At 68.1% G+C, this 56,446-nt stretch carries 59 protein-coding genes and 1 tRNA gene (1 of these 60 cut by a window edge); 38 read left to right on the forward strand and 22 right to left on the reverse strand.

The features are described 5' to 3' along the window. From folP to SJY14_RS02280, 12 genes are all read left to right on the forward strand, one after another. Positions 1-665 carry the 3' portion of a dihydropteroate synthase gene (folP, locus tag SJY14_RS02225; protein WP_396600242.1) on the forward strand. 169 nt of this gene lie to the left of the window's left edge, so the window shows 665 of its 834 coding nt (coding positions 170-834); its start codon lies off the left edge, out of view; the stop codon is at positions 663-665. Further along, the gene (gene folB / locus SJY14_RS02230) at positions 662-1,093 is read left to right on the forward strand and encodes a dihydroneopterin aldolase (protein WP_396599659.1); all 432 of its coding nucleotides are present in this window, start codon (positions 662-664) and stop codon (positions 1,091-1,093) included. Before folP ends, folB begins: the two co-directional genes overlap by 4 nt. Further along, the gene (folK, locus tag SJY14_RS02235) at positions 1,090-1,725 is read left to right on the forward strand and encodes a 2-amino-4-hydroxy-6-hydroxymethyldihydropteridine diphosphokinase (protein WP_071256019.1); all 636 of its coding nucleotides are present in this window, start codon (positions 1,090-1,092) and stop codon (positions 1,723-1,725) included. The genes folB and folK overlap by 4 nt, the downstream gene beginning before the upstream one ends. Further along, positions 1,722-2,198, forward strand: coding sequence for a DUF3180 domain-containing protein (locus SJY14_RS02240; RefSeq protein ID WP_071256020.1), 477 nt, complete (start codon positions 1,722-1,724; stop codon positions 2,196-2,198). The genes folK and SJY14_RS02240 overlap by 4 nt, the downstream gene beginning before the upstream one ends. A gap of 122 nt (positions 2,199-2,320) precedes the next feature. Further along, positions 2,321-2,800, forward strand: coding sequence for a PH domain-containing protein (locus tag SJY14_RS02245; protein WP_071256023.1), 480 nt, complete (start codon positions 2,321-2,323; stop codon positions 2,798-2,800). Continuing rightward, a complete protein-coding gene (locus SJY14_RS02250; RefSeq protein WP_396599660.1) occupies positions 2,797-4,689 on the forward strand; it encodes a PH domain-containing protein in 1,893 nt (630 codons plus the stop codon). The genes SJY14_RS02245 and SJY14_RS02250 overlap by 4 nt, the downstream gene beginning before the upstream one ends. Then, positions 4,686-5,483: a Rossmann-like and DUF2520 domain-containing protein gene (locus SJY14_RS02255; protein WP_396599661.1), complete on the forward strand. Its 798-nt coding sequence runs from the start codon at positions 4,686-4,688 to the stop codon at positions 5,481-5,483. The genes SJY14_RS02250 and SJY14_RS02255 overlap by 4 nt, the downstream gene beginning before the upstream one ends. A gap of 49 nt (positions 5,484-5,532) precedes the next feature. Next, on the forward strand, positions 5,533-7,053 hold the full coding sequence (gene lysS / locus SJY14_RS02260; RefSeq protein WP_396599662.1) for a lysine--tRNA ligase: 1,521 nt from the start codon (positions 5,533-5,535) through the stop codon (positions 7,051-7,053). A gap of 144 nt (positions 7,054-7,197) precedes the next feature. Next, positions 7,198-7,452, forward strand: a complete 255-nt coding sequence (locus tag SJY14_RS02265) for a hypothetical protein (protein ID WP_071256027.1) — start codon at positions 7,198-7,200, stop codon at positions 7,450-7,452. 372 nt (positions 7,453-7,824) lie between these two features. After that, entirely contained in the window at positions 7,825-8,847 is a 1,023-nt protein-coding gene (locus SJY14_RS02270) for a sigma-70 family RNA polymerase sigma factor (RefSeq protein WP_054145811.1), read from the forward strand. A gap of 420 nt (positions 8,848-9,267) precedes the next feature. Then, positions 9,268-10,284 carry a hypothetical protein gene (locus tag SJY14_RS02275; RefSeq protein ID WP_396599663.1) on the forward strand — a complete coding sequence of 339 codons (1,017 nt, stop codon included), beginning with the start codon at positions 9,268-9,270 and terminating at the stop codon, positions 10,282-10,284. Between the two features lie 362 nt (positions 10,285-10,646). Beyond that, positions 10,647-11,498 (forward strand): serine protein kinase RIO, encoded by an 852-nt coding sequence (locus SJY14_RS02280; RefSeq protein ID WP_396599664.1) that lies wholly within the window; start codon positions 10,647-10,649, stop codon positions 11,496-11,498. Positions 11,499-11,583: 85 nt separating this feature from the next. On the opposite strand, the gene SJY14_RS02285 is transcribed toward SJY14_RS02280, so the two are convergent. After that, the gene (locus SJY14_RS02285; RefSeq protein ID WP_071256031.1) at positions 11,584-12,582 is read right to left on the reverse strand and encodes an NAD(+)/NADH kinase; all 999 of its coding nucleotides are present in this window, start codon (positions 12,580-12,582) and stop codon (positions 11,584-11,586) included. Between the two features lie 182 nt (positions 12,583-12,764). Between SJY14_RS02285 and SJY14_RS02290 the strand changes: the two genes are divergently transcribed. Both SJY14_RS02290 and SJY14_RS02295 read left to right on the forward strand, forming a co-directional pair. Continuing rightward, the gene (locus SJY14_RS02290; protein ID WP_055975577.1) at positions 12,765-15,254 is read left to right on the forward strand and encodes an ATP-dependent Clp protease ATP-binding subunit; all 2,490 of its coding nucleotides are present in this window, start codon (positions 12,765-12,767) and stop codon (positions 15,252-15,254) included. A gap of 174 nt (positions 15,255-15,428) precedes the next feature. Then, entirely contained in the window at positions 15,429-16,016 is a 588-nt protein-coding gene (locus tag SJY14_RS02295) for an amino-acid N-acetyltransferase (protein ID WP_083396325.1), read from the forward strand. Between the two features lie 121 nt (positions 16,017-16,137). On the opposite strand, the gene SJY14_RS02300 is transcribed toward SJY14_RS02295, so the two are convergent. The 4 genes from SJY14_RS02300 to SJY14_RS02315 form a co-directional block, all read right to left on the reverse strand. Further along, a complete protein-coding gene (locus SJY14_RS02300; protein ID WP_255364242.1) occupies positions 16,138-16,626 on the reverse strand; it encodes a dehydrogenase in 489 nt (162 codons plus the stop codon). A gap of 13 nt (positions 16,627-16,639) precedes the next feature. After that, on the reverse strand, positions 16,640-17,320 hold the full coding sequence (locus tag SJY14_RS02305; RefSeq protein WP_071256033.1) for a hypothetical protein: 681 nt from the start codon (positions 17,318-17,320) through the stop codon (positions 16,640-16,642). Positions 17,321-18,010: 690 nt separating this feature from the next. Beyond that, on the reverse strand, positions 18,011-19,375 hold the full coding sequence (radA, locus tag SJY14_RS02310; RefSeq protein ID WP_396599665.1) for a DNA repair protein RadA: 1,365 nt from the start codon (positions 19,373-19,375) through the stop codon (positions 18,011-18,013). Between the two features lie 9 nt (positions 19,376-19,384). Beyond that, positions 19,385-20,311, reverse strand: coding sequence for an SGNH/GDSL hydrolase family protein (locus tag SJY14_RS02315; RefSeq protein ID WP_396599666.1), 927 nt, complete (start codon positions 20,309-20,311; stop codon positions 19,385-19,387). 137 nt (positions 20,312-20,448) lie between these two features. Between SJY14_RS02315 and SJY14_RS02320 the strand changes: the two genes are divergently transcribed. Together SJY14_RS02320 and SJY14_RS02325 are read left to right on the forward strand one after the other, a co-directional pair. Then, positions 20,449-20,539: transfer RNA gene (locus tag SJY14_RS02320), tRNA-Ser, on the forward strand. A gap of 324 nt (positions 20,540-20,863) precedes the next feature. After that, entirely contained in the window at positions 20,864-21,313 is a 450-nt protein-coding gene (locus tag SJY14_RS02325) for a ParA family protein (protein WP_396599667.1), read from the forward strand. Between the two features lie 1,060 nt (positions 21,314-22,373). Here SJY14_RS02325 and SJY14_RS02330 read toward each other — a convergent pair. After that, positions 22,374-23,210: a DeoR/GlpR family DNA-binding transcription regulator gene (locus SJY14_RS02330; protein WP_396599668.1), complete on the reverse strand. Its 837-nt coding sequence runs from the start codon at positions 23,208-23,210 to the stop codon at positions 22,374-22,376. A 104-nt stretch (positions 23,211-23,314) separates the two neighbouring features. On the opposite strand from SJY14_RS02330, the gene SJY14_RS02335 reads away from it, so the two are divergent. The 8 genes from SJY14_RS02335 (at position 23,315) to SJY14_RS02370 (ending at position 30,927) form a co-directional block, all read left to right on the forward strand. Next, a complete protein-coding gene (locus SJY14_RS02335; RefSeq protein WP_396599669.1) occupies positions 23,315-24,217 on the forward strand; it encodes a class II fructose-bisphosphate aldolase in 903 nt (300 codons plus the stop codon). 54 nt (positions 24,218-24,271) lie between these two features. Continuing rightward, complete coding sequence (locus SJY14_RS02340; protein ID WP_396599670.1) at positions 24,272-25,600, forward strand: D-tagatose-bisphosphate aldolase, class II, non-catalytic subunit; 1,329 nt, start codon at positions 24,272-24,274, stop codon at positions 25,598-25,600. Then, on the forward strand, positions 25,593-26,756 hold the full coding sequence (locus SJY14_RS02345) for an SIS domain-containing protein (RefSeq protein ID WP_396599671.1): 1,164 nt from the start codon (positions 25,593-25,595) through the stop codon (positions 26,754-26,756). The genes SJY14_RS02340 and SJY14_RS02345 overlap by 8 nt, the downstream gene beginning before the upstream one ends. 2 nt (positions 26,757-26,758) lie before the next feature. Beyond that, positions 26,759-27,721 carry an N-acetylglucosamine kinase gene (locus SJY14_RS02350; RefSeq protein ID WP_396599672.1) on the forward strand — a complete coding sequence of 321 codons (963 nt, stop codon included), beginning with the start codon at positions 26,759-26,761 and terminating at the stop codon, positions 27,719-27,721. A 49-nt stretch (positions 27,722-27,770) separates the two neighbouring features. Beyond that, the gene (locus SJY14_RS02355; RefSeq protein ID WP_396599673.1) at positions 27,771-28,712 is read left to right on the forward strand and encodes a DMT family transporter; all 942 of its coding nucleotides are present in this window, start codon (positions 27,771-27,773) and stop codon (positions 28,710-28,712) included. A gap of 271 nt (positions 28,713-28,983) precedes the next feature. Continuing rightward, the gene (locus tag SJY14_RS02360) at positions 28,984-29,337 is read left to right on the forward strand and encodes an ArsR/SmtB family transcription factor (protein ID WP_396599674.1); all 354 of its coding nucleotides are present in this window, start codon (positions 28,984-28,986) and stop codon (positions 29,335-29,337) included. Continuing rightward, entirely contained in the window at positions 29,334-30,014 is a 681-nt protein-coding gene (locus tag SJY14_RS02365) for a cation diffusion facilitator family transporter (RefSeq protein WP_396599675.1), read from the forward strand. The genes SJY14_RS02360 and SJY14_RS02365 overlap by 4 nt, the downstream gene beginning before the upstream one ends. Positions 30,015-30,357: 343 nt before the next feature. Continuing rightward, positions 30,358-30,927 (forward strand): recombinase family protein, encoded by a 570-nt coding sequence (locus SJY14_RS02370; RefSeq protein WP_396599676.1) that lies wholly within the window; start codon positions 30,358-30,360, stop codon positions 30,925-30,927. 22 nt (positions 30,928-30,949) lie between these two features. Here SJY14_RS02370 and SJY14_RS02375 read toward each other — a convergent pair whose 3' ends face one another. From SJY14_RS02375 to SJY14_RS02415, 9 genes are all read right to left on the reverse strand, one after another. After that, entirely contained in the window at positions 30,950-31,474 is a 525-nt protein-coding gene (locus SJY14_RS02375) for a GNAT family N-acetyltransferase (protein WP_396600243.1), read from the reverse strand. Positions 31,475-31,565: 91 nt separating this feature from the next. Then, positions 31,566-32,192, reverse strand: coding sequence for a DUF6226 family protein (locus SJY14_RS02380; RefSeq protein WP_396599677.1), 627 nt, complete (start codon positions 32,190-32,192; stop codon positions 31,566-31,568). 321 nt (positions 32,193-32,513) lie between these two features. After that, positions 32,514-32,846: a hypothetical protein gene (locus tag SJY14_RS02385; RefSeq protein WP_396599678.1), complete on the reverse strand. Its 333-nt coding sequence runs from the start codon at positions 32,844-32,846 to the stop codon at positions 32,514-32,516. A gap of 46 nt (positions 32,847-32,892) precedes the next feature. Beyond that, positions 32,893-34,416, reverse strand: coding sequence for an MFS transporter (locus SJY14_RS02390; RefSeq protein WP_396599679.1), 1,524 nt, complete (start codon positions 34,414-34,416; stop codon positions 32,893-32,895). Between the two features lie 113 nt (positions 34,417-34,529). After that, positions 34,530-34,835: an EthD family reductase gene (locus SJY14_RS02395; protein WP_396599680.1), complete on the reverse strand. Its 306-nt coding sequence runs from the start codon at positions 34,833-34,835 to the stop codon at positions 34,530-34,532. A 62-nt stretch (positions 34,836-34,897) separates the two neighbouring features. Next, positions 34,898-35,641 carry an SDR family oxidoreductase gene (locus tag SJY14_RS02400; RefSeq protein WP_396599681.1) on the reverse strand — a complete coding sequence of 248 codons (744 nt, stop codon included), beginning with the start codon at positions 35,639-35,641 and terminating at the stop codon, positions 34,898-34,900. After that, the gene (locus tag SJY14_RS02405) at positions 35,638-36,780 is read right to left on the reverse strand and encodes a low temperature requirement protein A (RefSeq protein ID WP_396599682.1); all 1,143 of its coding nucleotides are present in this window, start codon (positions 36,778-36,780) and stop codon (positions 35,638-35,640) included. The genes SJY14_RS02400 and SJY14_RS02405 overlap by 4 nt, the downstream gene beginning before the upstream one ends. Beyond that, positions 36,770-36,901, reverse strand: a complete 132-nt coding sequence (locus tag SJY14_RS02410; RefSeq protein ID WP_396599683.1) for a hypothetical protein — start codon at positions 36,899-36,901, stop codon at positions 36,770-36,772. Before SJY14_RS02410 ends, SJY14_RS02405 begins: the two co-directional genes overlap by 11 nt. A 316-nt stretch (positions 36,902-37,217) precedes the next feature. After that, positions 37,218-38,327 (reverse strand): DNA alkylation repair protein, encoded by a 1,110-nt coding sequence (locus tag SJY14_RS02415; protein WP_396599684.1) that lies wholly within the window; start codon positions 38,325-38,327, stop codon positions 37,218-37,220. Between the two features lie 172 nt (positions 38,328-38,499). Here SJY14_RS02415 and SJY14_RS02420 point away from each other — a divergent pair, with 172 nt between their 5' ends. Beyond that, on the forward strand, positions 38,500-39,324 hold the full coding sequence (locus tag SJY14_RS02420) for a helix-turn-helix transcriptional regulator (protein ID WP_396599685.1): 825 nt from the start codon (positions 38,500-38,502) through the stop codon (positions 39,322-39,324). A 55-nt stretch (positions 39,325-39,379) separates the two neighbouring features. After that, positions 39,380-39,721, forward strand: coding sequence for a hypothetical protein (locus SJY14_RS02425; protein ID WP_396599686.1), 342 nt, complete (start codon positions 39,380-39,382; stop codon positions 39,719-39,721). A 32-nt stretch (positions 39,722-39,753) separates the two neighbouring features. On the opposite strand, the gene smpB is transcribed toward SJY14_RS02425, so the two are convergent. Together smpB and SJY14_RS02435 are read right to left on the reverse strand one after the other, a co-directional pair. Further along, positions 39,754-40,248, reverse strand: a complete 495-nt coding sequence (gene smpB / locus SJY14_RS02430) for an SsrA-binding protein SmpB (protein ID WP_396599687.1) — start codon at positions 40,246-40,248, stop codon at positions 39,754-39,756. Positions 40,249-40,273: 25 nt separating this feature from the next. Beyond that, entirely contained in the window at positions 40,274-40,972 is a 699-nt protein-coding gene (locus SJY14_RS02435; RefSeq protein WP_396599688.1) for an SDR family NAD(P)-dependent oxidoreductase, read from the reverse strand. Between the two features lie 249 nt (positions 40,973-41,221). Between SJY14_RS02435 and SJY14_RS02440 the strand changes: the two genes are divergently transcribed. Both SJY14_RS02440 and SJY14_RS02445 read left to right on the forward strand, forming a co-directional pair. Further along, positions 41,222-41,605 (forward strand): nuclear transport factor 2 family protein, encoded by a 384-nt coding sequence (locus SJY14_RS02440; RefSeq protein WP_396599689.1) that lies wholly within the window; start codon positions 41,222-41,224, stop codon positions 41,603-41,605. A 126-nt stretch (positions 41,606-41,731) separates the two neighbouring features. Continuing rightward, a complete protein-coding gene (locus tag SJY14_RS02445; RefSeq protein ID WP_396599690.1) occupies positions 41,732-42,628 on the forward strand; it encodes an alpha/beta fold hydrolase in 897 nt (298 codons plus the stop codon). Between the two features lie 387 nt (positions 42,629-43,015). On the opposite strand, the gene SJY14_RS02450 is transcribed toward SJY14_RS02445, so the two are convergent. The 3 genes from SJY14_RS02450 to SJY14_RS02460 form a co-directional block, all read right to left on the reverse strand. After that, complete coding sequence (locus SJY14_RS02450) at positions 43,016-43,786, reverse strand: glucose 1-dehydrogenase (RefSeq protein ID WP_396599691.1); 771 nt, start codon at positions 43,784-43,786, stop codon at positions 43,016-43,018. A 68-nt stretch (positions 43,787-43,854) separates the two neighbouring features. Beyond that, positions 43,855-45,072, reverse strand: a complete 1,218-nt coding sequence (locus SJY14_RS02455; protein WP_396599692.1) for an MFS transporter — start codon at positions 45,070-45,072, stop codon at positions 43,855-43,857. Positions 45,073-45,201: 129 nt separating this feature from the next. Continuing rightward, positions 45,202-46,089: a helix-turn-helix transcriptional regulator gene (locus SJY14_RS02460; RefSeq protein ID WP_396599693.1), complete on the reverse strand. Its 888-nt coding sequence runs from the start codon at positions 46,087-46,089 to the stop codon at positions 45,202-45,204. A 225-nt stretch (positions 46,090-46,314) separates the two neighbouring features. Between SJY14_RS02460 and SJY14_RS02465 the strand changes: the two genes are divergently transcribed. From SJY14_RS02465 to SJY14_RS02505, 9 genes are all read left to right on the forward strand, one after another. After that, positions 46,315-47,349 (forward strand): zinc-binding dehydrogenase, encoded by a 1,035-nt coding sequence (locus SJY14_RS02465; RefSeq protein ID WP_396599694.1) that lies wholly within the window; start codon positions 46,315-46,317, stop codon positions 47,347-47,349. Positions 47,350-47,372: 23 nt separating this feature from the next. Next, complete coding sequence (locus SJY14_RS02470) at positions 47,373-47,984, forward strand: cyclophilin-like fold protein (RefSeq protein ID WP_396599695.1); 612 nt, start codon at positions 47,373-47,375, stop codon at positions 47,982-47,984. Between the two features lie 28 nt (positions 47,985-48,012). After that, on the forward strand, positions 48,013-49,005 hold the full coding sequence (locus SJY14_RS02475) for an aldo/keto reductase (RefSeq protein ID WP_396599696.1): 993 nt from the start codon (positions 48,013-48,015) through the stop codon (positions 49,003-49,005). A 14-nt stretch (positions 49,006-49,019) separates the two neighbouring features. After that, complete coding sequence (locus tag SJY14_RS02480) at positions 49,020-49,517, forward strand: hypothetical protein (RefSeq protein ID WP_396599697.1); 498 nt, start codon at positions 49,020-49,022, stop codon at positions 49,515-49,517. A 134-nt stretch (positions 49,518-49,651) separates the two neighbouring features. Continuing rightward, positions 49,652-50,539: an aldo/keto reductase gene (locus SJY14_RS02485; protein WP_396599698.1), complete on the forward strand. Its 888-nt coding sequence runs from the start codon at positions 49,652-49,654 to the stop codon at positions 50,537-50,539. A 1-nt stretch (position 50,540) separates the two neighbouring features. Further along, on the forward strand, positions 50,541-51,431 hold the full coding sequence (locus SJY14_RS02490; RefSeq protein ID WP_071255266.1) for a helix-turn-helix domain-containing protein: 891 nt from the start codon (positions 50,541-50,543) through the stop codon (positions 51,429-51,431). Positions 51,432-51,460: 29 nt separating this feature from the next. Next, complete coding sequence (locus SJY14_RS02495) at positions 51,461-52,348, forward strand: aldo/keto reductase (protein WP_396599699.1); 888 nt, start codon at positions 51,461-51,463, stop codon at positions 52,346-52,348. Positions 52,349-52,393: 45 nt separating this feature from the next. Then, entirely contained in the window at positions 52,394-52,729 is a 336-nt protein-coding gene (locus SJY14_RS02500; protein WP_396599700.1) for a carboxymuconolactone decarboxylase family protein, read from the forward strand. Between the two features lie 9 nt (positions 52,730-52,738). Next, positions 52,739-53,137, forward strand: coding sequence for a cupin domain-containing protein (locus tag SJY14_RS02505; protein WP_396599701.1), 399 nt, complete (start codon positions 52,739-52,741; stop codon positions 53,135-53,137). A gap of 657 nt (positions 53,138-53,794) precedes the next feature. Here SJY14_RS02505 and SJY14_RS02510 read toward each other — a convergent pair. Next, positions 53,795-54,562 (reverse strand): helix-turn-helix domain-containing protein, encoded by a 768-nt coding sequence (locus tag SJY14_RS02510; RefSeq protein WP_277959195.1) that lies wholly within the window; start codon positions 54,560-54,562, stop codon positions 53,795-53,797. Positions 54,563-54,795: 233 nt separating this feature from the next. Continuing rightward, on the reverse strand, positions 54,796-55,782 hold the full coding sequence (locus SJY14_RS02515) for a helix-turn-helix transcriptional regulator (protein WP_396599702.1): 987 nt from the start codon (positions 55,780-55,782) through the stop codon (positions 54,796-54,798). A 99-nt stretch (positions 55,783-55,881) separates the two neighbouring features. On the opposite strand from SJY14_RS02515, the gene SJY14_RS02520 reads away from it, so the two are divergent. After that, positions 55,882-56,334: a VOC family protein gene (locus tag SJY14_RS02520; protein WP_192123523.1), complete on the forward strand. Its 453-nt coding sequence runs from the start codon at positions 55,882-55,884 to the stop codon at positions 56,332-56,334. Positions 56,335-56,446 lie beyond the last annotated feature (112 nt).

Genomic DNA, 56,446 nt, shown 5'->3' on the forward strand with positions numbered 1-56,446 from the left:
AGCTCCGTCGGGTGCTGCCGGTCGTCCGCGAACTGGCGTCCGAAGGGGTGCGCGTCAGCATCGACACGATGAACGCCTCGACGGCAGCGGCCGCGCTCGAGGCCGGTGCCGAGATCGTCAACGACGTGTCGGGCGGTCTCGCCGACGTCGACATGGCCCGCGTCGCCGCCGAGAGCGGCCGCACCTTCGTGGTCATGCACTGGCGCGGTCGGCTCGACGGCTCCGGTCACGCACCCGCCGCCGCGGCGCGCGACTACGACGGCGACGTCGTCGGCACCGTGGCCGACGAGCTCGCCGCGCGCGTGGACGACCTCGTGGCCCGGGGCGTGGACCCGTCGACGATCGTGCTCGACCCGGGACTCGGGTTCTCGAAGGACGCCCTGCAGAACTGGCAGCTGCTCGCCCACCTCGACGTCCTCGGACGGCTCGGACTGCCCGTGCTCGTCGCCGCGTCACGGAAGCGGTTCCTGGCCGACCTCCTGCCCGAGGGTGCGCCGCCCGTCGACCGCGACCCCGCGACCGCCGTGATCAGCGTGCTGGCGGCGCAGGCCGACGTGTGGGGCGCGCGCGTCCACGACGTCGCCGGCACCCGGGCCGCCCTCGACGTGCTGCAAGCGTGGACCGAAGCCGCCGCGGCTCCCCGACGACCGGCGAGGCACGCGTGAGCGGCGGCGAGCCCGGCCCCGTCGGCACGACCGGTCCGGCCGACGTGCCGGTCCTCCGCGCCCGCGGCCTCGACGTGCTGCGTCTCAGCGGCGTGCGGGCGACCGGCCACCACGGCGTCTTCGACCACGAGCGCCGCGACGGGCAGGAGTTCGTCGTCGACGTCGTCGTGCACCTGGACACCACGCCCGCGGCGTCCGGCGACGACCTCGGCGAGACGGTGCACTACGGCGTGCTGGCCGAAGAGCTCGTGGCCGCCGTCGAACGAGACCCGGTCGACCTGATCGAGACCCTCGCCGAGCGCCTCGCCGGCGTCGTGCTCGCACACCGAGCGGCCGTCGCCACCGAGGTGACCGTGCACAAGCCGGGGGCCCCCATCACCGTGCCGTTCGGCGACGTGTCGATCACGATCAGCCGGGAGCGAGCATGAGCGGGGCGAGCGTGAGCGGGCCGAGCGTCCGCCGGGCGGTGATCGCCCTCGGCTCGAACCTCGGCGACCGCGACACCCTGCTGCGTGACGCCGTCCGGGCCGTCGACGCGACGCCCGGCATCACGGTGGTCGCCGCGTCCGCCCCCGTGTCGTCGACCGCCGTCACGCTCGACGGCCTCGATCCGAGCAAGCCGACCTACCTCAACGCCGTGCTGCTCGCCGACGTCACGCTCGACGACGACGCCCTGCTCGACGCGCTGCAGGCGATCGAAGCCACGCACGGGCGCACCCGCGACGTCCGGTGGGGTGACCGGACACTCGACCTCGACGTCGTCGCCCTCGACGACGAGTGCATCGACACCGAGCGCCTCCAGGTGCCGCACCCCCGAGCCGCCGAACGCGCCTTCGTGCTCGAGCCCTGGCTCCAGCTGGACCCGGAGGCGCGGCTCACCGGAGCAGGGCGGGTCGCCGACCTCGCGTCGCGGCTCACCGAGCGCACGAGGCCCGTGGCGGGGGCGACCTCGCTGCTCGACCGGGCGCCCGCGTCGGACGCCTCGTCCGCCCCCGATGCCGACCTCGTTCACGACATCGCCCCCGACCTCGTCACCGACCGCAGCCCAGGAGCCCCGTGAAGCACACCCGCCCCTCCACCCTGGTCGGCCTGATCATCGTGGCCGTGGCCGCCGGCTTCGTCCTCGACTCGGTGCTGGTCGCCATGCGTCAGCCGTCGATCGTGCTGCCCGTCGCGCTCGGCCTCGTGCTGCTCGGCATCGGCGGTGTCGTCGTCTCGATGGCCGTCCCCGTGCACCGCGTGGCGACCGGGTCCAGCAAGGAGCGCGTCGACCCGTACTACGCGACGCGCGTGCTGCTGTTGGCCAAGGCGAGCAGCCTGGCCGGCGCCCTGTTCGGCGGCTTCGCCGGGGGAGTCCTGCTGTTCGTCCTCTCCCGTGGCGTGGGGGTCGCTGTAGGCTCGCTCGTGCCCGCGATCGTCGCCGTCGTCGGCGGTGCGGGACTGCTCGTGGCCGGCATCGTCGCCGAACGCATGTGCACCGTCCCGCCCGCCGACGACGAGAACGGTCAGGGCCCGGGCACGCAAGCGGTCTGACCGCCCGCAGCCCGACCGCCGTAGCACGACGAGACCGTCACTCGACGAGACCGTCGCACGACACGACCGCCACACGACATCGCTGCCGCACGACACGGACGCCGACCGGAAGAGACGCCGACATGGACCGACTCGACATCCCCGACGCGGAGTGGACCCGCGTCTCGCCCCGGTACGTCTGGCCCGAGCTGATCGGCTACCTCGTCACCGGGCTGATCGTGGCCGGTGCCACCGTGCCGCTCTGGCTGATCGGCGAGTGGTGGGGCTACGCGATCACCGCCGTCGTGGTCGTCGTCACCGTGATCGTGGCCGCCCTGACCCCGCGACGCGTCCGGGCGATCGGTTACCAGCTGCGCGAGGACGACCTGCTGCTGCGCAAGGGCATCCTGTACCTGCGGGTCGTCGCCGTGCCCTACGGGCGCATGCAGCTCATCGACATCAACCGGGGCCCGGTCGTCCGGGCGCTCGGTCTCAGCGACCTCAAGTTCGTCACCGCGGCCGCCGCGTCGGCCGTGACGATCCCGGGCGTCCCCGCCGACGAGGCCGAGCGGCTGCGCGACCGCCTGGTCGAGCTGGCCGAATCGCGGCGGGCCGGCCTGTGAGCGACCCCCGCACCGGAGCGGACGGGGGCGGGGGCCGACCCGCGCCTCCGGACGTCGCCGCCCTCACCGACGGCGAGTGGCACCGCCTGCACCCGGCCACCCCGCTGCTCAAGGGCGGTATCGCGCTGGCCGCGGTGCTCGTCATCCTGTTCAACAACGCGCGCGAGTACGTCGTCGAGCTGTTCGTGCCCGGCGGCAGGCGGGGCGACGACGGCGACCCGTTCGGCTACGTCGTCGACCAGGGCTGGCTGGGCCTGCTGCTGCTGGCCGTGGTCGTGGTCATCGCCCTGTTCGTCGGCGGGTTCTGGCTGTCGTGGCGCATGCACACCTTCCGGGTCGGCGACGACGTGGTCGAGGTTCGCAGCGGCATCGTGTTCCGCACCAACCGGCGGGCACGGCTCGACCGCATCCAGGGCATCAACATCCAGCGTCCGCTGCTCGCCCGCGTCTTCGGTGCCGCCAAGCTCGAGGTCAACCAGGCCGGGCAGGACGCCAACGTCAACCTCGCCTACCTGCGCTCGGCGTCGGCGGACGACCTGCGCCGCGAGATCCTGCGGCGAGCGGGCGGGGCGCAGCAGCCGCACGCGCCGGCACCGAGCGCGGCCGGCGCGCCGGACGATGCGACGGCCGACGGCACGGGCGGTGCGACCCACGCCGCCGCGGTCGCCGGGACCGCGACCCCAGCAGCTCCCGGGCACCCCGACGCCCAGGCCCCCCACCGGCAGGGCTTCGGCGGCCTCGTCGAGCAGCGCGCGAACGAGTTCCTCGCGCCCGAGCTCGACCCCGACGAGGCGCCGCCGCAGTCGGTCGTGGCCCTCTCGCCCGGTCGCCTGATCGGCTCGACCGTCCTGAGTGGTTACACGCTCTTCCTGCTGGCCGCCGTCGTGGCGATCGTGATCAGCGTGGTCACGACGGGCGAGTGGTTCCTGCTCTTCGTGCTGCTGCCGGCCGTGCTCGGGTCGGGCGGGTTCTACGTCAACCGCATCACGAAGTCGCTGCGCTACACGATCGCCGGCACGCGCGACGGGGTCCGCATCGGCTACGGCCTGTTCTCGACCTCGAACGAGACGCTGCCGCCCGGCCGCATCCACTCGGTCAAGGTCAGCCAACCGCTGCTCTGGCGCCCGTTCGGCTGGTGGGACGTCAAGATCAACCGCGCCTCGCGCTCGAGCACCAAGGGCGCCGCCGGGCAAGAGAACACGACGATCCTGCCGGTCGGCGACGAGGACGACGTCCGCCGCGTCCTCGAACTCGTCCTGCCCGAGCTGGTCGGCGTGGCCGCCGTGGGCGTCGCCACCGAGGAGGCGCGGGCCGGGTCGAGCGCGCCGGCCGACGACCCCGAGGCGGGTGCCTCCGCGACCGGCGAGGCCGTGCCTCATGCCGTCGGGTTCCCGACGCTCGGGGACGCGGCGCTCGGGGACGCGACGTCCACGACCGGCGAGGCCGCGCCTCCTGCCGTCCGCGACGCCGTCGAGGCGACGACCGAGCACACCCTCTCGCTCGTCGAGGGCGGGTTGAGGTCGAGCGGAACCGACGGCGGCTTCACCGTGTCGCCGCGGCGGGCCGCGGTGCTGCGTTGGTTCTCGTGGCGGCGCAACGGGTTCCGGTCGGCACCGGGCGCGCTGCTGCTGCGCAAGGGCGCGATCTGGCGTCAGCTCGTCATCGTGCCGCTGCCCCGGGTGCAGAGCGTCGGCCTCGTGCAGGGTCCGCTGCGCCGGCGGTTGCGGCTCGCGACCGTGCACCTGCACACCGTCCAGGGGCCGATCGTGGCCGAGATCGGCGCGCTCGACCAGGACGACGCCCTCGGCTTCTTCACGACCGCCGGCCGCGAGGCGGTCGCCGCCGCCCACGCCGACCGCACCCATCGCTGGAGCGAGGAGACCCCGTGACCGACCCCCTCGACCCCCGCGGCACCCCGCGCGGCTCCGACCGCCGCAGCGGCCGCCTGGGCGTGGGCATCGTCGGTGCCGGCCGGGTGGGGCCCGTGCTGGGTGCCGCACTCGCCGCCGCGGGTCACGCCGTCGTCGGCATCTCGGCCGTGTCCGAGCGCAGCCGCGACCGGGCCGAGGCGATCCTGCCGGGCGTGCCCGTGCTGACCGTGCCCGAGATCGTCGAGCGCAGCGAGCTCGTGCTGCTCGCCGTCCCCGACGACCAGCTCGCCGACCTCGTGCAGGGCCTGGCCGCGACGGGCACCTGGCAGCCCGGCCAGCTCGTCGTCCACACGTCGCCCCGTCACGGGCTCGAGGTGCTGCGGCCCGCCCTCTCGTCGGGGGCGATCCCGTTGGCGATCCACCCGGCCCTCGCCTTCACGGGCACGACCATCGACCTCGTCCGGCTGCGTGACGCCTGGTGTGCCGTCACCGCGCCCACCCCCGTGCAACCGATCGGGCAGGCGCTCGTCGTCGAGATGGGTGCCGAGCCCGTCATCGTGGCGGAGGCCGACCGGGCCCGCTACGCCGAGGCGATCGCGACGGCGACCGAGTTCTCGGCCGCGATCGTCGCGCAGTCGGTCGGACTGCTGACCGAGCTGGGCCTGCCCGAGCCCGGCCGCCTGCTGGCGCCGCTGATGCGGTCGGCCATGGACGCCGCCCTCGGCGAGCCCGGCGGCGCGGTCGGCCCCGGTACCATCGACATGGCCTCGTTCGACGACGGCCCCACCGCGTTCGGTGACCCGCGCGCCTGACCCGGCCCGCGCCTCCCGCCCCCTCCACCACCCCAGGAGCACCTGACACATGACCGCCGCGCCCGACCCGACCACCACCCCCGACGACGACGCGGCCACCGCCGCGCGCGAGGCGTCGGAGCAGAAGCAGGTGCGGCTCGACAAGCGCGCCCGCCTGCTCGAGGCCGGCGTCGAGGCGTACCCGGTAGGGGTGCCGATCACCGACACGATCGGTGCGGTCCGCGCCCGGTACGCCGAGCTCGAGACCGACAGCCGATCGGGTGACGTCGTCGGGCTCGCCGGCCGCGTCGTGCACGCCCGCAACACCGGCAAGCTCTGCTTCGCCGCGCTGCAGGCAGGTGACGGCAGCCGCATCCAGGCCATGGTCTCGCTCGCCGAGGTGGGCGAGCAGCGCCTCGCCGACTGGAAAGAGCTGGTCGACCTGGGCGACCACGTCTTCGTGAAGGGCGAGGTCATCTCGTCGCGTCGCGGCGAGCTGTCGATCATGGTCAGCGAGTGGTCCATCGCGGCCAAGGCGATCCTGCCGCTGCCGAACCTGCACTCCGAGCTCAGCGAAGAGACGCGCGTGCGCCAGCGCTACCTCGACCTGATCGTGCGCGACCAGGCCCGCGCCACCGTCCGCGCCCGGGCCGCCGCGGTCTCGTCGCTGCGCCGCACCTTCGACTCGTACGAGTACCTCGAGGTCGAGACGCCCATGCTGCAGACGATGCACGGGGGCGCCGCGGCCCGACCGTTCCAGACGCACAGCAACGCGTTCGACACCGAGCTGTACCTGCGCATCGCCCCCGAGCTGTTCCTCAAGCGGGCCGTCGTCGGCGGCATCGACCGCGTCTTCGAGATCAACCGCAACTTCCGCAACGAGGGCGCCGACTCGACGCACTCGCCCGAGTTCGCGATGGTCGAGGCGTACCAGGCCTACGGCGACTACGACCAGATGGCGCGACTCACGCAAGAGCTCGTGCAGAACGCCGCCATGGCCGTCTCCGGCTCGCACCTCGTCACCCTCGCCGACGGCACCGAGTACGACCTCGGCGGCGAGTGGGCCCGCGTGCCGATGTACGAGTCGCTCAGCGAGGCCTCGGGCGTCGAGATCACGCCGTCGACCACGGTGGCCGACCTGCAGGCGCTCGCCGCCACCGTCGACCTGGTCGTGCCGCACGAGACCCACGGCAAGCTGGTCGAAGAGCTCTGGGAGCACTTCGTCAAGCCGTCGCTCGACCGCCCGACCTTCGTGGTCGACTTCCCGGTCGACACGAGCCCGCTCGTCCGCCAGCACCGCTCGAAGCCCGGCGTCGTCGAGAAGTGGGACCTCTACGTCCGCGGATTCGAGCTCGCCACGGCGTACTCCGAGTTGGTCGACCCCGTCATCCAGCGTGAGCGCTTCGTCGAGCAGGCCGCCCTCTCGGCCCGCGGCGACGCCGAGGCCATGCGCCTCGACGACGACTTCCTCACCGCGCTCGAGCACGGCATGCCGCCGAGCGGCGGCATGGGCATGGGCATCGACCGCCTGCTGATGGCCATCACGGGCCTCGGCATCCGCGAGACGATCCTCTTCCCGCTCGTCAAGTAGCGCTCGCGGGTCGAGCTCCTGAGGGAGCTCGCGCTCGCGCGTCGGGTGCAGGAGGCGCGGTGCCGGTCGGGCACCGCGCCTCCGTCGTCTCGTCGTCGAGAGGTGCACGTGGTTTTCCCCGGGAGGGCGACGTACCCTGGTCGGGTGCCTGAGTCCCTTGCCGGAGCCATCGTCTTCTCCCTGACGCCCACCATCCTCGTGGGCCTCATCTTCTGGTTCATCGTCCGGGCACTGCTGCGCTCCGACCGCACCGAGCGGGCCGCCTACGCCAAGGTCGAGGCCGAAGAGCGCGCCAAGGCCGAGGCCGAGGAGCGCGCCGAGTCGCGTGACCTGGCCGATCGTGCCGGCCGGGCCGACGGCGCTGCCCGGGCCGATCGCACGGGCCGCACCGCGGTCTAGTCCCGCTCCTTCCCGCTGCCGGGTGCGTCGTCGACGCGCGCGTCCTCGGGTCACGGCACCGCGCCTCCCGGGCTCGCGGTACCGTTCGTCGTACCCCGACAGATCTGCCGCCGACTTTCCGGTGAGCAACCTGAGAATGTGTACCCCCGCCGTGCTAGCACCCGCCTATACCCGTTCCGGGCTGCTGTCAAACGTCGTTCGTCTTCGTACCCCGTGGGCGTCGAAACTCTGGACGTGCGCTCCGAGAACTGCCGCAAGGGCCTGCCCCAGCTTTTGGCGCCCCGGTGCCGCACGCCAGACTTTGAGTACGCCGACGAGCTTCACGAACTAATCGACGCGACACCAGGTCAGTACTCGAGCAGGGAGAGAACGATGACGACCACTTCCGTCACCACGCGCAACACCACCACAGCGACCGACGACACCGAGGTCGAGGTCCTGTCGCAGGTCCGAGGGGCCTCCACCGACCAGGTCGGCGACTACCTCCGCCACATCGGTCGCATGCCGCTGCTCGACGCAGCCGAAGAGACCGAGATCGCCCGCCGCATCGAGGTCGGCCTGTTCGCCGGCGAGAAGCTCAAGGAGCTGCAGGCGGCCGACGCGGTCAAGAAGAACCGCACCAAGGCCCACGCCGAGATGCTCCGTGACCTCCGCTGGCTGCAGCACGACGGCGAGCGTGCGAAGGACCGCATGATCACCGCGAACCTCCGCCTCGTCGTCAGCATCGCCAAGCGCTACACGCAGCGCGGCCTGCCCTTCATGGACGTCATCCAGGAGGGCAACCTCGGGCTCGTCCGCGCCGTCGAGAAGTTCGACTACACGCAGGGCTACAAGTTCTCGACCTACGCCACCTGGTGGATCCGTCAGGCCATCGCCCGCGGCCTCGCCGACAAGGCCCGTGCCATCCGAATCCCGGTGCACACGGTCGAGCGCATCAACCGCATCTCGCGTGCCGAGCGTGACCTGACCGTCGACCTGGGCCGTGCGCCCACCGTCGACGAGGTCGCCGAAGAGGTCGCCATGGAGGTCGCCGACCTCATCGAGCTCAAGTCGCGTTCGCACGAGCCGGTGTCGATCCACACCGTCGTCGGCGATGCAGAAGACAGCGAGCTGGGCGACTTCATCGAGGACGAAGAGACCCCGTCGCCCACGCAGGCCACCGAGAGTTCGCTGCTCAACCGTGACATGCACGCCCTCGTGGCGACGCTGCCCGAGGACGAAGCGCGCGTGATCCGCATGCGCTTCGGCCTCGACGACGACCAGCCGATGACCCTCGACGAGATCTCGAAGCGCGTCCACTCGTCGCGCCAGGCGGTCTCGCGCGTCGAGAGCCGCGCCCGCCTCCGCATGTTCGCGAAGGCCGTCAGCCAGGACCTCCAGCTCTACCTGCAGTAGGTCGTCGGCGGCTCGGCCGCCGCACCACGCACCACGCGAGGGCCGTCGCCCCGGGTACCACCCAGGCGGCGGCCCTTCGTCGTGCCCGGGCTCCTCGCGTCTCGCGGCGGCCCCCCCGCTTACCGGTCGTGCGTGGTCTCTCGCACCGCGCCTCCTCGGCCTCGGACCCTCAAATGGGCAGAAGATGCTCTTCCGGGGTCGCCCAGCAGCATCTTCTGCCCACTCGTCGTGGATCGGTCGTGCCAGCCGGGGCCCAGTCCTGCCGAGTGGGCAGAAAGTGCTATTCGGCGGGCACGGAGCAGCACCTCCTGCCCTCTCGGGCGGTGGGTCGTCTGGTCCCCAGGGCCGGTGTGCTCGCACCTGTCCCGAGGCGACGACATCAGGAGGCGCGGGCCGCGTCCCAGCGGTCAGTCTCGATGGATGCCGCGCATCGTCGTCCCCCTTCCGCTTGCCGATCGCCCCTTCGCCGTCGACGAGGCTCGCCGTGCAGGTCTCGGAGTCGGGCGTCTTCGGGGTGCCGACCTCGAGGCTCCGCACCGTGGCGTCCGGCGCCTCGTCGGCCTGGGCTCCGACCCGCACGACCCGCACGACCCGCACGACCCGCACGACCCGTACGACCCGCAGTCCGCCCTGTCGGCGAGTGCCCGGGCGTTGCTTCCGGTGATGCTCGACGACTGGCGTTTCTCGCGGGTGACGGCCCTGGGTCTCTGGGGGCTCCCGGTGCCGTGGCGGGTCCGCGACGGCAGAGAACCCCTGCACGTCAGCGCGACCGACGGACGGGGTCCACGTCGGCCGGGCGTCGTGACGCACCGGGTGCGGTCGTCCCTCGACGTCCAGGGTGTGACGAGTGCGGGTGCGGCATCGACCGGGCCAGCTCGTCCCAGGTTGCTGGTCGACGGTCTGCCGATCGACGATCCTGTCGTCGCCTGGGTGGAGAGCGGGTCTCTGGTGACGGTCGACGACCTCGTCCGTGCCGGCGATGCGCTCCTCGGCTCCTGGTCAAAGCACGACGTGGCGCGGGAGCGCACCATCGACGAACTCCGACGCGCGGTGGCGTCTGCCCGGGGTCGACGTGGTGTGGGCCGTGTGCGCGAGGCCCTCGAGCTGGCGCGACCCGGGGTCGAGTCGCCGAAGGAGACCGAGCTCCGCCTCCTCCTGACCCGGGCGGGCCTCCCCGAACCCGAGATCAACGTGCGCACGTACGACCAGAGTGGGCGTTACCTCGGCAAGCCCGATCTCCGGTACGCGTGGTGCAAGCTCGCCGTCGAGTACGAGGGCGACGAACACCGCCGCGATCCCCGGAGGTTCCGCACCGACATCCTCCGCCGCGAGCGTTTTGCCGACGCCGGGTGGCGGACCGTCCGATGCACGGACGACGACCTGCGCGGACGCCAGGCCGACGAGCTCGTCGCCCGCGTCCGATGCTTGTTGTCGTGAGGTGCGTCGCGCCCCGCGCCCGCGCGTCACACGCCCCGCGCCCCGCGCATCACGTACCGCGGCGATCGAGTGGTCTCGAATCGTTCCTCACGCGCGGACGAGCAACGATTCGGGACCACTCGACCGGCGGTGGATCGCGAGGACGACCGTCGACAGGGGAGGCGCGGGGCGGTACCGTGAGCGGACCGGGGCCACGAGGTGGCCGGGCCACGAGAGGTTCCACGAGAGGGGTGATGAGCATGACTGCCGTCAACGCACACCACGCGTACCCCACTCACCCCGAGACCCTTCGCCCGTAGCGACAGCCGCGCGACGCTCGTCGCGCCCGCCGGGCCGGTCTCACGCCTCCCCTGGAGCACAGCTTGACCTTCTCCGACGATTTCGTCGTACCCACCTTCTCGGCCGTCGACCCCGACCCCGACGCCGACCAGCGCTGGTCCACCTGGCCGGCCGCCACCCCCACCGAACGCGGGCCCCGGCCCTGGCCCGCCTGGGTCGTCACCTCCGCCGCGGCGATCGACACCGAGCTCGGCGTCGTCAAGAGCGGCAAGGAGGCCGACGTCCACCTGATCGATCGAGCCGTGCCGGCGGACGTCGTGTTGCGCGCCGGTGACGGAGCCCGCGCCTCCTTGCTGGCCGCGAAGCGGTACCGCGGTCCCGAGCAGAGCGACTTCCACCGCTCGTCCGAGTACCGCGAGGGTCGGCGCGTCCGCAACACCCGCGACGGCCGGGCGATGGCGCGCGGCTCGACGCACGGTCGCCGGGTGCAGGCCGGGCTCTGGGCCGCAGCCGAGTTCGACGCGCTCTGCCGCATGCACTCGCTCGGTGTCGCCGTGCCGTACCCGGTGCAGATCAGCGGCACCGAGATCCTGATGGAGTTCGTCGGGCACGGAACCGAGGCCGCCCCCCGTCTCGCCCAGGTCAAAGACGACGGCGCCGCGCTGTGGCCGTTGTTCGAGCAGGTGCACGAGATCGTGCTCGGCTTCGCCCGGGCCGGCTTCGCGCACGGGGACCTCTCGCCGTACAACCTGCTCGTCCACGACGGACGGGTCGTCGCCATCGACGTCCCCCAACTCGTCGACGTCGCGAGCAACCCGACCGGCGTCGACCTGCTCGAACGCGACTGCCGCAACGTCTGCGCCTGGTTCGCCCGACGCGGGTTCGTGCGTGACCCCGAGCAGGTCTTCGCCGAGGCGCTGGGCGAGGTGTACTAGCCGGCGCCGGGCGGCGCGACGGGGGCAGACCGCAGGAGGCGCGGTGCGCGACCACCGCGCACCGCGCCTCCTGCGGGCGGTCGCGTCAGTGCACGGGGCTGATGCCGGTGACGGCGGTGTCGTCGTCGTGGGCGACACCGGCGATGCCGCCGGCGCGTTCGGCGCGCTCGCGGAAGCGGGCCCGGACGTCGGTCGGGACGAGCTCGAGCAGCTGGTCTTCTCGGAGCGGCAGGTCGAGCAGGCTGAGCTTGAGGCGGCCCTTGCGACCGTGCCGGTCGGCGTCGAGTCGGATCACCTGGCCCGCGTCGCGCCTCAGCACGAGGCGGATGACGCAGCCCTCGCTGACGTCGGCGACGACGCGGCCGTCGACCTCGAGCGCCGCCGAGTGCGTGCCGTCGCCGATCTCGAACCGCAGCTGCTCGCGCGGGCCGAGGACGACCGAGCGGTCGATGCCCGACATCGGCGCCACCGGGGTGACCACGACGGCGGCGATCGCGGGCGACAGGATCGGCCCGCCCGCGGCGTAGTTGTAGGCGGTCGACCCGGCGGGCGTCGCCGCGACGATCGCGTCGGCCTTGTAGTAGCCGTAGGGCGTCTCGTCGAGCACGAGGTCGGCCGAGACGACGCCCTCGCCCGGGCGGCGAGCAACCGAGGCGTCGTTGAAGGCCAGGTAGGTGTTCTCGAAGCCGGTCGTCGAGTGCGTGACCTCGAGGGCGTGGTGCGGTTCGAGCGAGAACTGCTTCTGCCCGACACGGTCGAGCGCCTCGGGCAGTTCGTGCGGCTCGACCTCGACCAGGAAACCCACGTTGCCGTAGTTGACGCCGAGCACGGGCACGGGTCGTTCGGCGACGAGCCGCATGGCGCCGAGCATCGTGCCGTCGCCGCCGAGGGCCACCACGACGGTGACGCGCTCGCGGAAGGTGCGCTCGTCGACCAGTTCGACGCCGTCGCCGACCCGGGCCGCGTCGGAGGTCATGGCGACGAGGTGCGCCTGTGAGCGGGTCGTCCAACCGCGGATGATCTCGACGCTGTCGAGCACCGACTTCGTGGGGTGCGGAACGAGGCCGACCGTGAACTTGCCCATGGACGCGAGGCTAGCTGCTACCCCTGTCAGCCCGCCTGCGCACTGCTCTATGCCCCCAGCGAACAGGGGCAGATTAAGCCCCGAGGCCTGGTTACTCTCTCTGTAAACCGGTGCCGAACCCTGCGGGCGCCAGATGCACATTCGGTGGCGACAACCACCCCGCCACCTAGGGAGCAAAGAAGATGTTCGAGAGATTCACCGACCGTGCCCGTCGCGTCGTCGTCCTCGCCCAAGAAGAGGCGAAGATGCTCAACCACAACTACATCGGCACCGAGCACATCCTGCTCGGCCTGATCCACGAGGGTGAAGGCGTCGCCGCCAAGGCCCTCGAGTCGCTGGGCATCTCGCTCGACGCCGTGCGCGAGCAGGTGCAAGACATCATCGGCCAGGGCCAGCAGCAGCCGACCGGCCACATCCCCTTCACGCCTCGGGCGAAGAAGGTCCTCGAGCTGAGCCTGCGCGAGGCGCTGCAGCTCGGCCACAACTACATCGGCACCGAGCACATCCTGCTCGGCCTCATCCGCGAGGGTGAAGGCGTCGCCGCCCAGGTGCTCGTGAAGCTCGGCGCAGACCTCAACCGGGTCCGCCAGCAAGTCATCCAGCTCCTCTCCGGCTACCAGGGGAAAGAGGCGGTGGCCGTGGGCGGCGAACAGACCCAGGGCGCGCAGGGCGGCAGCCAGGTGCTCGACCAGTTCGGTCGCAACCTGACGCAGGCCGCGCGCGACAACAAGCTCGACCCGGTCATCGGGCGCGAGAAAGAGATGGAGCGGGTCATGCAGATCCTCTCCCGTCGCTCGAAGAACAACCCCGTGCTGATCGGTGAGCCCGGCGTCGGCAAGACCGCCGTCGTCGAGGGCCTGGCCCAGGCGATCGTCAAGGGCGAGGTCCCCGAGACCCTGAAGGACAAGCAGCTCTACTCGCTCGACCTCGGCTCGCTCATCGCCGGCAGCCGCTACCGCGGTGACTTCGAAGAGCGCCTGAAGAAGGTCACCAAAGAGATCCGCACGCGCGGCGACATCATCGTCTTCATCGACGAGATCCACACCCTCGTGGGTGCGGGTGCCGCCGAAGGTGCCATCGACGCCGCGTCGATCCTCAAGCCGCTGCTCGCCCGTGGCGAGCTGCAGACCATCGGTGCGACCACGCTCGACGAGTACCGCAAGCACTTCGAGAAGGACGCCGCGCTCGAGCGCCGCTTCCAGCCCGTCCAGGTCAACGAGCCCTCGTTGCCCCACGCGATCAACATCCTCAAGGGGCTGCGCGACAAGTACGAGGCCTTCCACAAGGTGTCCATCACCGACGGCGCCATCGTCGCGGCGGCGAACCTCGCCGACCGCTACGTCAGCGACCGCTTCCTGCCCGACAAGGCCATCGACCTGATCGACGAGGCCGGCGCCCGCCTGCGTCTGTCGATCCTGTCCGCACCGCCCGAGCTGCGCGAGTTCGACGAGCGCATCGCCGGCGTCCGCGGTCAGAAAGAGGGCGCGATCGAGGACCAGGACTTCGAGAAGGCCGCCTCGCTGCGCGACGAAGAGAAGAAGCTGCTCGGTGAGCGTCTCCGTCTCGAGAAGACGTGGCGTTCGGGCGAGGCCGGTGCCGGCGGTACCGTCGACGAGGGCATCATCGCCGAGGTGCTGGCCCAGGCCACGGGCATCCCGGTCTTCAAGCTCACCGAAGAAGAGACCTCGCGTCTCGTCTTCATGGAGAAGGCACTGCACCAGCGCGTCATCGGTCAGGAGCAGGCCATCGCGGCCCTCTCGAAGACCATCCGCCGCACGCGTGCCGGCCTGAAGGACCCCAAGCGTCCCTCCGGTTCGTTCATCTTCGCCGGGCCCACGGGCGTCGGCAAGACCGAGCTGGCCAAGGCGCTCGCCGAGTTCCTGTTCGACGACGAGGGCGCGCTGATCTCGCTCGACATGTCCGAATACGGCGAGAAGCACACCGTCTCGCGTCTGTTCGGTGCCCCTCCCGGGTTCGTCGGCTTCGAAGAGGGCGGGCAGCTGACCGAGAAGGTCCGCCGCAAGCCGTTCTCCGTGGTGCTGTTCGACGAGATCGAGAAGGCCCACCCCGACATCTTCAACTCGCTGTTGCAGGTGCTCGAAGAGGGTCGTCTCACCGACGGTCAGGGTCGTGTCGTCGACTTCAAGAACACGGTCATCATCATGACGACCAACCTCGGCACGAAAGACATCACGGGCGGCCCCGTGGGCTTCCAGATCGAGGGCGACACGGCGACCTCCTACGAGCGCATGCGCTCGAAGGTCACCGAAGAGCTCAAGAAGCACTTCAAGCCCGAGTTCCTGAACCGCGTCGACGAGACCATCGTGTTCCCGCAGCTCAACCAAGAAGAGCTGCTCCAGATCGTCGACCTGTTCATCAAGCGCCTGTCCGACCGTCTGCTCGACCGCGACATGACGGCCGTGCTCTCGCAGTCCGCGAAAGAGAAGCTCATCGAGATCGGGTTCGACCCGTCGCTCGGTGCGCGGCCGCTGCGTCGTGCGATCCAGCACGAGGTCGAGGACCGTCTCTCGGAGCGCATCCTGCAGGGTGAGCTCAACGCGGGCGACCACGTCCAGGTCGACTTCGTCGACGGAGAGTTCACCTTCGCCACCTCGCGTCAGCCGGGTCGCGAAGAGGTCCTCGTGGGCGACGCCCCCGAGATCGAGAGCTAGGCGCGACACCAGCACGACAGCAACACCGAAGGAGGCGCGGGTCGCCTTCGACGCCCGGGGCGGTCTTCCACGAAGGAGGCCGCCCTTCGGCTTACCCGGGGCCGGGTCGCGACCGCGTCGCTAGGCTGGGCGGCGGCCCGCGCCTCCTCGGGTCGTGGTCTTCGAGGGAGTCCCATGTCAGACGCGGCAGACGCGCGCACCGGTGCCGACGGGTTCGGCGGCGCCGACCGGCTCGGCGGTGCGGACCGACACGGCATCACGGTGCGGAACGCGGTCGTGAGCGACGTGCCGCACATCCAGCGGCTGTGCGAGCCGTTCGTGCAGAAGCGCATCCTGCTCGGCAAGGACCTCGTGACGCTGTACGGCGACGTCCAGGAGTTCCAGATCGCGGTCGGGCCCGACGGGGTGCCGATCGGCTGCGGCGCGCTGCACGTCATGTGGGACGACCTGGCCGAGGTGCGCACGCTCGCCCTCGACGCCGCGTGGATCCGCAAGGGGGTCGGCCACCGCCTCCTCGAGTCGCTCGAAGGGGCGGCCCGGAAGCTCGAGATCGGGCGGCTGTTCTGCCTGACGTTCGAGGTCGACTTCTTCGAGAAGCACGGCTACCTCAACGTGGGCGACGAGGGGCTCGTGCCGCCGGACGTCTACGGCGAGCTCGTCCGCTCGACCGACGAAGGTGTCGCGGAGTTCCTCGACCTGGCTCGGGTCAAGCCGAACACGTTGGGCAACTCGCGCATGCTGAAGGCGCTGCCCGCGGTCTGAGGTCGATCTGGGCTCGGCCGGTGGCTTTTCGCTCGCTCGATCGAGTGGGCAGAAGGTGCTGCAGGTCTCGGGTCGGGGAGCATGTTCTGCCCACTCGACCCGCGCCTCCTGGGGTCTGGCGCTAGCCGAGGGCCTTGAGGAGGTCCTCGGGGTTGGCGGCCATGGTGTGCGGGCCGGCGATGTCGAAGAAGACCTGCTCGATGACGTCGAGGTGGGCCTCGAGGAAGGCGCGCAACGAGAGCGCGTCGTAGAGCATGACCTGGCGGTCGGGGTCGTCGGGGACCATCGCGGCGTAGGTGTCGTCCGACGAGAAGAGCAACAGGATGCGCTTGTCGGTGTTCTCGCGGCCGAAGACGCGGACCTGGTCGCCTTCGTCGGGGAGGACTCCGTCGTCGGGGCCGCCGCTCGAGGGGGCGTCGGTCGGGTCGGTCGGCAGCACGAGCTTCGGCACCACGACGACGTCGTGACGCAGGGCGAAGGCGACGGCGGCGGCGTCCTGGGCGGCGAGGGCCAGCTCGAGCGACTCGGAGCGGAAGGTGCCGTTTCGGTCGGCCGGGTCGACGGGCTCGCGGGGGGCGACGGGCTCGGAGGAGGGGGTGGCTGCGTTCACGGGTGGGTCACTGTCAGTTGAGGATCATCTGGGCGGTGTCGGCGGAGGTGATGTCGCCGACCGAGACGGCGAGGCGGTAGGTCGCGCCGCCGGCGGTGACGGGTTCGCGCGAGGTCGACTCGCAGGTGTCGGCGGACGAGCGCGTGCGGTCCCAGGCGATGGGGGGAGTGCTGAGGGTCTGGCCGGCGGTGAGCGTGACGACCTGGTTGGTGCCGTTGACCTGGCAGTCCTTCGACGACCAGTACTGCTCTTCGCCGCTCGTGATGACGAGCGTCTGCTGCGCGGAGCCGAGGTCGATCGAGCAGTCCGCGCGGCCCGAGTTGGTGATCGACATCGAGATCTGCGGCAGTTCGGTCGCGGCGTAGCTCGTCTTGTCGGTGACGGGCTTCAGTTCGATGTCGCGGGTCGAGCAGGTCGCGGCGTCGGAGGCGCCCTCGGTCGAGGTGTCGGCCGGGTCGGTGGTGGCGTCGGCTGCGGGGGCGGTCTCGGTGGGGGCCGGTTCGGTGGGCGCAGGGTCGGCCGGGGGTGCGGAGGTCGTCGCTGCGGCGCCGGGTTCTGCCGAGCCGGACCCGGGACGGACGACGATCAACACGATGATGACCACGACCGCGATCAGACCGAGCGCGAGCACCGCGCGACGACGCCAGTAGACCGAGGGCGGTTGCGGCCCGACCGGGTTCTTGAACGTCGACATGGGCACAGGTTAAGGGCCGGTCAGGGGGTTGGCGGGGACCAGCGCGGCGTGTGGGCTGAGAATCCCCGTTGAGCGCGGTACAGGTGTCGGGTCGGGGCCGTGGCGGGACGTACCCCGGTGCGGGGGAAGTCGCGGCGGTTGTGGTGCTCGGGTGGTGCTCGGGTGGTCGCGAGGAGGAGGCCAAGTGGGCAGAAGGTGCTCCTCGTGTGCAGGGGAGCAGCATGTTCTCCCCACTCGCGCCCTGGTCTCGCGCGGGCCGGGCCGGCGCGTTCAACTCTGGTTGCGGAGGCGCGGGTCGAGTGGTCGCAGATCGTCCTTCGGGCGCGTCGGAAAGACGGTTCGGGACCACTCGACGGGTGGTGCTCGTGAGCGCGGGGGTGCAGGTGCTGGTGCTGGTGCGGCCGTCGAGTGGGCAGAAGGTGCTCGTCGGGTACGAGGGAGGAGCATCTTCTGCCCACTCGCTCCCGGTGTCGGCCGTGCGGGACCGTGTGGGACCGTGCGCCCGCCCGCCCGCCCGCCCGCCCGCCCGCCCGGCCGCCCGCCCGCCCGCCCGGCCCGGCTCAGCCCGGCCCGGCCCGGCCCGGCCCGGCCCGGCCCCGCCCGGCCCGGCCCGGGGCCCGAGTCAGGAGTCACGGGACGCGCCGGGACGCCCGAGTCGGCCTCGGCTCAGGAGGCGCGGGTGGGGTCGGCTCAGAAGGCCCGGTCGAGCTCGCGGTCGCGTTCGGAGCCCGCGGCGCTGAACGCCCGGCGGAGCGCTTCGCGCAGGTTGCCCGACTCGGCGTCGACGAGCTGGGTGAAGCCGAGGCGGCGGGCTTCGGAGGCGCGTTGTTTGGGTGAGGAGACGGGGCGGATCTCGCCGGCGAGGCTGATCTCGCCGACGGCGGCCATGGTCTGGGGGAAGGGCTTCTCGCGGCTGGCGCTGGCGAGGGCCAGGGCGATGGCGAGGTCGGCGCCGGGTTCGGTGATCTTGATGCCGCCGACGGTGCTGACGTAGACGTCGGCGTCGCCGAGGCGGATGCCGGCGCGGCGTTCGAGCACGGCGAGCAGCATGGCGACGCGGGAGGAGTCGACGCCGTTGACGACGCGGCGGGGTTGGGGTGTCGAGCTGGCGACGATGAGCGCCTGGACCTCGACGGGCAGGGCGCGGCGGCCTTCCATGGCGACGGTGATGCAGGTGCCGCTGACGGGGGTGCCGTTGCGCGACATGAAGAGGCCGCTGGGGTCGGCGACCTCGGCGATGCCGTCGCCGGTCATCTCGAAGCAGCCGACCTCGTCGGTGGGGCCGAAGCGGTTCTTGTGGGCGCGGATGAAGCGGAGCGCGGTCTGGCGGTCGCCTTCGAACTGGCAGACGACGTCGACGAGGTGTTCGAGCAGGCGAGGGCCGGCGATGGTGCCGTCTTTGGTGACGTGGCCGACGAGCAGGACGGGCAGGTTGCGGTCTTTGCTGACGCGGATGAGGGTCGAGGCCACCTCGCGCACCTGGGAGGTGCCGCCGGCGATGCCGTCGATGGTCGACGACGAGACGGTCTGCACCGAGTCGACGATGACGAGTTGGGGGTCGACCTGGTCGATCTGGCCGAGGATGACCGAGAGGTCGACCTCGGCGGCGAGGAAGAGGTTGTCGTGCATGGCGCCGGTGCGTTGCGCGCGGAGCCGGACCTGTGAGGCGCTCTCTTCGGCGGTGACGTAGAGGACGCGGGCGCCGGTGGCGGCAGCGCGGGAGGCGACCTCGAGCAGCAGGGTCGACTTGCCGACGCCGGGTTCGCCGCTGAGCAGGATGGCTGCGCCGGGCACGATGCCGCCGCCGAGGACTCGGTCGAACTCGGCGATGCCGCTGGGCCAGTAGGCGACGCTGTTGGCCTCGACCTGGGTGATGGGTCGGGCGACGCGGTCGCCTTCGACGCGGACCGAGGCGGTGCCACGGGCGCTGACGAGTGTCGAGGTGACGTCGACGACGGTGCCCCACTTCTGGCACTCGCCGCAGCGCCCGGCCCACTTCAGGCTCGTCCAGCCGCACTCGGTGCAGCGGAACGGGGGAGTGGTGGTGCGAGCCATGCTGTCAGCCTAGGAGGCGCCCCCGACATCGGGGGAGGCGTCCGTCAGGGACGTGGTCGCGCCTCCTGCGGTGCCCGCTGTCGCGGTGCCGCTGCTGCTGGCGGCAGCCGGGGCGGCGGTCGCGGCAGCGGTGTGCGCCGCGACGGCCTCGGCCTCGCGGGCTTCATGGGTGGTGGCGGCCTCGTCGGCGGCGATGCGGGCGAGGCGAGCGGCGATGGCGGGTTCGAAAGCCGAGGCCCAGACGCGGTAGCCGCGGTCGTTGGGGTGGAAGAGGTCTCCGGCCGAGTTGCGGTAGGTGCGGAAGAAGCCCTGGCGGCGGGTGGTCTCGTAGAGCGGGGCGACGGTGAGGCCGAATTCGCCGGCGACGCGGCGGACGATGGCGTTGGCCTCGACGAGCTTCTTCTCGCGGTCGGGAATCCACATGGCGGGTAGGTCGCCGACGATCGCGTGTGCGGGCAGGGCGCCGTAGATGACGCGGAGGTTCTTCTCGAACGACTCGGGGTTGAACTGGATGATGTCGTTGGCGCCGATGGCCACGGTGACGACGTCGGGTTCGTACTTCTCGAACTTCGGCAGCTGGTCTTTGCGGCAGAGCCAGGTGGTCGAGCCGCTGACGCTGAGGTTGACGACGCGCAGCGAGGTGTGGCTCTGGCGGCGCATGAAGGCGGAGAGGCGGCCGACGTAGCTGCGGGCCGGGCTCGAGGCGCCGATGCCTTGGGCGGCGGAGTCGCCCATCGCGACGTAGAGCAGCTTGCCCTTGCGGTCGAAGCGGTCACGCCACCAGGCGGAGTGGACGGGCAGCAGGGCGTTCAGGTCGGCGGCGGCCGCGTTGCGGCGCCGCATGAATCGGCTGACGCCGGCGCCGGCGGCGGCCGTGGTGGCGAGGGTGACGCCGACGCCGGAGAGGAAGGCGGTGACGGTGTGGCGTGAGGGCATGGGCCGAGGCTACGCCGGGCTCCGCTGCCCCTGCCGGGCGTCTCTGCACCCTGTGCACAACCCCGAGGAGGCGCAGTGCGGTGGACGAGCGATTCCTCGGTTTCGTCCCTGCCGCCGGATGTACTAAACTTTCCCTCGGTACCGTGTCCGAGCGGCCGAAGGATCATGTCTCGAAAACATGTGTGGGGGTTAACTCCACCGTGGGTTCAAATCCCACCGGTACCGCCAGGCAAAGAGCCCCGAGAACCCCGTAGTTACAGGGGTTCCGGGGCTTTTTTCTTCGCTGATAGGGAACAGCGGTAACGCAGCGGTAACAGGAACGCGGTGAGATCCGGTGAGCAACAAGCACTTCCGCATCACGAGGGGTGTCCAGCTGCCCCATCCTGCGGCGAAGACAGGACGCCACGCGCTCGTCGTCGACCTTGACCTCCGGGCAAATTCAACAGCCCCATCGCCGCCGACGCCCATCGCCGCCAACCCCGTCGACGACGACCCGGCAGCCTCGCGGTCGCGCTCGGCGCACGTGCACTCGAGACGCAGGGCGACGTCATCGTGCCGAGCCTCGACCTCGTGCGGACGACGGGCGTCACTCTCGGAACCGTCCGCGATGAACTGGTGATCGCCGGTGCAGGCAGCGAGAGCCGTCTCCGCGAGGCCCTGTGGGTCGTCTCCGGCGACTACGACTTGATCCTGATCGACTGCGCCCCGCGCCGCGACCAGCTCACCAGCAACGGCCGAGCTTGGGACGACGACCTGTCGGACGCCGCGACCGCGCGAGGGCTGTGCAACCTCACCCCGTCGATCCCGAAGCGGGTCCTGATCGCGGATACCGTCGAGGCATCGCGCGGACTCGACGAGTGGGGGGTGGAGAGGCGACCGCCATCGCCGCCGTCTACGCCGACCACCTCGCCACCCTCGAAGGACCACGCGCATGAGCGCCCGACCCGAACGCCGCCGATCCAGCCTCACCGGATCGAGCCCGATCGCGCCGCCGACCCCTGAGCCGGCGGCCGCTGCGGCGCCGGCCGCAGCCACGGCCGGCGGCCGCCGGCATCGCGGCAATGCGCGTAGACGTCGAACACCCAGCGGCCCGTTGAGCTGCGCGTCGTGACGTACCCGAGAGGTGGCGCCGGCTGCTGCTGCACTAGCAACAGCCCGTGCGCACCCGGGAACACCGGGCGCGCGTACGGATGCTGCTCGCGTGGCTTGGCCAGGATGCTCCGAATCGCGTCGCCTGCTCCCTTTACGCCCACAGGCGCACGGTAGGACCAGCCACCGACAGGGGCGGCGCACACAATTAGCCACCGCAAGACAGCGCCGGTTCCGATGGCTCGGAGTGCTCAGACCCTGTGGGGGAAGTAGATCATAGCGATCGCGGCTCGAACACATTTGCGACACGCTGAAAAAATAGGCGAACTTGTGTTCGGTTCGGCATATCCTGCATATGAGTGGGCGGTCGCCGACTCACAGACCAGGGAGGCTCCTACGAACCGAACGATCTGCACCACCTGCGAGCGCCCAGCGCCCGTCTCGTCGACGAATGTTCTTGGCGCCCACGGACCCAGTGGCCGGCGTTGCCCGGCTACGGGGACGACCCCCACCTCTACCTACGCTCCGGCGAGCCGGCCCCCAGCGGGCTCGGAAGCCAACGAGCTCGAGCGCCCCACGTACCTCTTCGACCGGAAGCGGACAGTGCAGCGACAGGCGGCCAATGGTCGTCAGGAGCCCTGGACCTTCTCCGTTGAGATGACGTGGACTGTGCCGCCCTGGGAACTCCGCGGCATCACCCGGCCCGAGTACGAGCGCCAGCTTCGAGAAGCGGCGCGGCTCGTCGCGGATGAGGAGCGCGCATGGTCGCGCCAGCGCAACGCTCGCGGAGGCTACCCAGGCGGATCAGGGTCAAGCATCCACACCGTCTCGGGCGGACTGCCGGGTCTCGGCCGCCGGCACTAGATCTAGCCGGGCCGGGGGCGGTGCGTGCACCCGCCCTCGGCCCGGTTCGAGCGCCGGCCGATAACGATGGTTTTTGACTCGCGACTCTTGGGTCGCCGATTGAGCGACGCTACGGCTCATCAACCGGGGAAATCGCCATCTCCACCACGTGCACCTCAACTCCTGCGGCAGCGATTAGCTTCAGCGCTTCAGGGTCAGCGGACGAGTCCGTCACGAGATCGTCGACCTCGGAAATGTCGGCCATCTTAGCCAGGGTCGCTCGACCGATCTTGGAGCCATCCGCCACGACGATGACTCGACCCGCGTTCTCCACCATGGCGTGGTTCGTCCGGGCCTCCGTCTCGTCGTGAGTGGTGACGCCTCCGGTAGCGCTGATGCCATCTGTCCCCAAGATGCAGGTCCCGACATTTATGCCACGAAAGGCACCCTCCGAGAGGGAGCCGACTGCTTCGAAAGAGCTCTGGCGGACTACCCCCCCGGTCATGATCACTTTGAGTCGTGGCCAGGTGGCGCACTCCATGGCGATCGTCAAAGAATTTGTGACAATCGTCAGGCCCGCCCGGTGCCGAAGCCCGCGAGCGACCTCGGCCGTCGTAGTGCCCCCGCTGAGAGCCAGCGCATAAGGGCCCGTCGGAATGAGGTCCACGGTTCGTCGCGCGATGTACTGCTTCTCTCGCTTGTAGCTCGTATTGCGGAGGCGGACTGGGATCTCCGGTTGAGAGTTCCTCTCCCTGGCTCCCCCATGGGTCCGCACGAGCTGTCCCTGCTCATCCAATTCGGCGAGATCGCGACGAAGAGTTGCCTCGGACACGCTCAGGTCTCGCGCGAGGTCCCCGAGGCTCCGACTGGTGTGCTCATGCAGGAGGGACAGTATCCGCCGCATCCGCTCGCTTCGCTTGCTAGAAACAGCCCTCGGCGATGACTGATCTAGGTACTGCTTGCTCACGACCGTCACTCCCTACTCGTCAACCGATCAACAAAAATGATCACTTCAATCGAATTATGCCCCGAAGATTGCTTACTTCGCTCAGTTAATCGCAGTATCTGCCTATGGCACTCGTCACCACCCTCGGACTAATCGAAGGCGCGATCACTCGTCATAGCGCGATCGCGAGCTTCAACGCCGTCACGTTGGAGCATGTCGAGGCCATCGTGGAAGGCGTCGAGCAAGCCGGCTCCGGAGCGATCCTGCAGGTGAGCGAGAACGCAATCGGTTTCCACAAGAGAAACATGCGTCCTCTGCTTTTGGCCTGCGCCAGCATTGCATCGTCATCTTCGGCGCCGATCTCGCTGCACCTGGACCACTTTCAGGACCCGGCACTCATCTCGCAAGGTATTGCCGAAGCGGCCGGTCTCGGTGTCAGTTCCATCATGATCGACGCCGCCCACCAGCCCTACGTGTCGAACATCGAGCTGACCCAGAAAGCGGCCGAACTGGCGCACAGTCACGGGCTTTGGGTCGAGGGCGAGCTGGGTGAAATCGGGGGCAAGAACGGGGCTCACTCTCCGTTGGTTCGCACTGATCCTGGTGAAGCCCACGAATACGTCGAGGGCACCTCCATTGATGCTTTGGCCGTGGCCGTCGGCAGTTCTCACGCCATGACATCCGCCAGTGCCTCCATCGACGTCGACCTAATTGCCCGTCTTGAGAGGGCTGTGAGTGTGCCGCTCGTTCTTCACGGTTCGTCAGGTGTCTCTGACACGGATCTACGCGCAGCCGTTGCAGCTGGAATTCGAAAGATCAACGTCGGAACAGCCCTGAACGTGGCATTTACCGAAGCACTCCGCAACCGGCTCATCGATGGTCCGACCATCCATGACCCACGCGTGTACATAACGGACGGACGTGACGCCATCGCCCGAACCGTGACTCGAATTTGTCGCCTCATCGCTGAGTCGACCCATGAACATCGATCGGTTCTGCCGGTCGTCAACGCCAAGAACAGTCTTTAGAAAAGCTGCCGGCAGCACCCGAGGGTGCGCATCGCAGCGTCAGTTAGGAGCACCGTGATCAATCACTTGTGGAACACCATCCGCGAACACAAGGCGGGTAAGGCAGTAGGAATTTACGCGGTGTGCTCGGCCCACCCAGCAGTTCTTGAAGCTTCGATCCTGCAGGCTCTGGAAGATGATTCCTATCTTTTGATCGAAGCCACGTCCAACCAGGTCGATCAGTTCGGTGGGTACACCGGCATGCGTCCCGTCGACTTCCGCGAACTCGTGTTCGCCCTCGCTGACGATCTGGGCTTCGCTCGTGACCGTCTTGTCCTGGGCGGTGACCATCTGGGGCCGAACCGCTGGCAGAAGCTCGACGCAGAAGTAGCCATGCTCAATGCCGAGGGCCTCGTCCGCGCCTACGTCGAAGCCGGTTACACCAAAATCCACCTCGACTGCAGCATGTCGTGCGCAGGCGATCCCGCACCTCTTGGTGACGACCTGGTCGCTGAGCGCACGGCTCGGCTTCTTCGCGTCGCCGAGGACGCAGCCCAGGCGTCAGGACGAGCGGACGACATCCTCTACGTCATCGGCACAGAGGTACCCGTGCCTGGTGGCGCTCACGAGACTCTTGGCGATCTGGTTCCCACATCTCCTGACGCCGCTCGGGCCACTCTCGAGCGACACCGCCGAGCATTCGCCGACGTCGCTCTCGACAACATCTGGCCTCGCATCATCGCTCTCGTCGTGCAGCCCGCCGTCGAGTTCGATCACCTGCGAGTCATCGACTACCACCGTGCCGGCACGGTGGATCTTCGCAGGGTCCTTGACGATGAACCCGGGCTGGTCTTCGAGGCGCATTCCACTGACTACCAGGAGACCGCGCGCCTGACCGAGCTGGTCGAGGACCACTGGGCGATCCTCAAGGTCGGACCAGGCCTGACCTTCGCGATGCGTCAGGGCTTGTTCGCCCTCGCCAACATCGAGGACGAGCTCGTGCCTGCTGCAGACCGTTCAAACCTGATCGAGGTGCTTGAACGCCGCATGCTTGAAAAGCCCGGCTACTGGGAGGGTTACTACGAGGGCACACCGGAGCAGCAACGCATCGCTCGCCGCTTCAGCTACAGCGACCGCTTGCGCTACTACTGGCCAGACGAAGACGTTGTAGCTGCCGAATCGCGACTGTACGACAACCTGTCGCACCTCGAGATCCCTCTGCCGCTCATCAGTCAGTACATGCCTGACCAGTACGCCCGCGTTCGCGCCGGCAAGCTCCGCCCGCACCCCCGCGACCTCATTCTGGACGCGATCCGCGACTCCCTTCGCCCGTACTCCCAGGCCTGCTTCCCGGCCGAGAACAGCGATGTCTCTCTCACCCCCACTGGAGCACTTCATGTCTGACACGATCACCCCGATCCACGCCTCAGCCACCGCTCGCGAGATCTCACGGCAGCCTGATGTCTGGCTTGAAGCAGCACAAAGGATCACCGGCCAGCGTCCCGACCTCGACGCCTTCCTCACGCCACTGCTGGCCAACCCGCAGCTGCGCATCATCCTCACCGGGGCAGGAACATCCGCGTTCGTCGGGGACACCGCCGCGCCGGCACTCACGAAGCTCCTTGGACAACGGGTCGACTCCGTCGCGACTACAGACATCGTCTCCAACCCGCACCAGTACCTGGGAGAGGACCTTCCCACCCTCCTGGTGTCCTACGCCCGATCCGGCAATAGCCCGGAAAGCACGGCCGCGACAGTCTTGGCAGACGACGTCCTCACCGACGTGCACCACCTCATCATCACCTGCGACCAAGCGGGCAGCCTCTACAGGCAGCACCAGGACGACCCGAAGTCGAAGATCGTCCTGATGCCCACGAGGGCGAATGACGAGGGCTTCGCCATGACCTCGAGCTTCACCTCAATGCTGCTTTCCACCCTGCTGATCTTCGGCGGAGACGACGACCGCGCCGTGACCGCACTGGCACGCACCGTCGAGAACATCGTGACCCACCGTCAGGACGAGCTCCGACAGCTCGCCGGCGCCTCGTACGAGCGAGTCATCTACCTCGGCAGCGGCCCCCTCACGGGTCTGGCACGCGAATCCGCCCTGAAACTGCTCGAGCTGACAGCCGGCCGGATCGTCACCTACTACGACTCGGCTCTCGGATTCCGGCACGGCCCGAAGGCCGTCCTTAACGACAGGACTCTGGCGCTGGTCTACATGTCGTCCGACACCTACACCCGTCGATACGACCAGGACATCGTCACGGAACTTCGTTCCACCCTCGGGGCAGATCACGTCATCGCCATCTCCTCCGAGTCGATGCCCGACGAGGACGGCCGGAACTGGGTCCTCGCTGAGCTGACGGGGGTGAACGATGCGTTCCTCGCCGTCGCCTACATCGTCATTGCGCAGGTGCTCGCCCTGTCCTTCTCCGTTGAGCTCGGGCTCACTCCTGACAACCCCTTCCCGAACGGGACCGTCAACCGCGTCGTCAAGGGAGTCACGATCCACCCCTTGGCTCCCTCGGACGACGAGCACACGAACGGCGGTCGGTGACGATGGCTCTGTTCCTCGGAGTCGACGGAGGCGGGTCCAAGACCAACTTCGTCCTCCTCGACGACACCGGCCGGATCGTGTCTGAGACAACGACGGCCAGCTGCTACTACTTCAACGACGGCATCGAACTCGTCAGCCGCATCCTGGCCACCGGGATCAGCGGCGTCACATCCCAAGCGGGCATCACCACCGGGCAGATCGACCAAGCCTTCTTCGGACTGCCCGGCTACGGCGAAGTCAGTGCCGACATCGACCAACTCGACACAATTCCAGGCGAAGTCCTCGGACACGACCGCTTCACCAGCGACAACGACATGGTCTGCGGCTGGGCCGGTTCGCTCGGCGCCCGAGACGGCATCAACGTCATCAGCGGCACCGGCTCCATGACCTACGGCGAATATCAAGGCCGTAACCATCGAGTCGGCGGCTGGAGCGAACTCTTCGGTGACGAAGGTTCCGGCTACTGGATCGCCGAACAAGGCCTCAACGCCTTCAGCCGCATGAGCGACGGACGCCTCCCCCGCGGACCTCTCTACAACATCATCAAGACACGCGTCGGGATTACCAACGATCTCGATCTGATCGACGTCGTTGTGAACCAGTGGAAGGGCCTCCGCGTCAACATCGGCGACCTCTCCAAAACCGTCGTCGAAGCTGCCGAGCAGGGCGACACCGTCGCCATCCAGATCCTCGTCAACGCCTGCGACGAACTCGTCGAGATCGTCGAGACCACCCGGCTTCAACTCGGCTTCGGCAACGACACCGTGCCTGTTTCCTACTCGGGCGGCATGTTCACGACCGCGATCATCCGTGACGGCTTCGCTGACGCCCTCACCGCCCTGCCAGCCCCGTACGAGTTGCACGAACCCATGTTCGGCCCCGGAGTCGGAGGCGCCCTCTACGCCGCGAAAAAGGCCGGCACCCCCCTCTCCGACGCTGCTCTGCAGCACCTCCGCACGCACTAAACGACACCCCTACCCCACCCCGCAACTCGATGTCAAAGATGAGGTCATTGTGAACAGAACCCGAAGCTGGATCTTCTACGCAGCACTTCTAGTGCTCTTCTGGGGAGTGTGGGGTGCCCTTTCTTCCCTTCCCATCAACCTCTACGGATACCCGGACGAGATGATCTACGTCATCTGGGCGTTCACCATGATCATCCCGGCCGTGTTCGCTCTTCGAGGCCAGAAGTTCGACCGCCGACCCAAAGCCGCCATGTACGGCCTGCTCATCGGTCTGACGGGCGCGGGAGGACAGCTGCTGCTGTTCAACGCCCTCTCCACCGGTCCCGCGTACCTCATCTTCCCGATCATCTCCGTCTCCCCGGCGATCACCGTGCTCATGGCCGTGATCTTCCTCCGCGAAAGACTGCGAAAAGTCGCCATTATCGGCTTGTTCGCCGCCCTTGCAGCCATCGTGCTGTTCAGCGTCGCCGGATCCTCCGGTGAGGCAACAGCTGGCCCGTGGCTGATCATCGCGGTCTTCGTCAGCATCGCCTGGGGTGTGCAGGCCTTCTTCATGCGCAAGGCCGCCACGATCGGTGTGAACGACGGCACCACCTTCGGCTGGATGGCCATCAGCGGCCTCGCACTAGTTCCCTTCGCAGTCCTCGCCATGGGCGGGCTCCCACTCGATGTCCCCTGGCAGGCGCCGGCACTAACCGCCGTGACCCAGCTGCTGAACGCCATCGGAGCGCTCTTCCTTGTCATGGCCCTCAGCCGCGGCAAGGCCTCCATCGTGGCGCCTACGACCAATGCCCTGGCCCCCGTGCTCACGATCGTCGTGTCTCTGATCATCTACCAGACCCTGCCCTCACCCTTCGGCGCAGTCGCCATCGTCCTGGCTCTCGTGGGCTCCACACTCATGGTCTACAGCGACGAAAAACGTGGCGAGGCTGTTCCGGAAGCCCTCCTGAAAGATGAGCTCACCCGCGAAACCACGCCTGCGCCTCGGTAGCCACAGCAAGTAGGCAGGCCGCAGTAGGCCCGTCCAAATCCCCTCAGAGGACTTGGACGGGCTTATTTGCGGTGGCGCCAACACCACAGGAATCACGAAACGGCCACGAGATCACACCCCACCCCAGCCCCACCCGACGTTATGAATTCGGAACTGACTACCCACAGAGCGGGGAGACCGTGCACTAATCGATTGTTTTTGGGGCGACTTTGCGTCCCTACTCACGACTACGACAACGAGTGCATGTCAGTCTCGGCTGTATAGTCAGTGGATGCTGACTCTTTCGTCTCGTGTCGATGTGATGAACCGTCTCGGGCGGGCGATGGCCGATCCGTCGCGCTCGCGCATCCTGCTCCGACTGCTCGACGAACCCGGTTACCCGGGAGCCCTGGCTGATCAGCTCGGCCTCACTCGCTCGAACGTCTCGAATCACCTCTCGTGCCTCCGCGGCTGCGGCATCGTCGTCGCCGTCCCCGAGGGCCGCTCGACCAGGTACGAGATCGCGGACGCCCACTTCACGAAGGCGTTGACGGCCCTGGTCGACGTCGTGCTCGCCGTCGACGACGGGGAGCCCTGCACGGACGACGCCTGCGATGTCCCTCTTTGCTGCGGGACCGGCGCGTGAGCACGACCACGCTCCCCGCCGTGCTCGTACCGGCCCGACGGCTCCTGCTGCAGCGCCGTATCCGGGTCATCGTCGCCGTGACGATCAGCTACAACGTGATCGAGGCGATCGTGGCAATCGCTGCCGGTACCGTCGCCTCGTCGACGGCCTTGATCGGGTTCGGCCTGGACTCGATCGTGGAGGTGCTGTCGGCCGCGGCGGTCGCATGGCAATTCGCCGCACCCGATCCCGAGAAGCGAGAGCGGGTGGCGTTGCGCGTGATCGCCGTGTCGTTCTTCGGACTGGCCGCCTACGTCACGGTCGACGCAGTGCTGTCACTCACGGGTCTCCGTGAGCCCGAGCACTCTCCTGTCGGGATCGTCCTCGCCGCGGTGAGCCTGGCGATCATGCCGTTCCTCAGCCTGATCGAGCGCCGCACCGGCACCGAGCTCGGATCCGCGTCAGCCATCGCCGACTCGAAGCAAACCCTCATCTGCTCCTACCTCTCAGCGGCGGTTCTCCTCGGCCTCGTCCTCAACTTCGCGTTCGGGTGGACATGGGCTGATCCGGTAGCCGGGCTCGTCATCGTCGTCTTCGCCGTCCGCGAGGGCCTCGAGGCCTGGCGCGGGGACGCCTGCAAGACACCCGTGTCGGCCCTGACGGGCAAGCGCCAGGCCGAGACCTGCGGCTGCTGCTGATCTGCCCCAATAACCCCTGACGGCACGACGTCCGTGCCGCGTCCGCCAGGAGAACCACGAAGCGCACCACGAAGATCAACCCCGCCTTGATCGGCGCCCTCGTCGCCGCAGCGACGATTGCCGCGGTCGTCCTGATCACATACGCAGCGCCACAAGCGGAGCCGGCGGAGACATCTGTCGTCGCAAGCCCGCAGACCGGCGCCCGTTTGACGGTCGCTCATCGGGACACCTCCGAGTGCTTGCTGTGGCGAGCTGAGGTCAAGTGGCGCCTGGCCTGCGGATTCGCGTATGCCTGTCCCGCAAAATTGCCCGGTGACGGGGGTCCAAACGCTACAGTCGTCGGATGCTCATCGGATACGCGCGTGTCTCAACTTCGGGACAAGATCTCGCAGCACAACGTGATGGTCTCGCAGCACTGGGTGTTGACCATCAACACGTGCATGTTGACCACGGGCTGTCGGGCACGACTCGAGCGCGCCCTGGGCTCCGCGAAGCCCTAGCCGCATGCCGCGCCGGCGACGTGCTCGTGGTGACGAAGCTCGACCGCCTCGCCCGCTCGCTGCGGGACGCGACCGATATCGCGGACGAGCTGACGAAGAAGGGCGTCGCCTTGAACCTCGGGGGAGCGGTCTACGACCCCACCGACCCCGTCGGGCGTTTGCTCTTCAACGTCCTCGGCATGGTGGCGGAATTCGAGGCCGACCTCATCCGTGCACGAACCCGCGAGGGCATGGCGATCGCCAAAGCCGCAGGAAAGCTCCGCGGCCGCAAGCCCAAGCTCACCGCCTCGCAAGAGAAGCACCTGGTGCAGCTGCACCGCACCGGCGCCCACACCACGAGCCAGATCGCTGAGCTCTTTGGCGTCGCCCGCTCAACGGTCTATCGAGCCGTCCAGCGTTCCACAGAGGCCTGACTAGGGGTTGATGGAGCAGTAGCTATCGCTGCGTGCTCCAGGCCCAGTCATTGCAGAGGAATTTCAAACCTGCGAATTCGAGGTCGACTGTTCCCGCGGAACGGAAGCCCAGCGACCTGCACAGTGCATTCGACGCGTCGTTCGAGGTCGATGGGTACGCGTGGATCTCGCCGTAGTCGCTTTCGCTTAACGATTGCAAGAACAGGCGTAAGGCAATCTTCATGAGACCCCGGCCTTGCCAGCGCTCAAGAAGCATCCATCCGATCTCGGCGTTCATGGCGTGAGCGCGAACCAGGGTTATGTTGCCCGCCGGCACCCACTCCTCTCCTTCGGCACACTCCACGATGACCACGAAGGCACGGCCAGCCGCGGTCTCCTCGATCTCTCGGAGAAGGCTTCTGCGGATCTGCGAGGGAGGCAGCGGGCCACCTAATTCCTTCATCATGCTGCTGCTACCGCGGAGGCGTTGGTAAAGACCTTCGTCGTCGAGACTTACTGGCCTAAGACGGACGGCTGCGGGTTCCGATGGGGGGTTGTCTCCAATCATCTCCACGAGACGAGGTTACGACTGCTAGTGAGTGAAACGCGCCCGATAGCCGATCGGTGTCCGGACTCGTTTGCGAGTACGAGCCCTGGTGTCAGTTGAGCCAGGGGCGTCCGGCGATCATGAGGCGGCCGATGCTCGTTCCTGCCCGAGCCTTGTCGATGAGCGAATCGAAGTCCTGCGAACCTGACGCGGACCAGCCGTTGACACCGACAGTCAGCTTCCAGTTTTTGCCTTCGGCGTAGAGGAATTGTCCGTTCATGATCCCGATGAACAGGTCGTCGATCGCAGTCAGCAGGCTGTCGCTTCCGTTGTCGCACGCGTCGCAGCCGCAGAAGGGCTCCATCGAGATCAGGATTGGTGGGTCACCGACGCCGAGCGCTACTACGTCCTCGATGCCCTCCGTTGCCCCCGTGACGACCAAGATCGACAGGGCATCCATTTTCACGGGCGTGACTAGAACGGCCCGCGCGTCAGTGGGTCCATACGCCCATGACGGCGCTTCGACGTTCTGTGCCGTCCCGAGTTCCAGGGCCTTGAGAGCGTCGATCCACGACCTGGCCCTGGCGCCCACGACGGCGTAGCGCTCTGGTTCGCTGACTCGGGAGTATTCCTCGTCAGCGATGTCCCGGTGCTCATGAGGGTCGTCCCATCGCATGCCGCCTGAGGGGTGCGTGGTGAATCGCCGAATAACTTCGGCTATCACATCGTGAATTTCCACGCCCTGAACCTAGCGGCGCTTGCGTCCGATAGGGGATCCTTAAGTGAGAGCTGAGCTCGACACTGCACCGGACCGTGCTACCGAGGAAGGGCGTGTGGGCTTGGAAGACGATCGCGCGTGGCTTGCCCGTGGGGGCGGCTGTGTGCCGGGTGGGGCCTGCATCCGCTGACCCAGCAGCAGCAGCCCCACCGTGAGGCCCCGGGGACCCGAATCCCCTGCCTCGCTGCAATCCGACATCTGTCGTTCTGCGGCCCCTGGAGGTTAGCCGACTCGCGGGACGAGCCGTAACCATCGTGGCGGTCTGCGCGGCCACCCCTTCCCTCAGGCGGCTGTTCCGGGAGCGCCGCTCGGTGGAGCTGCTTCGATGGCGCCTCTGAGGCCGGACTCGATGGAGTTCATGGTCGTGGTGAAAGACGTGGCGATGTCGATGCCGAGGCGTTCTGCGATGACGATCACCCACCAGATTGACTCGGCGAGCTTGTGCTCGAGTTCGGCGCCGGCGTCGCCGTCGATGTCCCACGTGCCGCTGTGGGCGAGAAGGAGGCGGGCGACGGTGCCGATGTCGTTCGAGAACCCCAGCATGAGCTCGTTCGTTGTCCAGACTTCGCCGTTGATCCGGTTCTCGAGAATTTCGTAGAGAGCGCGGACTTCCATCGCTCGGTCTCTCGCGGCTGAGAGCCCATGGCTCACGGCTGGGTCGTCAAAGGGCATTGGTCTTCCGTTCTTGAGGAGAGTGCGGTGAATCGTCCGGGAGATGTGGAGGGTGGGTCAGAGGCTTGCGGCGCTCAGTGATGAACGCGGGGAGCATCACGGTGGCCAGGACGAGGGCGGCGAGAACGAGGAGGGCGCTGGACCCAGTAAGAGCGACGTCGACACGCGTGACGATGTCAGCAATCGCGGTCGAGGCGGATGATGTCACTGCCGAGGCCCCGAGGGCTACGAGGACTGCGAGACCGAGAGAGCTTCCAACCTGGTGGGCTGTGTTCATGACCCCTGACGCGGCTCCTCCGTCTGAGGTTGCGACGCCGTGGATGCCGAAGCTGGTCAGAGGAGCGAACGTAAGGCCTTGGCCGATCCCGACGAGGACCATGGGGGCTCCGATGTTAAGCGCGTAGCTGCTGTCGGGCGTGAGGAAGGTCAGCCAGCCCATGCCGACAAGAGTGACGACGACGCCTGTGGCGAGAAGAGCCAGGGGGTGGAGGTGCCGGCTCAGGCGAGGTACCCAGAGAGCGACTGCGAAGTTAATCAAGGTCATGGGCAGGTAGCCGAGCCCGGCCTGGAGCGGTGTCCAGTTCATGACGTTCTGCATGAACTGGGTGACGAAGAAGAACAGCCCCATCATCGATCCGATGTAGAGGAACCTGATTGCGTAGGCGCCTGAGCGGACGCGGCTGCCGAATAGGCGCAAGGGCATGATCGGCTGGTCTGCACGGGACTCGTTGACGACGAGGAGAACGAGCAGGACCACGCCGGTGCTGATCGCGGTGATGGTGATGGGGGAGGACCAGCCGAGGTCGGCGGAGAGGACGACGCCGTACATCAGTGTGCCGACACCGATGGTGGAGAAGACGGCTCCGAGGACGTCGAACCTGCCAGGTGTGCGCGGCTGCTCGATGAGGTAGCGCAGGCCGAGGATGATCATGACGATGCCGACGGGAACGTTGACGAAGAAGCCAGCTCGCCAGGTCAGAAGATCGGCGAAGAGGCCGCCGATGACCATGCCGAGGCTTCCGCCGATGCCGGCTGTGGCGGCGTACCAGGCGACAGCTTGGTTTCGGTCTTTGCCGGGTGGGAAGGTCGCGGTCAGTAGCGAGAGTGAGATCGGGCCGATGATGGCTGATCCGACGCCTTGGAGGGCGCGGGCGCCGATCATCCACCCGCCGGTTGGAGCAAGGCCGACCCCCATCGAGGCGATGGTGAAGATGACGAGACCGATGATGAAGATCCTGCGCCGGCCGAGGATGTCGCCGGCTCGGGCGGCAAGCAGGAGCAGACCGCCGAAGGTGAGTGTGTAAGCGTTTTGGACCCAGGACAGGCTCGTGCTGGAGAGGTCGAGGCTCGCCTGGATCGAGGGCAAGCCGGTGAAGATGATCGAGTTGTCGAGCAGGATCATGAAGTAGCTGACCAGGATGATGATCAGGATTCCGGTCCTGTGGACGGGAAGCGCTCCCGAGACGGCTGCTACATCACCTACCCGGCGGGGTGGGGCGTCTTTGTCGATCATGGGGAGGGCCTTCGCTGGGTGGTGTGCTGTCCCGTGCCACCGCCGAGGGCTTCGCCTTTCAGGCTGGGCCCTCGGTGGCACGGTTCAGAAATGGAGGCGGGATCGTGGTGCGGTTAGGCGGCCACGACGTCGGAGAACAGGGCGGTGAACGGTGTGCCGGTGCCGCCGAGCCGCTGGAAGAAAGCGCCTGCGGCTGGTGTGGTGACGGCTGCTGAGGCGTCGTCGTAGCTGTCGAAGTACAGGTCGAGGGTCCTGTGCTTGGGGGTCGGGGTGCCGTCCTCGTGGGGCCAGACCTTCGCTGACTCGGCCCGGCGGAGCTCGGGGAGCTTGCCAGCGAGTTCGGCGATGTCGGAGTAGTCCTTCTCGAACGCGGCCGCGTCGGCGGGGGTGTCGATGATGACGGTGATTTTCGTGGGCATGGTGTCTTCTTCCTCTTGTGGCGGTTTGCGATCCGGCCCCGAGCAGGGTTCTTCTCCTGGGCTCAGGTCTGGAGTGTGGGGCGAACGATGATCTCGTTGACGTCGACGGAGGCTGGCTGGGCGATGGCGTAGCCGATCGCCTCTGCCACGGCGGAAGCTGGCAACCCGAGTCGGGCGCTTGCTTCGTTGGCTGCGGCACGGGTTGAGTCGTCGCCACCACGGTCAGTCAGCTCGCTCACGGTGTAGCCGGGGCTGATGATGGTCACTCGGACGGTCGTGCTCTCCTGGCGGAGGCCCTCGGACAAGGCCCGCACTGCGAACTTGGTGGCGCTGTAGACCGCCGAGGTGGGGTCGACGCGCAATCCGGACACGGATGCGACGTTGATGATGTGGCCGTGGCCCTGTTGTTCCATGACGGGCAGGGCGGCGGCGATGCCGTGGAGTGTGCCGCGCAGGTTCACGTCGATCATCTGGTTCCATTCCTCGACCCGAAGCGCGTTGAGCGTGGACAGGGGCATGACGCCGGCGTTGTTCACGAGGACGGCCACGGTGCCGTGCTGTTCGAGGGCGACGGTGAGGAAGGCGCGGACGCTGTTGAGGTCGGTGACATCGAGCTGGTGGTAGTCGGCTCGGCCGCCTGCTTCGGTGATTTCCCGGGCGATGGTGGCGAGTCGGTCGGTGCGTCGAGCGCCGAGCACGACGGGGTGGCCGAGGGAGGCGAGGTGCCGTGCGGTGGCTTCGCCGATGCCGCTGCTGGCTCCGGTGATGAGGACGGCGCCGCCGTCGGGGATCGTGGTGATGCTCATGAGGGGTTCCTTTCGTCGGCGGACGGGGTGTTTGTCGGGGTGGTTCTGAGAGGGATTGCGAGGTCGTGGGCTTTGGCTTCGCGGCGCGTGGCCTGACGGTCTCCACCGAGGCGAGCCGTGTGAGCGGACCGGGCGTAGGCGGCTGTCGCGGTGAGGAAGAGGGTGAGCCCGGCGCCGAGGGAGATCCAGTTGAAGGGTTCGGGTGCGTGCCCGGTACCCAGGTGCTCGAGCGCGCTGCCGAGGCCGAGGGACACGAGGAGGATGCCGGCGACGATTCCGAGGTGCAGGTAGGTGCCGATGGTCGCGGTAGACGTGCGGCGGTTGCCGCTCAGGGTGCTGATGTGACGCTCGGCGGCGGGAGAGATGCGGGAGAAGTAGACCCACCACATCCCGAGGGAGATGGACACGGCGCTGAGGGCGGCGATGACGATGGTGGGGCTGAGGGGCGCGTGGGAGGCGCCGAGGCCGATGGAGATGATGGATTCGCCGAGAGCGAGGATGACGACCAGGCCATGGCGTTCGGCGTAATGGGCAGCCGAGGGGAGTTGCCATGCGCCTCCTTGGGAGGTGGCGAAGATCGTGACCCCTTCGATGGCCACGGCGGTGAGCCAGAGGACGAGCTGCGCGGTCCCGCCGAGGAGGGCGCCGCTGATGAGGGCTGCGGCGACGGGGACGAGGGTGATGCCCATCGTGCGGAGCACCTGGCGTCGGAGGGCTGCGTCCCCGCGGCCCGCTACCAAATTGACGGCCGTATAGACGAGGGAGAGGGTGACGAACCCGATGGCGAACAGAAGGGCGCCGGCGTGGCCTTCGTCGTCATGTGAGTAGACCTGGGGGATGGCGATGGAGAGCACCAGAACGATGGCGATGGCGACGAAGATGCCGACGCGGACAGGTCCGCGGTCAGCGATCTGCTGATTGGCGAGCCATGCGTGGGACGCCCAGGACCACCAGAGGACTCCCAAGACTGCGAGGCCGCCGAGGACGCTCTGGAGGTTCTCGCCGTCGGCCATGAGGTGCGTCACTTGGGTGAACGCGAAGACGTAGACGAGATCGAAGAAGAGTTCGAGCGGGGTTGCCCGACTTGCCGGTTCGACGCGGGCTGACCCTTGCGCTGCCGGGTGTGTGTCAGTGGTCATCGACACGGTGCACGACGGTGGTGAGGTTCCAGTCGACGGTGGTGTGGTCGATGGCGGCGTGCACGGGCGAGGACGACATCTCTTCGCCGATGCCGGCCGCGCCGGCGCGGGCGTGCTCCATGCTGTCGTACGCGACGATGTCGGTGATCGTGCCGTCCGGGGTCTCGAGGATGCGGCGTCACTGGAATCCGGGCTGACGCTTGAGGTAGTCGTCGATGTCCGCATTCGCGGCGATGAAGTCGGCGGTGGTCTGTCCCTGTGCGGGGCGGAGGGTGGTGACTTCCAGCGTCTCGGTCATGGCGGCAGCTTCCTGATCAGGACCAGGACGGCTTCCCGGTAGGTCAAGGTTCGGCGACACTGCACCGACGAGGAAGGGCGAGGGAACCGGGGTGTGAGGCACCCTGGCCGCGGCCGTCACGCCGGCATCTCGCCGCAGATCAGCTCGCTCGCGTCAGTTCCAATTCACGCCGGCCGGCAGAGACGCCGTTGATGATCAGTTCGACAGCGTGCGTTCCGGGGTAGTAGATCCGAGTGGTGATGAGGCGGAAGGAGTGAGTCTTGCTGACCTGGACGGACTGGCCGGGGGCGAGCGTGCGGACGGCGAGCTTGAAGGTCTTGCCCGTGCTCATCCCGTCGGCTTTGCGGTGATGGATCACGTAGTCGATCGACAGGCGAGCCGCGGTGTCGCCAAGGTTGGTGATGTCGGCAGTGAACGTGACGCTATCGCCGACCGGGAGATTGTCCCGGTCGAGATCGAAGTGCTTGACGTCGAGGGTCGCCGGCCGGAAGCCGAGGAGGTCCAGCGCGCCTGGGTCTCCACGTTTGATGAGAGTGCGGAGGGCCCGGCCGACGAGGCGCTCGGTGTTGCCGTCGGGTGCGGCCAACCAGGACCGGGCGGTGTCGACAACAATGTCCGGGTGCCCGCGGCTGAGGTCGTTGAGGTGGTTGGCGACGGAGCGCCGCACGTAGTCGCTGTCGTCGCGGTACAGAACGTTGAGGATAGGCAGTGTCACCTGTGGGTCTGTCAGAAGCGCAGGGACTCGGGTGGCCCATGGCAGATACGAGCGTGTGCCCTCGGAGGCCAGGCGACGCACATCGACGTCGTCGGAGATGACCCAACTGCTCGTGATCACGCCCATGGCTCGGGGCAGGTCGTGTCGGAGGAGCGTGCGGATCGCGAATTCCGACGTCAGCCGGGACGTCAGGGAGGCGAGCATCGCCAGGGCGTCGTCGAAGGCCTCGGCGCGACCGTCTTGGAGAGCCTTGTCGGCAATCGCGCTGGTCACGGGCCAGATGAGCCACCCCGAGAAGTGCACGTCAGCTGCGGCAGCTTTCCGGATGATGGCGATGAAATCGTCGTAGCTGTGGTCGAGATCAGTCAGGAGAGCGTCTCGCAGGAGGTCGCTTCGCTCTCGCAGAGCGAGGGGCCCCAGGGCCCCGGAAGCGGCGTGCAGAGCGGCGAGGGCATCATCGGGGCTGGCAGTGTGGATCGCTCGGGTGAGGGCAAGGGCCGTGTGGGCACCGATCAGATCGTCAGCGAAAGGCATAGTCCAGATTGGCGCGCAAACAGGCCGATCACGAGGCCGCTGCATCCAGGGTGCCAGGCACCCACGATGTTGCGGCGCGGAAGCCCGCCTCTTCGAACCGCAGCATTGACCCATGTCCAGGCTTCTCGTTCCCGCTAGGTCTGCTGCTTGTGCGGGTCCTACGGTGGGGCGCATGTCCTTGATCAGCGCTTCGAACGAACTAGGTGACTTCCTCCGCGCTCGTCGGGGGCAGATCGAGCCCTCAGACGTCGGCTTGCCCGGAGGTGGTGTTCGCCGCGTTGCAGGTCTCCGCCGGGAGGAAGTCGCTGTGCTCGCCGGAGTGAGCTCCGACTACTACGGACGACTGGAGCAAGGACGGGAAACGAACCCATCGCCGCAGGTCATTGCCGCCATCGCGCGGGCACTGCGCCTGAGTGCGGAGGCCCGGGGCCACGTGTTCCGCATCTCCGGCCTCAACCCCAGCATGGCCCCGGAGAACGGGCGGACCCTTGTGCACCCTGCCCTCCTCGAACTCTTGGATGCGTTCCCAAACTCCGCTGCCTACGTCCTCAGCCCGTCCTTCGACGTGTTGGCGTCAAACGCGTTGGCGCACGTTCTGCTCTCCCCGTTCGCGGGGACCCAGAACATGGTCCGGGTGTTGTTCCTCGACCCAGAAGCCCACGTCGTCTTCGTCGACTGGGACGGCGTCGTCACGGCGACGGTCAGCGCGCTCCGCTTGAACTCCGGGCTTTACCCGGATGACCCGTCCATTCAGGCCCTCGTCCGAGAGATGCTCGAGGTGTCGGAGGAGTTCCAGGCCCTGTGGGGAGACCACAACGTCGCAGGCCTGACGCGGTTCGCCAAGATCTTCCAGCACCCGCAGGTCGGCCAACTCGAGCTGATCTACCAGACATTCGACGTCCACGACGCACCCGGGCAGCAGCTGCTCGTCGGCACGGCAGCCCCCGGTAGCCGCAGCGCCGATGCGCTTGCGTACTTGTCCTCCATGCACGCATGAACGATCTGCAGTCGCCGTGAAGCCCCAAGGGTCAGGACCCCTGCTGCCTTGGGCCGTGGACTGGTTCATCAACCGGACCAACGCCGGGGACGTCGACAGCGTCCTCGCCACCTTCGGACCCAATGCCACCCTGCGGCACGCAGATACGGACATCCCCCCACACATCAAGTACGAGTTCTTGGCCAGCTCCTGGTACATCGCGGGCTACATCCACCTGCGCGTCACGGAATCCTGTCCTACCGCCGGCGGCTGGTGGGTCACCACCGACGTCACCGGTACGAGCAAAGCGCTCGTCGAAGCGAGCGGGCTCTACGTGTTCCACTTCGCCCTCCACAAGGGGAAAATAACCACTTTGACCATCGAGACCGGCTCGCTGCTCTCGCCCTGTCGGACCTGATTGTCTACCGGGAGGACCCTCGGCGACGCCGGCTAGTGAAGTGGTGTTAAGCCGTCGCTTCGTCGGCGGTGGGCGCTGAGGGCTCGGTCTGCGTCACGGGCGTCCTCTCGATCCCATTGCGCTCGTCGCTTCTCGAAGTCGCGCTTTCCCTTGGCGACGGCGAGCTCGACTTTGGCATGGCCGCCGGCGAAGTAAAGGGACAGAGGCACGATGGTGAAACCGCCCTCGTTCACGGCTTTGCGGAGCGTCTGGATCTGCTTCTTGTGGAGCAGCAGCTTCCTCCGCCGCCGCGGGGTGTGGTTGGACCACGTGCCTTGGGCGTACTCCGGGATCTGGACACCATCAAGCCACGCCTCGCCGAGTTCGATGCTCGCATAACCGTCGATCAGGGACGCTCGCCCCGCACGAAGCGATTTCACCTCCGTGCCTGTGAGCACGAGGCCAGCCTCGTAGACGTCGCCCAGGGTGTAGTCGTGGCGTGCCCGACGGTTCCGGGCGACGATTCTCGTTCCGAGCTCTCGTGGCATCAAGTCCTTCGTCCGTATTCAGGTGTCACCAGGGCACGTGCCCGTCTCGGCCGACGAAGGCACTCGTAGGCCCGGTCAAGGAGGCTGTCGCAAGCCGCACGATGGCCTCGGACCCCTCGGAAACGGTCTGTGTACCAAGGTGATCCATGATGTCGGTGTCGGTTCCGCCGGGATCGGCGACATTGATCCTCATCGCCGGGTACGCCTCTGCGTATTTCAAGGTCAGCATGTTCAGAGCGGCCTTGGATGCTTGGTAGAACGGCAGCGGGTAGGAGTTCTCGGGTGCGGTGGGATCGGTGGTCCGGGTGAAAGAGCCCATGCTGCTGGAGACGTTCACGATGACGGGAGCAGATGACCGCTCGAGAATCGGCAAGAAGGCGTGGATCATGCGGACAGCGCCGAGGACATTGGTCTGGAAGACACCCTCAGCGTCGCTAGCAGAGATGGACCCTAGTGACTCGTGCCGGGGCCCGAGAATGCCTGCGTTGTTGACCAGAACGTCCAGGACCCCTTCATGCTCAGAGATGTCGGCCGCTGCTGCCACCACCGATGCATCGTCGGTGACGTCGATCTGGACGAAGCGGACTCCCAATTCTCGGGCAGCTGTCTGGCCTCGTCCGATGTCCCGGGCCCCAAGGATGACTTCGTGGCCGATGGCTCTGAGCTGCCGGGCTGTCTCGTAACCGATGCCCTTGTTTGCTCCGGTGATGAGTGTCGTCGTCATAGGTGCATTCCTTCTGCGAGGTGGCCGCCTCCACCGTGATGGCGGGGATGGATGCTTTCCCTTAGTGCGCGGGAGGGACTAGATGGCGATCGTCGCGCTGATCAACATCAGTCGTCGTTGCCCGGGGAGGAGCGCGCGACGATCGCCACAGTGACCACAATCAGGCCACCGCTCACCAGGAGGAAGGGCGAACCAGAGGGGGTGAGCCGCACCCTTCCTCCTCAGACACGGCACGCGAAGACTCACCCCATGAGCACACACGCCACAGTCAGCGAACTCACCATCGAGGACGTCACCAGCTGGGTTGAGAAGTACCTCCTGGCCTGGCGCACCAACGCAACAGCAGACATCGAGGCTCTCTTCACCCAGCAGGCCGAGTACCACGAACGCCCCTACACGACCGACCTCGTCGGCCGTGACGACATCGTCGCAGGCTGGCAATCACGATGGAACTGGCAACAGGGCGGCTGGACCTTCACCTGGACCGCGCACCCCACCAGCGGACGCACTGTCGTCATCGACGGAGTCGGCCGCTACCAAGACCTCGGTGACTTCGACAACGTCTGGACGGTCACCATCGACGAAGACGGCCGGTGCAGTCGCTTCGAGATGCTGAACACAGAGCAGGACTGACCAGCAGCACCGGCAGGGCCCTGTCCACGAGTTCACGCACGCGTCAGTGACGCACCCCATCACTTGTCGACCCCGGTAGCTCGCCCCGGCTCCGTCCTCGACCATCTCAACCACGAGGAATCTCCCGTGGCCCTCGACGCCACCGCTGTGCGGCGTCATCACCCAAGGAAGAAAAAGGTCATGACCCTTTTCATCAGCTCGACCCGGAGCAGCAAACGGCACCTGCTCACCGTGGCCGCGGGAATTGCCGCCGTTGTGGGCATCGCCCTCGCGACGGCCGCGCCCGCCAGCGGCGCGACTGCGACACACGCCAAGCCCACCGTCGTAATCGTGCACGGAGCTTGGACCGACGCAAGCTCCTTCACCGACGTGGAGAAGGTCCTCACGAAGAAGGGCTACCCAGTACTCGACTTCGCCAACCCGCTCCGCTCGCTCAGCGGCGACTCTGAGTACCTCGCATCCTTCCTCGCTGCTCGCACCACCGGCCCGGTGATCCTCGTCGGGCACTCTTACGGTGGCGCCGTGATCAGCGAAGCTGGATCGTCCGATCCGGATGTCAAGGCCCTGGTCTACGTGGATGCGTTCGTTCCTGCCGAAGGTGAGAGCGTCCTCGGGCTGCTCAGCAGCGCAGGACCGGTAGACCCGACGCAACTGTTCGACACCATCCCCTACCCGGGAGCACCTGAAGGTGACGTCGACCTGTACCTGAAGAAGGAGGCTTTCGGGCCCGGCTTCGCCAACGGCCTCTCGAAGTCAGACCAGGCGTCGTACTACGCCAAGCAGCGCCCCATCACGTTCAGTGCTGTCAACGAGGAAGCCAGCGCAGCCGAATCCTGGAAGACGCTCCCGTCCTGGTATGTCGCCGGCACCCAGGACGCCAGCATCCCTCTTGCCCTCCAGCTGAAGATGGCGGAACGAGCCGGCTCAACCGTCACCCAGGTCGAGGCGGGACACCTCTCGATGGTCAAGGAACCCCGCAAGGTTGCGAAGGTGATTGAGGAGGCTGCACACACCGCTCGCTAGAGAACAGCCCGCCGCCGTCGTGCAGTTCGTGCGGAAGCAGGACCACGACGTCGGCGGCCGGGTCTCGGGTGCCCAGGACGCCCGACTTGGCGCCACATGATCGAAGCGTGCCCATGTTTTACAGCCTGTGTCGCGCCAGACGATCACCCAACAGTCACGAACGTGCCCGATAGGGGATCGTTCGCCGGTCGGGGCCTCACGACCGCAAATTTCTGGTTCTGGGGTCTTATCGGATGAGTACTCGGAACAGCTTTGTCGCCCATGACGCGAGCGCGATGCCAACGGCGAGACGATCAGGGCGCCAGAGACGATGCAACTTATGCGGCCAGGGCGCCGACTCGGCTCGCTCGAGCCCGCCTAGACGAACCCCTCGTCCAGCGAGGGGCCTCAGCCGATCGTCTGGCCACCGTCGACGATAAGGGTGTGCCCGACGGCGAATCCGCCGTCGTCGGAGGTGAGCCAAAGGACAGCGGAAGCGATCTCGTCGGGCTTGCCGAGCCGGCCGATGGGCTCCTGGGCGATGACATCGGCGTAGCCCTCGTCCGTGCCGCCGGTGAGGCGCTGGATCATCTCCGTGTCGATCATGCCGGGGGCGACGACGTTGACCCGGATGCCTTCGCCCACGACCTCGAGCGCCGTGGACTTGCTGAGGCCGATGACGGCGTGCTTGGCCGCCGCGTACGCCGCCTGTCCGGCGATGCCCATGACACCAGCACCTGATGAGGTGTTGACAATCGCACCGCCGCCCGAGGCCTTCATGTGCCGGATCTCGTGCTTCATACAGAGGTAGACGCCGTGCACGTCGACGGCCATGATGCGGCCGAACTCGGCGTCGTCGAGGTCGGCGGTGGGGGTCTGCGTCTGCTCGACACCCGCGTTGTTGAACGCGACATCCAGGCGGCCCCAGGTGGACACGACGTGGTCGAGGACGGCGACGACCTGCGAGGCGTCCGAGACGTCGAGGTCGACGGCGGTCGCGGTCCCTCCCGCCGCAGTGATCAACGACGCGGTCTCGTCGTGGCCCGCGCCCGGCAGGTCGGCGACCGCGACCCGGGCGCCTTCGGCGGCGTAAGCGAGGGCGGTGGCGCGGCCGATGCCGCCGGCGGCGCCGGTGACGAAGGCGACTTTGCCGGTGAAGCGGGGGGTCGTGATGCTCATGGAGTGCTCCTTGGTGACAGGCCCCTGTGTGACACGGGGCGTGAGGTGAATCAGGGGGAGGGAGGGGATCAGAGTCGCGCGGGGAACGCGTTCCGGCGGCCGACGATCGTGAGGCCGAAGGCGATGACGCCGAAGACGATGAGGACGACGGGGAGGACCATGCCGTCGGTGCGGGTGAGGAGGCCGGCGCCGACGATGCCGGCGGCGAAGATGGCGACGTTGAACGCGACGGGCAGGAACGAGTTCGCCACGTCGGAGTTCTCGCCGCCCGCGGTGGTAAGGGCGGCCTGCAGCTGAGCCGCGGCACCGCCGAAGGTGAGCCCCCAGAAGACGGCTGCGATGAGCACGGCGGGTGCCGAGGCGTGCCAAACGAGGAGGACCACACCGACACCGACGAACAGGGCCAGGCTGCCGTGCAGCAAGGGCCTGGGGTGCCGGTCGAGTAGGGCGCCCGTGACGATGATGCCGCCGATCGAGGCGACACCGTAGACGAGCAGGGTGAGGTCGACGCCGAGACCGGAACCACCGGCGCGAAGGTAAGGGGCCACGTAGGTGTACAGGGTGTTGTGGGCGATCATCCACGTCGCGATGACCGCGAGGATCAGGGCGATCCCGGGGATGCGGACGACGCGGACGAGGGGGAGGCGTGTCGCCGCCGGAGCCGGGGCGGCGTCGGAGACGACGGTGATCACGAGCACCAGGACGGCGACGCCGAGGAGGCTGAGGCCGCCGAACGACCACCGCCAGTCGAAGGTCGTGCCGATCCACGACCCGAGCGGGGTGCCGAATGCGAAGCCGACGGGTGCGCCGGCCGAGACGATGGCGAGTGAGCGGCCGGCTTGGTTCGCCGGGCTGATCCGTCGGCCGTAGGCGGCGAGCATGCCCCAGATCGTCCCGGAGAACGCGCCGGCGACGAAGCGGGCGACGAGGGCGACTGCCACGGTGGGGGCGAGGGCCGCGACGGCGTTGGCCAGGATCAGGCCGACGAGGGCGATCGCGAGCAGGGGCCGACGGCGCATGCCGCGGGTGAGCGAGATCGCGGGCACGGTGGCTACGACGGTGCCGAGGGCGTAGGCGCTGATCAGCAGCCCCACGGTGCCCTCGCCGGTGTCGAGCCCGGCGGCGATCTGTGGCAACAGCCCCGCGGGCATGGTCTCCATGGCGACGAGGATGAACCCGGTCGTCGCGAGGACGACGAGGGAGAACAGTGGGAGACGACCGACCTGCTCGCCAGGGCCCGCAGCGGGCGGCTGAACGGTCGGTACGGACGCGGTCGGCGTGGTCATCGTGATCCTTCCGGGCGCGGCGAGGCACGGCCGTGGGTCGAGGGGGTGAAGGAGGCGCACGGTCCAAGGGCGGGACGGTGCGGGATGCTCCGGGTCAGGTCAGGTCAGGTCAGGTCAGGTCAGCTCAGGTCAGGTCGCGGGCTCGGCCCGGCGGGCCCGTTCGACGATTCGTTCCGTGGCGGCCCAGGACGCAAGCAGCCGGAGTCCCTCGTCGGAACCGCTGCCGGGAGCGGCGGTGTAGACGGTCATCGAGTGGCCGGGGGAGTCCTGGAGGTCCATGGCGTTGAAGTCGAGCTCGAGCAGCCCGACCACCGGGTGCCGGAACTGCTTCGCGCCGGTGTAGTGACGCCGCACGTCGTGCGCGGCCCACCGGACGCGGAACTCATCACTCCTGATCGACAGCTCGCCGACCAGGGCGGCGATCCCCGCGTCGTGGGGGTCACGACCGGCGTCGCGTCGGAGGATGGCGACGTTGACGTTCGCAGCGCGCTCCCAGTCGGGGTAGAAGTCGTGCGCCCGCGGGTCGAGGAAGATGAACCGTGAGTGGTTCGCGGGGCGGAGCGAGCCGCGGTACATCTCGGAGTAGAGGGCGAAGCCGAGGTCGTTCGCGGCCACGAGGTCCATCCGGGTGTTGGTGATCATGGCCACCGCCCCGGTCATCGCGTCGAGCATGTGCTGGAGCGGGGAGTCGGTGATCTTCTGCTCGGCACTGGCCGATGGCCGACGACGGACGGGGGCAGCGGCGCGAGCGAGGTCGTAGAGGTGGTCTCGCTCGGCCTGGTCCATCTCGAGCGCGCGGGCGATGCTGTCGAGCACACTGTCGGAGACGCCGGCGAGGCTTCCCCGCTCCACCCGCGTGTAGTAGTCGACGCTGACGCCGGCGAGCCGGGCGACCTCGTCACGGCGCAGCCCCGGCACCCTGCGACGACCGCCCGCGGTGACGACGCCGGTCATGTCCGGGGTCAATCGTGCACGGCGTGACGAGAGGAACTCGCGTACCTCGGCTCGGTTGTCCATGCCGTCACGCTACGACGGCCGTCGACGGCCAGCCAGGCCCTCCTAGGGCACGCCTAGGCGCTGCGGGCGGACCCTCGAGGGGGGCTCTCAGCGGGCCTGTCTAGCTGGGTGATGAACGCTTACGGTCTTCCACGAGAGGCCCCGGCGGCACAGAAGAGGTCTCCGGCTAGCCATCCCGAGGTCGCGTGCGCGCCTCACCCACCACAGAACCCGAGAAGGAGCGACATGAAGGCCACCCTCATGTACAAGTCCGGCGACGTCCGCGTCGTCGAGGTCCCCGAGCCCGTCATCCAGGAACCCCACGAGGCACTCGTCCGGGTGACCCACGCCTGTGTCTGCGGCTCCGACCTGCACCCGTACCACGACCTCGAGGACACCCCTGAGGGGCGCCGCATGGGCCACGAGGCCATCGGCGTCGTCGAGCAGATCGGCGACGACGTGACGACGCTCGCGATCGGCGACACCGTCATCGTGCCCTTCGCGTGGTCCGACGGCACCTGTGCCTTCTGCCAGGACAGCATCACCACCTCGTGCGTCCACGGTGGTTTCTTCGACGGCGCCGCCTCGGCCACGCAGGCCGAGAAGCTCATCGTCCCCCAGGCCGACGGCACCGCCGTCACGATCCCCGAGGGCACGGACGAGTCGTTCATGCCCTCGCTGCTCACCCTCTCCGACGTGTACCTGACCGGCTACCACGCCGCGATCCGCGGCGACGTCGGGCCCGGCAAGACCGTCACCGTCATCGGCGACGGTGCAGTCGGTCTCTCCGCGGTGCTGGCGGCGAAGCAGCTCGGTGCCGAGACGATCATCCTCATGGGCCGCCACACCGCGCGTACGGACCTAGGTCGCGAGTTCGGGGCCGCCCACGTCGTCGCCGAGCGCGGCGAGGACGGCGTCGCGAAGGTCATGGAGATCACCGGAGGCGAGGGGTCGCACGTCGTCCTCGAGGCCGTCGGCCACAAGCCCGCCTACGACCAGGCCGTCGGGATCGTCCGCGCCGGCGGCACCATCAGCCGCGTAGGAGTGCCTCAGTACGAGGAGGCGGCGGTCGGCATGGCGTCGCTGTTCGGCAAGAACGTCACCCTCACCGGCGGTCCTGCGACCGTGCGTGCCTACCTCGAGGCCGCGATCCCGCAGGTCCTCGACGGCACCATCGACCCGGGCCGTGTCTTCGACCGTGAGATGCCCCTCGACGACATCGCCGAGGCCTACCGCCTCATGGACGGCCGCGACGCCCTCAAAGTCCTGATCCGCCCGTAGCCGACACGACGGGAACGTTCTCCATGGCCCTGCGCATCGCTCCACGTCGGCCGTCCGGCCGTCCCACTGCCTCACGGCGTGCGTCGACTCTGCTCTTCCTCGGCGTCGGCGTCGGTGTCACCGCCCTCGCCGCGTGCTCGACGTCGGCCGGCAACCCGGCCGACACCGCCGATCCGTCCATCTCGTCGTCATCGCCCGCCAGCGACGGCAGCCCGACATCGCGCCCCGAGAGCACCCCTTCGGAGACTCCCGTCGCCCGTGACGACGCGATTGTCGGGACGGTGGTCCGGTTCAGCGGAGGCGGGCGGACCGTCGACGTCACACTCGAGGAGGACAACCCGACCACACGCGACCTCCTCAGCCGCCTCCCCACCACCATCCGCTTCGAGGAGTTCGCCGGCCGGGAGAAGATCGGCTACCCCTCACCCGGGCTCACCGTTGAGGGCTCACCCGGCTCCGACCCTGAAGACGGCGACCTCATCTACTTCAGCCCCTGGGGCAACCTCGGGTTCTACTACGACGCCACCGGGATCGAGTACTCCGACGACACCATCCACCTCGGCAGCTACGACGCGACCCGCGACGAACTCGCGGACTTCGACGACACGGACGTGACCCTCGAGGTCCTGCCGTGATCATCACCGACACCTCGAGAGGCAGACCATGACGACTCGCACACTGGGCGCCGACGGCCCCGCCGTCTCGCCCATCGGCCTCGGCTGCATGACCATGACCGGCGGCTACGGCGTCGCACCCGATCGACACGACATGGTGCAGTTGCTGCGCCGCGCCGTCGACCAGGGCGTGACCCTGTTCGACACCGCAGAGGTCTACGGACCGCACGCCAATGAAGAAATCCTCGGCGAAGCTCTCGCCGACCGGCCCGACGACGTCCTGATCGCGACGAAGTTCGCAACGGCCATCGACCCCGTGACGCGGAAGCCGCGGGGACGGCTGTTGCGACCGGAGGAGGTCGCCGAGGCCGCCGAGGGCTCACTCCGCCGTCTCGGGGTCGACAGGCTCGACGTGTACTACCAGCACCGCATCAACCCCGACATCCCGATCGAGGACTACGCCGGTGCGGTCAACGAGCTCGTCGCCGCCGGCAAGGTGCACCGGTACGGCCTCTCGGAGGCGTCGGAGAGCACCATCCGTCGAGCCCACGCCGTGCTGCCCCTGACCGCGGTGCAGAGCGAGTACTCGCTCTGGTGGCGCCGACCCGACGAGGGCGTGCTTGCGGCGTGCCGCGAACTCGGCATCGGGTTCGTGCCGTTCAGCCCGTTGGGGAAGGGATTCCTGACCGGCACCATCACGGCGTCGACCTCGTTCGGTGAGGGCGACCTCCGGGCCAGCATCCCGCGCTTCGGTCCTGACGTCATCGAGCACAACCTGAGACTCGTCGATGTCGTGCGGGCAGTCGCCGACGAGCAGGGAGCAACGCCCGGACAGGTCGCCCTGGCCTGGCTGCTGGCCCGCGAACCGTTCATCGTCCCCATCCCCGGCACCACGAAGGCCCACCGGCTCGACGAGAACCTGGGGGCCCTCGACGTGACCCTCACCGACTCCCAAATGGAACGACTGACCGCGCTGTCCGACGATGCAGCCGTGGTCGGCGCCCGGTACCCCGACTTCCTCGAAGCCCAGACCGACATCTGACCGAAAGGCACGACATGCGCACCACGAACCACCGGACCACGAGCATCGCCCTGACCCTCGTCATCGCAGCGGGCGCGACCGGCTGTGCCTCCACCACGGCGACCGACCCCCCTGGCGAGTCGCCGGCAGCATCATCTGGCGGTCCCACGAGCAGGCTGACCGGCGAGTGGGAGATGACCTCGCTCGAGGTCGGCACGGATGGCGACCTGTCAGCCGTCCCGTACTCCGGCCAGGTCGTCTTCACGGCCGCCGGCACGATGGCCGTCCAGGCTGCCAACCCCGACACGGCGGCCCCTGACGGGCCGTACACCGTCGACGGGTACGAGGCTTTCTACGGCGAGGTGACCCCCGTTGACGACGACTCGTTCACCGTCGAGGTCGAGTCCGCCCTCGCGCGGGACCTCGTCGGCCAGAGTCTCGCGCGGGACTTCGAAGTCACAGGCGACACGCTCGTCCTGACCCCGACCGACCCCACCGAGGGCTTCCGCGCCACGTACGCACGCCAGGACTGACGCGGCGGCCAGGGCGATCACGGCCGGACAGCGGCGCAGTCCCGGAGGGGTGGTCTACGGGACCACTGTTCCACACGGCCTTTCCCGTTCTCCAGGCGACGGTTCTACTGGAAACTGACGAAGAAAGGAACACCATGACCACCGAGACCATCACCCTGAACGACGGCGTCGAGATCCCTTCGCTGGGACTCGGCGTCCTCGCGAGCGAGGGAGACGAGGCTCGCGACGCCGTCGCGACGGCGCTCCGCACCGGGTACCGACTGGTCGACACCGCGGCGGCCTACGGGAACGAGCGACAGGTCGGTGCCGGCCTGCGCGAGTCGGGAGTCGACCGCGACGACGTCTTCCTCACCACCAAGCTGTGGATGACCGACTACGGCTACGACGAGACGCTCCGGGCCTTCGACACCAGCACCGCCAAGCTCGGCGTCGACCACGTCGACCTCTACCTCCTGCACTGGCCGTGGCCGGCGAGCTGGGACGAGACGGTCGCTTCCTACCGGGCGGCGGAGCACCTCCTCAAGGAAGGACGTGTGAGTGCCGTCGGAGTGGCCAACTTCAAGCCCGACCACCTCCGAAAGCTCGTGGCCGAGACCGACGTGGTCCCTGCCGTGAACCAGATCGAGCTGCACCCGAACTTCCAACAGCCCGACCAGGTCGCCTTGCATCGTGAACTCGGCATCGTGACCCAGGCTTGGTCGCCCATCGGGGGCGTCTACGGGTGGGCGGGGGAGAACGGTGCGGTCCCGCCGCTGCAGAACGAGAAGGTCCAGGCCATCGCCGACGCGCACGGCAAGACGCCTGCCCAGGTCATCCTCCGCTGGCACCTGCAGGAGGGGCGGAGCGTCATTCCGAAGTCGGTCCGTCCCGAGCGCATCGCCGAGAACGCCGACGTCTTCGACTTCGCTCTGAGCCCGGAGCAGATGCAGGACATCACCGCTCTCGACACCGGTCTTCGAGGCGCCATCGACCCGGACGACGCCACCCCCGAGGTCATCGACCTCACCATCGACGCGGCCTGACATGTCGACGCAGGACGAGATCAGCAGTTTCCTGACCTCCCGGCGGGCCCGGCTCACGCCCGCCCAGGCGGGCGTGCCGGTGTTCTCGGGCACGCGCCGGGTCCCGGGACTTCGCCGGGAGGAGGTCGCCCAGCTGGCCGGAGTCAGTACCGACTACTACTCCAAGCTCGAACGCGGCACCTCCCGTGGCGCCTCCCGCGAGGTGCTCGAGGCGATCGCCCGTGCGCTGCAGCTGGACGACACCGAGACCCAGCACCTCCTCGATCTCGTCCAGCAGACCGCGGTACCGGTCCGCCGTCGTCCCCGGCCTCGCACGGGGGTGACTGTCGCTCCAGGGACGCAGATGGTGCTCGACGCCCTGACCGTTCCGGCCATCATCCAGAACCCGCGCCTCGACATCGTCGCAGCGAACACCCTCGGGGCAGCGCTTTACGACCTGCCCCGCCCGGTCGCCGGCGGCGAGCTCTTCAACGGGGCGCGCTTCCAGTTCCTCGACAAGCGAGCGGAGAACTTCTACGTCGACGCCGACCTCGCCAAGCGCAACGTCGTGGCGCTCCTCCACCAGGCCGCGGGTCGAGACCCCTACGACGAGGATCTCATCCGCCTCGTCGGCCAGCTCTCGACTCAGAGCCCGGAGTTCCGCGCCCTGTGGGCCTCCCACGACGTCATCCGATTCCAACGCGGCGCCAAGCGCTACCGACACCCCCAGGTCGGTGATCTCGAATTCGGCTACGAGTCGTTCGACCTCACCACCGACCCAGGACTGACCATGCTCGTCTACACGATCGAGCCGCACTCGGCGACAGCGGAGCGCATCGCGCTCCTGGCGTCCTGGGTGCACTCTCCCGATGCCGGAGCGGAGACTCCGGCCCCCACGCGTCCCCACGCGTGACGAGCACCGATCACGACACGGAGGAACACATGACCGACTTCCTGACCCTGAACAACGACGTCCGCATCCCGACCCTCGGGCTCGGCGTCTTCCAGAGCCCGCCCGACGAGACCACCGCGGCCGTCGAGGCGGCAGTCGGCGCCGGGTACCGGCACATCGACACCGCCGCCGGCTACGGCAACGAACGCGAGGTCGGCGAGGGCATCCGCCGGTCCGGTCTCGACCGCAGTGACGTGTTCATCGAGACCAAGGTCTGGGTGAGCGACTACGGGCACGACGAGACCCTGCACGCCTTCGAGAAGAGCGCCACCAAGCTCGGCGTCGACCAGATCGACCTGCTGATCCTGCACCAGCCCATGCCCCAGCACTTCGAGCGGACCGTTGCCGCCTACCAGGCTCTCGAGGCGCTGCTGGCCGACGGCCGGGTGCGAGCCATCGGCGTGAGCAACTTCATGCCCCACCACCTGGAGGCCCTCCGCGCCGAGACCGATGTCGTCCCCGCCGTCAACCAGGTCGAGCTGCACCCCTACTTCACGCAGTCCGAGGTCCAGCGGGCAGACGCCGCACTCGGCACGCTGACCCAGGCCTGGTCGCCCATCGGCGGCATCACGTTCTACCCGGGATGGGGAGAAGGGCGCAAGAACGTCCTCGACGACGACACCATCGGCCGCATCGCGGTAGCGCACGACAAGTCGCCCGCCCAGGTGATGCTGCGCTGGCACCTCCAGCAGGGCCGGTCGGTGATCCCCAAGTCGACGAATCTTGACCGCATCCGCCAGAACATCGACGTCTTCGACTTCGACCTCACCGAGGGAGAACTCGTCGACATCGACGCGCTCGACCGCGGAGTGCGCGGCGGCCCCGACCCCGACGAGGTCGACCCCTCTACCTGGGACCTAGAGATCCCCGAGGCCTGACCTGACCTCGACCACGAGATGACCCGAGCGACAGGGAGACACCCCATGACCGAACAGCCCCGCCAGGTAGGAGGAGGACGGGACCTCTTCGGCGACTTCGCCCCGAAGCTCGCCGAGCTCACCGACGACGTCCTCTTCGCCGACGTCTGGAACCGGCCCGAACTCTCGGCTCGGGACAGGAGTCTCATCACCGTCGCCGTCCTCACCGCCGGCGGCAACACCGAGCAGCTGAAGTTCCACCTCGGGCGGGCCGTCGAGAACGGCGTCACCCAGGAGGACCTGGTCGAGGCCATCACGCACGTCACCCTCTACGCCGGCTGGCCGAACGGCATGGCCGCCATGGGCGTCGCAAAGGACCTCTTCAGCGCAGACGAGAAGTAAGGAAGGCCCGTGAACATCGAACCCGCCACCCCGACCAGCAAGAACCCGCCCGAGCAGTTCGCTGGCGACGTCTGGCTCGACCCCATCGCCGTTCCGCACGAGGACGGCCAGCACATGACCGTCGCGACCGTCCGCTTCGCACCCGGTGCCCGCACCGCCTGGCACTCGCACGAGAAGGGCCAGTACTTGCGCGTCACCGCCGGCGTCGGCCGCTTCGGCACCCGAGACGGCCACATCATCGACGTGCACCCCGGCCAGACGATCTACACCCCGCCCGGCGAGGAGCACTTCCACGCCGCCCCCGGCGTCTTCATGGAGCACATAGCCATGCTCGAGAGCGGCGACGACCCCGCCGCCACGACCACATGGCTCGAGCACATCACCGACGAGGACTTCACCGGACGTTGAGGTTTCTCGGTGATGCTCCCTAAACGCCCCATCACGGAGGGAACTCTCCTCGATTGAGCGCCCTGCGGTGCCCGATAGAGGATCGGTCATCGAGATCAGTTTCGGACTGACCTGTCGAGACAGCCGGCGCCCCGTAGCTGCGGGGGAGTGGCTAGCGTCCGCCGGTGGTCGGTGACCGATGGCTTACGCGGACACTCGCGGGGTAACCGGTGCTCGCAAAAGAGCGACCAACCAGACGAGCAGCGTCGCAGGGATGAGCAGTTCTATCAGCGACGGATGGTCGATCACAGTGACGCCGTCGATCAGCCAAGTGCAGGTGCGCCCGAGGGGAAACCAGCTCCATCCAGCGTCTCCGAAGACCGATGTACCTGGAGAGAGCTCGCAGCCAATCGAGTCGCCGAACAGCACTTGTTCGACAACGATCGAACCGATCCACGCCACCACGAGTACGGACCAGGGCAGGAATCGAAGGCGGGGATCTCGGACGGCTCGCATCCCACTACCCTCACACCGCCTCCTCGTAGACGCGTCCTCCTCGGTGATGACCAGCATGGCGCCCGAGTACCAATCGGGCTTATCGACCCTCACGGCCGCCTACGCAACAGAAGCGAGCACGCCCGAGCCGTTCAGTTTGGGGATCGTCCAGAGGGCAGGGCGCTATGCCGCGGATGCGGTCAGCTTCTCTGCGGCGTAACGGGACCATGCCGCCTGCAGAACGGCGAACGTCCCTGCGGCGACGACGAGGAGGAAGAAGGTTACGCCGCCTGCTATCCAGAGCCCTTGCCACTGCGACGGTTCGAGGAGCGCTGCGACGATGACCGGGAGCGGCGATATCAGCCAGAGTCCCACGGCCACGGCTAGAGAGGTGCCTCGCTGACGTCCGTTGGTCTCTTCGAGGCTTTCTGCCCACTGCTGGGCTCCGAAACTGGAACTCAGACGCTTCTGGCGGATCAGCGGAAATGGCGAGAACGTGCTCGACGCCCGAACGAGGTGGACTGCCCCGGCTGCGGCGACCAAGAAAAGAGCACCTAGGCCGATAGCTATGGCGACTTCCACACTCGTCGGGATGACGCCTGCGTCTGCCCCGGCGATCAGCAGCACCACGGGGATGGGTGACGTGACGAACAGTGCCACGGCGAGGGCTATATGGCGCCAGGCGATTCGCGCCGCATCCGAGAAGCTTCTCGCCTCGGTCTCGCTCAGTGCGGACACGGCTTTTCCGTACTCGCTCTCGGGGGCTTCCATGAAGAGGTCTCGCACCGGCACACCCAATGCCTTACCCAGTCGGGAGAGCGTGTCGAGGCTGACGTCGTTCCCCGCCTCGAGTCGTTGGAGAGTGCGAACGGTCACCCCGCTGACCTCTGCAAGGCGCTCCTGAGTCCACCCTCGTTGAGTTCGTAGTTCAAGTATTCGTGTCTCGCTCATGCTGTCCACAGTATGAAGGGCGCTTGAACGGGTCCATGTCAGGGCCCCGACAAGCAGGCGACATCTACCCGACAGTGCCCAGTTCGCGGCTCGATGTCCCTGCCACGTCCGCCCTGAACACGATGTTCCGACAGGGGATCGTTAGGCGGGCGCCTGTCGGTTTCGGGGATCGGACGCCTGCGCCTTCTTCCCTGGTCTGAAGGGCCGACTGGCTGTGTCTTGGACTTGCCGCACTAGTCGTGGTCGGTCGCGCCCGTCGCCGCGTATCGGTGCGCAAGGGCCACGAAGGCAGTCGCGAGCTCGGGGGGCCCGATCACCTGCATCGGTGCCTCGAAGCGGCCGTAGAAGGCGGCCAATGCGCCCCAGGACCACGAGCCCGCCTCGAGGCTGCACCGCTGGTGGTCGAGGGCCACGACCGTGCCGTCGCCGGCAAACGGGAGGACGTCTTCAGCGGGTAGTTCCAACACGACGGTGCCTCGGCACGGCCACTCGTCGACGTCGGACCCCTTGAAGCGAGCGGAGACGAACTCGTGCACGCTGCCGCCGGGCACGACACGGGGATCGTACCGGGGGCCACCGGGGACCCTCGGCTGCACACGGTCCACGCGGAACAGGCGCCAGTCGTCGCGCTCGAGATCCCATGCCACGAGGTACCAGCGGCCGTGCGACGTCACCAGGTGGTGCGGCTCGACCCGGCGGGCCTGACGAATCTGCTGCTCGCTGTCGTCGTCGCCGCGGGCGGCGTAGTCGAAGCGCAAGACCTCGCGGTCTCGGATGCTGTGGGCAAGCGTGACGAGGACGTCGAGCGAGATGTCGGCCATCGCTTCATCTCCCGGCCGGCCGACAGCGGTCACCTCGAAAGCGTCCAGCCGGTGGCGCAGTCGTGAGGGCATGACCTGCCGGATCGTTCCCAGGGCGCGGATCGCCGCCTCCTCGATCCCGCCGCCGGCACCAGCTGCCACCTGCAAGGCGACGGCCACCGCGACGGTCTGGTCATCATCGAACAGCAGGGGCGGCAGCTCACTACCGGCGTCGAGCCGGTACCCGCCCTCAGGGCCCATCGTCGCGCGGATGCTGTAGCCCATCTCGCGCAGGCGGTCGACGTCCCGGCGGACCGTCCGGTCGCTGACTTCGAGACGAGATGCCAGGAGAGACCCGGGCCAGTCCCGCCGAGTCTGCAGCAACGACAGCAGGGCCAGCAGTCGCGATGTCGTCGTCATGCCGTTCAGACTAGATCCAGTCCAGGACAGAAATCGACCTATACGGCTGTAAGAGTCGAGTCGACGGCCGAGCGGGCCGACCCCCAACAAGGAGTAGCGATGACCATCCAGACGACCACCCACCTCAACTTCCGCGGCGACGCCCGTCAGGCACTCGAGTTCTACCAGTCCGTGTTCGGCGGGCACCTCGTGGTCAACACCTACGCCGACTTCGGGATGCCGGCCGACGTGCCTGGTGCCGACAAGGTCGTCTTCGGCCTCGTCACCGCCGAGAACGGCTTCCACATCATGGGGTACGACATCCCCGGCCAGACCGAGGGCTCGATCGCCGCAGGCGGCCTGACCCGCCGCGAGAACGGGACCACCATCACCGACCAGGCTCTGTTCGTCTCGATCGGGTCCGACAGCCTCGACGAGTTGCAAGGTCACTGGGACGCACTGGTGGTCGGTGCGACCATCGTCGAACCGCTCGCCGCGTCGGCGTGGAGCGCCGGCTTCGGCATGCTCACCGACCGGTTCGGAGTCACCTGGAGCGTCAGCGTCACCGCATAGTGCCTCTGCCGCGGCGCGAGTCCGACCTGCCCGCGCCGCGGCGCCTCTCTCCCCTCGTCACAAGCAAGCGAACGAGCAGCGGTTCCGAGGCCCTCGACCACCAGAAACGTCC

The organism is Frigoribacterium sp. R86507, from assembly GCF_044597695.1.
GTDB lineage: Bacteria > Actinomycetota > Actinomycetes > Actinomycetales > Microbacteriaceae > Frigoribacterium.

Coding starts and splice junctions, on each gene's coding strand:
- SJY14_RS02500 (WP_396599700.1), top strand. CDS start 52,394: ATGACCGAACAGCCCCGCCAGGTAGGAGGAGGACGGGACCTCTTCGGC.
- SJY14_RS02400 (WP_396599681.1), bottom strand. CDS start 35,641: ATGAGCATCACCACGATCCCCGACGGCGGCGCCGTCCTCATCACCGGA.
- SJY14_RS02285 (WP_071256031.1), bottom strand. CDS start 12,582: ATGGGCAAGTTCACGGTCGGCCTCGTTCCGCACCCCACGAAGTCGGTG.
- SJY14_RS02245 (WP_071256023.1), top strand. CDS start 2,321: ATGGACCGACTCGACATCCCCGACGCGGAGTGGACCCGCGTCTCGCCC.
- SJY14_RS02290 (WP_055975577.1), top strand. CDS start 12,765: ATGTTCGAGAGATTCACCGACCGTGCCCGTCGCGTCGTCGTCCTCGCC.
- SJY14_RS02495 (WP_396599699.1), top strand. CDS start 51,461: ATGACCGACTTCCTGACCCTGAACAACGACGTCCGCATCCCGACCCTC.
- lysS (WP_396599662.1), top strand. CDS start 5,533: ATGACCGCCGCGCCCGACCCGACCACCACCCCCGACGACGACGCGGCC.
- SJY14_RS02335 (WP_396599669.1), top strand. CDS start 23,315: ATGGCACTCGTCACCACCCTCGGACTAATCGAAGGCGCGATCACTCGT.
- smpB (WP_396599687.1), bottom strand. CDS start 40,248: ATGCCACGAGAGCTCGGAACGAGAATCGTCGCCCGGAACCGTCGGGCA.
- SJY14_RS02410 (WP_396599683.1), bottom strand. CDS start 36,901: ATGGAGCACGCCCGCGCCGGCGCGGCCGGCATCGGCGAAGAGATGTCG.
- SJY14_RS02405 (WP_396599682.1), bottom strand. CDS start 36,780: ATGACCACTGACACACACCCGGCAGCGCAAGGGTCAGCCCGCGTCGAA.
- SJY14_RS02475 (WP_396599696.1), top strand. CDS start 48,013: ATGACGACTCGCACACTGGGCGCCGACGGCCCCGCCGTCTCGCCCATC.
- SJY14_RS02435 (WP_396599688.1), bottom strand. CDS start 40,972: ATGACGACGACACTCATCACCGGAGCAAACAAGGGCATCGGTTACGAG.
- SJY14_RS02455 (WP_396599692.1), bottom strand. CDS start 45,072: ATGACCACGCCGACCGCGTCCGTACCGACCGTTCAGCCGCCCGCTGCG.
- SJY14_RS02385 (WP_396599678.1), bottom strand. CDS start 32,846: ATGGAAGTCCGCGCTCTCTACGAAATTCTCGAGAACCGGATCAACGGC.
- radA (WP_396599665.1), bottom strand. CDS start 19,375: ATGGCTCGCACCACCACTCCCCCGTTCCGCTGCACCGAGTGCGGCTGG.
- SJY14_RS02490 (WP_071255266.1), top strand. CDS start 50,541: ATGTCGACGCAGGACGAGATCAGCAGTTTCCTGACCTCCCGGCGGGCC.
- SJY14_RS02465 (WP_396599694.1), top strand. CDS start 46,315: ATGAAGGCCACCCTCATGTACAAGTCCGGCGACGTCCGCGTCGTCGAG.
- SJY14_RS02520 (WP_192123523.1), top strand. CDS start 55,882: ATGACCATCCAGACGACCACCCACCTCAACTTCCGCGGCGACGCCCGT.
- SJY14_RS02510 (WP_277959195.1), bottom strand. CDS start 54,562: ATGAGCGAGACACGAATACTTGAACTACGAACTCAACGAGGGTGGACT.
- SJY14_RS02350 (WP_396599672.1), top strand. CDS start 26,759: ATGGCTCTGTTCCTCGGAGTCGACGGAGGCGGGTCCAAGACCAACTTC.
- SJY14_RS02360 (WP_396599674.1), top strand. CDS start 28,984: ATGCTGACTCTTTCGTCTCGTGTCGATGTGATGAACCGTCTCGGGCGG.
- SJY14_RS02370 (WP_396599676.1), top strand. CDS start 30,358: ATGCTCATCGGATACGCGCGTGTCTCAACTTCGGGACAAGATCTCGCA.
- SJY14_RS02480 (WP_396599697.1), top strand. CDS start 49,020: ATGCGCACCACGAACCACCGGACCACGAGCATCGCCCTGACCCTCGTC.
- SJY14_RS02420 (WP_396599685.1), top strand. CDS start 38,500: ATGTCCTTGATCAGCGCTTCGAACGAACTAGGTGACTTCCTCCGCGCT.
- SJY14_RS02485 (WP_396599698.1), top strand. CDS start 49,652: ATGACCACCGAGACCATCACCCTGAACGACGGCGTCGAGATCCCTTCG.
- SJY14_RS02440 (WP_396599689.1), top strand. CDS start 41,222: ATGAGCACACACGCCACAGTCAGCGAACTCACCATCGAGGACGTCACC.
- SJY14_RS02515 (WP_396599702.1), bottom strand. CDS start 55,782: ATGACGACGACATCGCGACTGCTGGCCCTGCTGTCGTTGCTGCAGACT.
- SJY14_RS02470 (WP_396599695.1), top strand. CDS start 47,373: ATGGCCCTGCGCATCGCTCCACGTCGGCCGTCCGGCCGTCCCACTGCC.
- SJY14_RS02275 (WP_396599663.1), top strand. CDS start 9,268: ATGCCGCGCATCGTCGTCCCCCTTCCGCTTGCCGATCGCCCCTTCGCC.
- SJY14_RS02395 (WP_396599680.1), bottom strand. CDS start 34,835: ATGCCCACGAAAATCACCGTCATCATCGACACCCCCGCCGACGCGGCC.
- folK (WP_071256019.1), top strand. CDS start 1,090: ATGAGCGGGGCGAGCGTGAGCGGGCCGAGCGTCCGCCGGGCGGTGATC.
- SJY14_RS02295 (WP_083396325.1), top strand. CDS start 15,429: ATGTCAGACGCGGCAGACGCGCGCACCGGTGCCGACGGGTTCGGCGGC.
- SJY14_RS02305 (WP_071256033.1), bottom strand. CDS start 17,320: ATGTCGACGTTCAAGAACCCGGTCGGGCCGCAACCGCCCTCGGTCTAC.
- SJY14_RS02450 (WP_396599691.1), bottom strand. CDS start 43,786: ATGAGCATCACGACCCCCCGCTTCACCGGCAAAGTCGCCTTCGTCACC.
- SJY14_RS02460 (WP_396599693.1), bottom strand. CDS start 46,089: ATGGACAACCGAGCCGAGGTACGCGAGTTCCTCTCGTCACGCCGTGCA.
- SJY14_RS02345 (WP_396599671.1), top strand. CDS start 25,593: ATGTCTGACACGATCACCCCGATCCACGCCTCAGCCACCGCTCGCGAG.
- SJY14_RS02270 (WP_054145811.1), top strand. CDS start 7,825: ATGACGACCACTTCCGTCACCACGCGCAACACCACCACAGCGACCGAC.
- SJY14_RS02415 (WP_396599684.1), bottom strand. CDS start 38,327: ATGCCTTTCGCTGACGATCTGATCGGTGCCCACACGGCCCTTGCCCTC.
- SJY14_RS02390 (WP_396599679.1), bottom strand. CDS start 34,416: ATGATCGACAAAGACGCCCCACCCCGCCGGGTAGGTGATGTAGCAGCC.
- SJY14_RS02315 (WP_396599666.1), bottom strand. CDS start 20,311: ATGCCCTCACGCCACACCGTCACCGCCTTCCTCTCCGGCGTCGGCGTC.
- SJY14_RS02375 (WP_396600243.1), bottom strand. CDS start 31,474: ATGATTGGAGACAACCCCCCATCGGAACCCGCAGCCGTCCGTCTTAGG.